The organism is Sulfuricella sp. T08 (assembly GCF_000971475.1).
Taxonomy (GTDB): Bacteria; Pseudomonadota; Gammaproteobacteria; order Burkholderiales; family Sulfuricellaceae; genus Sulfuricella.
In genome coordinates, this window is sequence record NZ_DF967525.1 from 1 (window position 1) to 57671 (window position 57671).

Consider the following 57671-nt stretch of genomic DNA (forward strand, 5'->3'; position numbering starts at 1 on the left):
AGAAATCCATCTGTAACTTGAGCCATACTGTGGCTTATCGGGTGGGTCAATTTTCAGTGCAAATCCCGGGTCAATATTCGGCGCAAATTAACACGGGGTCGACTTCACGCTGAGTCTTGCACCGCTCGGAGTTCCGGTGTGGCTCGAAAACCAGTTGATGTACAACCGCGAAAGCAATCCTACTGGATTCGGTCAGGAGTTCAAATGGCACGGCGGTTTCCATCAGCTCAACTGGCAGCCCTCGAAAGATTACATAACGTATGCCCGTTATGATTACATCAAGAGTGACGCTTTCGATGACACCTCGTCCACTGTAAATGGCCACACTGGCTTAACGAAGTCAGCACCGAGCGAACGGGACATCATCGTCGGTCTACAACACCTTGTGAACGCAAATACCAAGCTGGTCGCCGAGTATCGCCATCACGTCTTCGAGGACAAGGCCACGGCGACTTCGGCGCAACTCAAGGACGATGGGTTCACTTTACGTGCGATGTTTGGGTTCTGAGTCGAGCTCGACAAACATGTCACTAGCCGACGGTAGGGGTGGAAAGTCTCCCACCCCTACCGTCGGCGCATACGGGAGAATGAAATAATGCCAATAGATAAAATCCTGCTGTTTCTGCGTTTGACGATGCCCCCGATTCACCTCAAGGAGCCATGCAATCGCGGTCAATCAAGCACTGCCGCGAAATTCGCCGCATGGGGGTGCACGGCACTTTTCCTCGCGCCTGGCTCATGGGCGGCAGATGTAAATAAAGTGGTCGAGACCTGCGCAAGCTGCCACGGAAACAACGGCGTAAGCACCGAAGCGGATGTGCCGACTATCGCGGGTTATTCTGTCGAATACTTTTCTGGCGCAATGTTGGCGTACAAGAAGAAAGAAAGACCCTGCCCCGAGACGGAGATCCGAAGCGGGGAGAAAAAGGGAACAAAGAGCGACATGTGCCAAAACGTTAAGGATCTGAGTGACGCAGACATCGATCAGGTCGCAAAATTTTACGCCGGTAAGAAATTTGTTCGCTCCCCACAAAACTTTGATCCAGCCCTGGCAAAGAAGGGCAAGGAGATTCACGATGCCAACTGCGACAAATGCCATTTGGAGAACGGAAGCGTTGCCAGTGACGATGCCGGCATCCTGGCGGGCCAGCGGATGCAATACTTGAAAGCGCAGTTCGCGGATTTCAAGTCCGGTAAGCGTATGCCGCCGAAGAAAATGAAATTGAAGATAGACCAACTGGAGAAGGACGATATCGACGCATTGATCAATTTTTACGGCAGTATCAAATAGAAGCCGGAGATCTTACGGCTATGGGAATCTGAACCCACATGGGTCAGTAGTGGCAGTTGGGGTATGGCAGGCGCCGCCCATCGCGGGATGTTGGCGGGGCCGCCGCAAAATTAAATTCGGACCAACGTGCTTTGACGAAAGATGGAGAAAAAACCTATGAAACAAAAAACCACTGGATATTCATTATTGGCATGCGGTGCCCTATTCGGCATTTCTGTGGCAACTAGCGCAGCGGCGGCCGATGTGAGCAAGCTGACCGAGAGTTGCATCGGCTGCCACGGCAAGGGCGGAGCCAATACTGAGGTGGCCATTCCGAATATCGGTAGCTATTCCGCAGAATATATGACCGGTGCCATGAAGCTATACAAGACCAAGGAACGTCCTTGCCCGGAGGTCAAGATTCCTGGCGGCGCCAAGAAGGGTAGCAAATCCGATATGTGTCAGGCGATAAAAGATCTGAGCGACGCTGATATCAAGCAAATTGCCGACTCTTTTGCCGAGCAGAAATTTGTTCGAACTCCGCAGAAGTTTGATCCGGCATTGGCGAAGAAGGGTAAAGCGCTTCACGATAAGCTTTGTGAGAAATGTCATTCAGAAGGTGGCAGTGTGGCAAGTGACGATGCTGGTATCCTGGCGGGCCAGAAGATGGCTTATCTGGATGAACAGATCAAGTTCTTCACGGAAGGTAAGAGACCTATGGCCAAAAAGATGAAGCCGAAGCTGGAAGAACTGGACAAGGCCGGTATTGAAGCCGTTATTCATTATTACGGCAGCTTCAAGTAAAACGCCGGCACTCTGGTCGCGAGAGTTTCAAACCAGCAACGAGATAAATCAAAGGGAGTTAATGGTATGTCAGACCCGACTGAAACAAAGAAATCCAGTAGTCTCTGGCGTGCGTTACGCAGCTCGAGTGCCCGTTATTCTTTATTGACACTGCTGGGCGGGGGCTTCATCGCTGGCATTATCTTCTGGGGTGGCTTCAATACTGCCATGGAAGCGACCAATAAGATGGAGTTTTGTATTGGCTGCCATGAGATGAAGGATAACGTCTACCAGGAATACAAGAAAACCATTCATTACTCCAACCGCACCGGCGTGCGTGCCGTTTGTTCCGATTGCCACGTGCCTAAGGACTGGATACACAAGATGCAGCGCAAGATCCAGGCGATTGGAGAAGTGTGGGGAAAGCTGACGGGCACGATCGATACACGAGAAAAATTCCAGGCCAAGCGCATGGAGTTGGCGAAGCACGAATGGGCGCGCATGAAGGGCTCGGATTCACGCGAATGCCGCAACTGTCACAGCTTTGAGGGGATGAATCTGGAGATACAAGACAAGAGCGCAAAGAAAAAGCATGCGCAGGCCGCAATGCCCGGCTCCGGGAAGACTTGTATTGACTGCCACAAGGGAATTGCCCACGAGCTACCAGAGGGCGCATCTGAAAAAGACTAACCTGGAACCCTGTTTCAGGGTTCGCAAATGAGAAGAAAGCGGCCAGTACACGAGGAAAATTTTGGAGAGGATGTGTCTCGGCGACTATCTGACAAAGAGCGGACACTTGAGAAATTATAAAAATTTCTTTCCCCAGTAGGTCTTTGAGGGCGTCTGTGGACGCCCTCTGTTTTGCCGGATTTTAACTACGTATTTTTTTCTTTCTCGCCGCATGCTTATATTGGAGCCCCCATGATTTTATCCCGTACCAGCCAGTACGCTATCCGGGCCCTGATTTACTTTTCCTCCCTGCCATGTGGGGAGAGGATCACGAACAATAAGGTTGCTGAATATCTCGACGTCCCTGTAGCTTATCTTGCAAAAATTATGCAGAAACTCTGCAAAGGCAACCTGATTTATTCTCATCCCGGTCGCCATGGTGGGTTTTGTCTTCGCGAAGGCGGTGAAAAGACCAATCTAATACAGATCGTTAGCCTGATCGAAGGGGGCGGATTTGCCGATAAGTGGTTGTTGGATCTGGAAAACCGCAGTAATGAAATTACTTGCGTAGAGCATTCCATATGGAAACCGATCAGGGAGGATGTTTTCAGCCTGCTGAATGAACTGACCCTCGAACATCTGGCTCTGGCTGAGTAAAGCGGGAAACATCATTCTTCATCATCCAACTTACCTATAAAAAGTGATGGTCGGAGAAAACACTTTTGCTGCATGAAGGCTCAATGGCATGCGAACATTAATCCGGTCAGCGTGCATACCCCGGTTTACTCTACATCTTCGGTTCCGTTGCCTTGCTATAAACCGTACACTTCCCGCACCCCCGTGCCGGAAATCCGGTCATAGTAGCGTGCGCGGTAGAGCAGGCGCTTCTGGTCCGGAGTGTCATTGAAACCGGCGCGGTCGTGCAGCACATTGTTGCTGACCAGTCCCATTCCCGGCTCCAGGCGTCCACGGTAAATAAACGGCAGGTCGCTGGCGTGTAGTTTTTCCAGGAAGGCCACTGCCGCCAGGGTCAAATCGTCCTGCTTCCACACGATGCTGCGAGTGCGTGCGGTATAACGCATGTGCAGGTCGCCGCTTTCCGGATGGACAGAAAACACCGGGCCAACCGCATCCGGCCTGGCCACGCCATCCTCCTCGACCCGAGCCGGGATGGTCATGGCATCGGACTGCATCAGGGCACGGATAAAATCGGGGTTCTCGTCGCGCATCAGCAGGTAGGCGATCTCATGATCCAGCAAGGCATTTTCGCCGCCTTCCGCCGAACTCTGCACGCAATGCAGCTGCAGGCCCCAGATCTGGTGCTCCAGCGTATTGTAGTAGCCGTCGGTATGCCACTTGATCGGCTTATTGGAATAGGGAATGAAGCCATGGCGTGGCGAGTTCTCCACCACCTTGAGCGAAGTCAGGCCATCATCGTCGGCGAGCATGTTGCAATCCAGCCGCTCCAGTCCATACCGTTTGCCGAGCAGGCGCGGGATGTCCTTGTCCGGGTCGGTACCCGTCTTGCTGGCATAGACCGCCATATTGGTTTTCTGGCAGATCTGCAGAATCGCCTGATATTCAGACTGCGTCAGGCTGCGCGGGTCATTGATTTCAACCACGATCTGATCCAGGCGGGTTGGGTAGCCTTCCAGCTTGCGGTTGCGCCATGCCTGATAGGCGCTTTCGTTTTCAAGTAAAAATGGGCTTTGCATGATACCCCTCAAGTTGATGACGGTTCACCCTTAGGTGCAAGTTTGGCGTTCTGTTGATAGATCCGGAAAGCGTTCAGCAGATTAACCTCCAGCAATACCATGGAAGCGCCGAACAGCAACGCCGCCGGATAAATCAGCGGAGGCCAGAGCGCGGACAAAGCGAGCGCAGGCACAGCCGCGAAATGCAGCCACATCTGCCGGCGCATTCCCGGCTCCGGCATGATCAGTTTCATGTTCGGCACCCTCGCTACGCCCATCAGCAGGCTTTGCAGGTGAAACCAGATCAGAAACGGAACGATCTTGTAGAGCATGCCGTTCACCACCGACACTGCAAAACCGGCAATAAACAGGAACCCCAGCGCGATGTTATCGCCTTGCACTCGATCCAATACAGGAATGACCTGCCCGGCAACGCCCAATGCCAAAGCAAGCAGCAGACACACCATGCCGAAGCGCCAGAACAGCAGCGTCACATCAGACTGCTTGCGGCGTCGCCGCAACTGGAGGCGCAAAGTAACAATCGCAAACACTGTGAAAATGACTGCGGCGGCCAAACTCACTGCCAGAATCACCTGAACCTGTGCCCCCTCAGGCAACCAGTAAACAACCGACCACAGCAGCAAAAGCACGAATAGCGCCGTCGTCAGCCAACGCGTCAGCAACTTGGGGTAGGAAGGAGTAAGCTGGAACATCGGTACCACCTGGTAGGAAACGCCTGCCACCAGCAGGCCGACCCACCCCAACAGGCCCCAGGTCAAATGAAGATTGGTCAGTCGCACCCGTTCGATCAGCCACCAATCCCAGCCGTAATTACTGGCCAAAGTCAGGCCGAGGGCAACAGTGACCACCAGCGCGCTGACTGCATAGCGCATCCCAACCACAGTCGGATTGTCTGAAGACGCCCGCTTCAGGCTCAGGCCCACGGCGACGACAAACACCGTAAACCCGGTACCCAGCAGAAACATTGCGATGCGCATGGGCCAATGAGCACCGAGGAGAAAACCACCTGCCAGTAACACCACGCCTGGCAGCAGCAAAACATGGACGGCGCGCGCCACTCCCACCGGATGGGCAACCGGCGAACCCGCCACTACCGGCAGCATCTGCATCATGGCCCCGACCATCGCCATGCCGAGAAAACCAAGCGTCATCAAATGTGTCAACGCCAGCACCGACGGCTGCCAGCGGCTCTCCATCAGGGAAGGTCCGTACCACAGTGCGAGCAGGGCGGCCAACAGGCCGAACAGCGGCGCGCTCAGAAAAAAACGGAACGGCACCAGGATCGGCGGCGCCTGGCTGAAGGAAAGACCGGCTTCCAGTTTCATTCCTGCAGGCCATAGGGCGCAGCAGCCGCATCCCCCTTGCGCCAGATCAGAATCTCATGATGATCCTCAGATTTGGCTTCGGCCAGATGGTTAAACCCCCGTTTCGACAGCAGCGGGTACAGCAAACAGGGTTCGCGATGATGGATCATGCGCACACGTTCGCCCGGCTGCAGCGTCGCGACAGCATCCAGCACCTTTTCCAGCGGCTCGGGCGGCTCCAGCCCACGGACATCCAATACGCGCTCCTGACTCATCGCCGTTTCGCCCGCTATGCGCCCACAGCACGCATCTGCTGCAGCACTTCTTCCATTTCACCTGCCAGTGCCCGGTCGGCCATCAAATAGAGCATCTGCTCTTCCTTCATGTTGTGCTGCTGCATCATCACCAGCAGCGTCTCAGCCTGACCCAGGAATTCATCCCGGTCCTGTAGCTTCACCGCATCGGACATGGCATCGAATAATTCGCGCATCTGGACGTGCTCCATCCGCATCACCTGGGTCGGCCCCATGCTCATGCCAGTGCGCTCCTCGAAAGCGGGAAACAATACCTCTTCCTCCATCTTAAAATGATGGTGCATGGAATCGAGAAAGATCTGCAAATCGGCAGCAATCGTGCCCCAATCCTTCCCGGAAGCGGCTGCTTCCGCCTGCGAGAATAATTCGTCGCAGCGATGGTGATCGCTGGTCATATAACTACTGATAGAGCCCATGATAATCCTGTGTGACAAATCTAAATGCAAAAAAAATGGAAATTTATACCGGGCTGGATGCAGCCAATGATTCCATGTAAGATCCTGCCCGCAATTGAATACAAGATCACCTCTAGAATCAGGGTAAAAATTCGCGACAGAAGACACTCTCATTCTTGTTTAAGCGCTTCTCCGAATCCTTGACCTAAATCAAGGTTGCTTTCCCCCCTATCCACTAAATTGCAGTCTGCGCCGGAATGGATAGTAGAGCCATGTCCGTTCCAAGCGGGATAACAAAGCAAACCAGCCTATGTAAGGGAGGCCACGCAAAGAATATATGCGCGATTTAATGATTATAAGAAGTAAAAAGTAAGGTTTCTTTAGATTAACTTTAGGAGGTAAACATGAGCCAAGCATTTACCAAGTCAATGGCGCGAAACATTTTTTTCGGGGGATCAACATTTTTTTTCCTGCTCCTCGTCGCCCTGACTTTCGACACCATGCAGGTCCTGCCGAAGCGCGACCACCGGGAAAACATCACTCCCGCAGTGGAGCGCGGCAAGATGGTCTGGGAAAAGAACAACTGTATCGGTTGCCACACGCTGCTCGGTGAGGGTGCCTACTACGCGCCCGAGCTTGGCAATGTCTATGCACGGCGTGGCGGCGGCGATTTCATCAAGGCCTGGATCAAGAGCCGCCCTGCCGAAGGCACACCTGGCAACCGTCGCCAGATGCCGCAATTCAACCTGACCGATCAGGAACTGGATGACATGGTGGCATTTCTTAAGTGGACCGGCGAAATCAACACCGCCAAATGGCCGCCAAACATCGAAGGTTAATTTTGGCCACCCTGATTTCTTAAAGGCTTAGGAGGAAAACTTATGCAATATCAATCTCAGGCGGTAGCGAAGCCCTACTTCATCGCTGCCATTGGCCTATTCGTCGGACAGATCCTGTTCGGCCTGATCATGGGCCTGCAATACGTAATGGGAGACTTTCTGTTCCCGGCCATCCCCTTCAACGTTGCCCGCATGGTGCACACCAACTTGCTGATCGTGTGGCTGCTATTCGGCTTCATGGGTGCGGCCTACTACATCATCCCGGAAGAATCGGAACACGAGTTGTTCAGCCCCAAGCTGGCACTGCTCATGTTCTGGATTTTCCTGGTCGCCGGTGCGGCAACCATCGTCGGTTATCTGATGGTTCCATACGCCGCTCTGGCCAAGTACACCTTCAACGACCTGTGGCCGACGATGGGACGCGAGTTCCTGGAACAGCCACTACCCACTAAGTTGGGTATCGTGGTCGTGGCGCTGGCAATGCTCTTCAACATCACCATGACCGCGCTGAAAGGCCGCAAGACCTCGATCAGTATCGTTCTGCTGATGGGCTTGTGGGGCTTGGCGGTGTTCTTCCTGTTCTCCTTCTACAACCCCTCCAACCTGGTGCTGGACAAGTACTTCTGGTGGTGGACCGTGCATCTTTGGGTGGAAGGCGTATGGGAACTGATCCTCGGCGCGCTGCTGGCTTTCGTGCTGATCAAGGTAACGGGTGTCGACCGCGAAATCATCGAAAAGTGGCTGTACCTGATCATCGCCATGACCCTGATCACCGGCATCGTCGGCATGGGCCACCACTACTTCTGGATCGGCACGCCTGAGTACTGGCAGTGGTTTGGTTCGGTGTTCTCCGCGCTGGAGCCGATTCCTTTCTTCATGATGACCGTGTTCGCGTTCAACATGGTGAATCGTCGTCGTCGCGAGCATCCCAACAAGGCTGCCACGCTTTGGGCGCTGGGCACTGGCGTGATGTCGTTCCTCGGTGCTGGCGTGTGGGGCTTCCTGCACACCCTGGCTCCAGTGAACTTCTACACCCACGGCACCCAGATCACCGCTGCCCACGGCCACATGGCGTTCTACGGCGCGTATGTAATGGTGGTGCTGACCATCATCTCCTACGCCATGCCGATGATGCGTGGACGTGCGGCCAACAGCGAAAAGTCTCAGGTACTGGAAATGTGGTCGTTCTGGATGATGACCGTCTCCATCGTGTTCATCACCCTGTTCCTGACTGCTGCCGGCATCCTGCAAGTGTGGCTGCAGCGCGTATCTACTACACCGCTCGGCTTCATGGCGGCGCAGGACCAGATCACGCTGTTCTACTGGATGCGTGAGTTCACCGGTTTAATCTTCCTGACCGGCCTGGTTCTCTACATCATCAGTTTCTTCGTGGGTGGCGAAAGCAAGGAAGCCGCTTAAAGCCTGAAAGGGAGGGGTTCGCCCCTCCCTTTTTCAACTCCAAATACCAGACTATTTTAATGGGCTATTATCACGGGACGGCAAACGCTAGAATGTCGCGTTCTGCACCACACTGGTTAGTCCAATTCCGAATAAACAGGAAAACAAGGCGGCTAGGACAAGGCAACCCATACAGCACGTACTGTATGACGAGGAGCCCAGGATGAAGCCGGCACAGTGATCATTTTTATTCGGAATCGGAATTAAACATCAATGTCTACTCAAACCCTTACCCTGGATAGCCACAAGGCCGGCACTCCACCAGGCGATCTGGCAATCTGGTTTTTCATTTTTGCTGAACTGCTGGCATTCGGCATATTTTTTCTTTCTTACGCTTTTGCCCGCGCCCACAACGTCGAGTTATTCAACGAATCGCAACAACACCTCAATCGTGAATCCGGCGCCGTCAATACCGTGGTCCTGATCACCAGCAGCTATTTCGTGGTACGTGCCGTTGCCGCCATCCGCGAAGGGTTGTCGCGCCAGTGCGCCCACTGGCTGGCCGGCGCTATCGGCCTCGGCGGCGTGTTTCTGGTCATCAAGCTGTTTGAGTTTCACGCCAAATTTTCCGCCGGAATCTCGCTCAGCACCAATACCTTCTACATGTTCTATCTGTCGCTCACCATCTTCCACTTCATGCACGTTATCCTCGGCATGGTGATTCTGGCTGCGGTGATGCTCAAGGCACGGCGCGGCGGCTACAGCGCAGAGCACCACACCGGCGTCGAGACCGGTGCTTCCTACTGGCACATGGTAGACCTGCTGTGGATCATCCTGTTCCCCCTGGTTTACGTCATTCGTTAAGGCACTCATGAACAACATCGAAAACCAACGCAGCCAGTTCATCCGTCCCTGCACCCGCGTCTGGCTCGGGCTGCTGGCGCTGACCAGCGTCACCTACAGTATCGGCAGGATGGAACTGGGCGGCACGCAAATCGTGATGCTGGTGCTGATCATCACCTTCATCAAGGGCGAAATGGTCGCCGGCTTCTTCATGGGCCTGCGCAGAACCAGCCTGCTGTGGCGCGCCATCATGGCATCCTGGCTGCTGATAGTCGGCGGCGGCATCGCCATCGCCTACCTGACCGGACTCAAATAACTGCAACCAATACACCCACCTAATTGTCGAATTGAAAGTTCAGCCATGAGCAACGCGCCGTTCTACAAACCGCACAGCAACGAAATCGAATTATTCGAGCATGCTTACCGCAACCAGTTGCCACTGCTGATAAAGGGGCCGACCGGCTGCGGCAAAACCCGGTTTGTCGCACACATGGCAGCCAAACTCAACCGGCCGCTATACACCGTGGCCTGCCATGACGACCTGACTGCTGCCGACCTGGTCGGCCGCCATCTTATCGGCGATGGCCGCACTTACTGGAGCGACGGCCCGCTGTCACGCGCAGTACGCGAAGGCGGAATCTGTTACCTGGACGAGGTGGTAGAGGCGCGCAAGGACACGACCGTCGTCCTGCATCCCCTCTCCGACGACAGGCGCATTCTGCCGATCGAGCGCACTGGAGAAATTTTGCAGGCGCCGCCGGAGTTCATGCTGGTAGTGTCGTACAACCCCGGCTATCAGAACTTTTTGAAAGGAATGAAACCGAGCACGCGCCAGCGCTTCGTTTCCCTGCGCTTTGACTTTCCTGAGAGCGCACTGGAGCAGGAAATCCTGATCGGCGAAACCGGTGCCGACGCGATGCTGGCGAAGCGCCTGGTTAACCTGGCCAACGCCCTGCGCGCACTCAAGGAGCACGACCTGGAAGAGGCTGCCAGCACGCGCCTGCTGGTCTATGCCGCGACCCTGATCGGCAGCGGCTTCGATCCGGTGGACGCATGCCGTGCGGCGATGGTGGAAACCCTGACTGACGATGTAGAAACCGCCGACGCATTGATGGAGATCGTCCATGCCAGTTTCGGAAGATAGCGAACAGGAAATCCCCGGCCAGTCCCTGGCGGTCTGGGTGGAAACGCTATACCTCGCCAATCTGCTATTGGCACCAGGGCTGGCCTTTCTCATACTGCTTTGGCTGTATTTCAAGCGCAGCGCCAATATGCCGGCGCTCGCCCTCTGTCACCTGCGCCAGACAATTTCCACCAGCGTCTGGGCCGGCGTACTGCTGGTGATTGCCAACATCACCATCATCCTGCTCGGCGGCTATGCCGCACCGAAAACCTGGGTCATCGTGATTATCTATTTCACCACCTGCCACTCCACCCTGGTGCTGCTCGGCGTGCTCGGCCTGGCCAAGGCGATGGCGGGGCAGAAGTATGTCTATCCACTAGTCGGAAGACCCTGTGAGTAATACCCAACAAAAGCGACTCTGGTTCCAGGCCGGCTTCTTTATCCTGTTCTTGCTGGCACCGGTATTCGACCTGTTCCGCTTCGATCTCAACGTTAAGCACTTCTTCTTCCTCGGCATGAATTGGACACTGGGGCTGGATGACTTCCTCGCCCAGCGCATCGATGCAACTCAGGCCGCGATCAACCTCATCCTACGTGGCGGCCTGCCGATCCTAGGCGTGATCGGCACCGGCATCTGGATCTCGTGGAAATACGGTCGCCTCTACTGCGGCTGGCTGTGCCCGCATTTTTCGGTGGTGGAAACCATCAACGGCGTACTGCGCCGCGCCATCGGCAAGCAAAGCATCTGGGACAAGCACCCCCTGCCGGAACGCAATGCCGATGGCAGCATCACCAAGTCCAATCCGTTGTACTGGCTGGTGGCGGTGCCGCTAGCGCTAATCTTCGCCTTCGTTTGGGCGGTGGCGCTACTCACCTACCTGCTGCCGCCGGCCGAAATCTACGGCAACCTGTTGCACGGCGAACTGACCGGTAACCAGGCCCGTTTTATCGGCGTCGGCACTTTCCTGTTCTTCATCGAGTTCACGTTCGCGCGCCACCTGTTCTGCCGCTACGCCTGCGCCGTCGGCCTGTTCCAGTCGCTGGCCTGGATGGGCAACCGCAAGGCGATGGTGATCGGCTTCGACCGCAAGCGCGCCCTCGCCTGTGCCGACTGCAACGCCGCCTGCGACAACGTCTGCCCGATGCGCCTCAAACCGCGTTCGACCAAGCGCCACATGTTCACCTGTACCCAGTGCGGCCAATGCGCCAATGCCTGCTCCCAAGTCCAAGACGGAAAGCCCATGGGGACACTGCTGAAATGGGTGGATCAGGAATGCGCCCTCGACAAATCAACGCGCGATTTCGGCCATCACGACGAAATTCCTGAACATTGCTTTGAACAAAATAAATTACCCGAAGAGGCGCAGGGACACGGAAAACTGCACGATCAATTTCCTTCAAATCGCAGCTCTTCGATAGCCAGCTAGAACGGGATGCAAACAATCTTCATCATGATTCTCTCTGCGCCTCCGCGCCTCCGCGGTGAAAGTATTTAAATGGAAGAAACAGTAGGCGCACTCTGGCACAAGTTCATCACCGGCGCGGCAGAGAAGCGCTATCCGCAGGAAGCGGTGACGCTCGAAAGCATGAGCAAGACCGCCGGCATCTTCTTCCGAGCCCTCGGTGGCGACAGCGGTCTCGACGTCAGGGCGGCCAGCGCCACCGAACACGGGGCGCGCCGCAGCCTGCTGCAGCGCATCGCCGGCAGCGGCGAAAAAACCGCACTGACCTGGCTCGACGAAGACACCCTGCGCCTGCCAGCGATGCTCGACATCCTGCCGCAGCGCAGCCTCAACCGCGACCTCTACCTGTGGCTGATTGCCCTGGCGGCAGTGGGCGAGCCCGACCAGCGCTCCTGGATCATGCGCAGCCAGCAGGCCACCCTCACTGTATTCGAGCGCTTCCCCGGCCTGCGTTCGCGCTACCGGCGCCTGCTCGACGCCACGCTGGCACTACGCCCCGACCCGGCCAGGCTGCCGCCGGATGAAGCCGCCATGGAACTGGCCATCCGCACTGCACTGCAAAATCCCGGCAGCGTCGACAAGCTGCCGCGCGCCAACCGTCCGCCTCACCCGGTGCGCCTGTGGCTGCACCCCAACCCGCCGCGTTCGATGCCACAGCAGGCAGGCGACAAAGCCGCCCCCGGCGAACCGCAGCAGGAAGGCGACGGCAACAGCAAGAAAACCGACGACACCCAGCGCCGCCAGGCAGAACGGGTGGACATGCCGGACAACAAGAACCCCTTCATCCTGTTCTTCCGTGCCGAAAGTATTTTCAGCTGGGCCGAATACATCAAGGCCAACCGTCCGACCGAGGATAACAGCGACCCGGGCGCCGACCCGGCCATAGATGACCTCAACCACCTGAGCGTGGCACAGGACGGCAAAAGCGTCGCTTCGCGCCTGCGATTCGATCTCGACCTGCCTTCCGCTGCACAGGACGACATGCCGCTCGGGCAGGGCATCCTGCTACCGGAATGGCACTACAAGAAGCAGATCCTGCAGCCCGACCACTGCTGCCTGCAGCCGATGGTCGCGCGCGCAGCGCCTCCCTGTCCGCTGCCTCACCACCTCGCTGCCACTGCGCGCCGCATCCGTAGCCAGTTCGAGGCGCTTACACCGGCGCGGGTGTGGATCAGGGGCCAGTTCGACGGCACCGAGCCCGACCTGGACGCCTGCGTCCAGTTCACCGCCGACCGGCTCACCGGCCACGCCGCCGAGCGCGGCCTGTACCGCGCCCACCACTACCGCGACCGTGACCTCGCCTGTCTGATGCTGGCCGATCTGTCGCTCTCCACCGACGCATGGGTGAGCGACACCGCCCGCGTCATCGACGTCGTCCGCGACAGCCTGTACCTGTTCGCCGAGGCGCTCTCCGCCACCGGCGACCGCTTCAGCCTGTACGGCTTTTCCTCGCTCAAGCGCGACAACGTGCGCTTCCACGTCCTCAAGGAATTCGGCGAGAAATACAACGCCAGCATCCGCGGCCGCATCGCCGCCATCAAGCCCGGCTACTACACCCGCATGGGTGCCGCCATCCGCCACGCCAGCCAGCTTCTGACGAAACAGCAGGCGACGCAAAGAATTTTGTTCATCCTCACCGACGGCAAACCCAACGATCTCGACCAGTACGAAGGGCGCTACGGCATCGAAGACACCCGCGTCGCCCTGCTCGAAGCGCGCCAGATGGGGCTGCGTCCATTCTGCGTCACCATCGACGAAAAGGCCGGCAGCTACCTGCCGCACTTGTTCGGCATCGGCGGATATGTTGTAATCAGGAAACCATCGGAGCTGCCGAAACAGCTGCCGCTGCTGTATGCGCAGCTGACCCGCTAACCCACCGAACCTTCCATGCACCTGACCCGCTACACCGACTACTCCCTGCGCACACTGATCTATCTCGGCACGAGACCGGAAAAGCTCGCCACCATCAGCGAAATCGCCACCTATCACGACATCTCGCGCAACCACTTGATGAAGGTGGTGCACCAGCTCGGCGCAAACGGCTATATCGACACCCTGCGCGGCAAGGGCGGCGGCATCAAACTGGCGCGCCCGCCGGAGCAGATCGTGGTGGGCGACGTGGTGCGCAGCATGGAAGAGAACATGGACATCGTCGCCTGCTTCCAACCCGACTTCAGCGCCTGCGTCCTGGCTCCCGCCTGCCGCCTGAAAACCGCCATGGGCGAGGCCCTGCAAAGTTTTCTTGCAACGCTGGATCTGTACACTCTGGCCGATTTGCTCGGTGAGTAACAGAAAGACATGAAATAAAGATGAGCGAAGACCGGCTGATTGAAATCGAAATAAAGCTCTCCCACCAGGAAGTTACGGTCGAAGAGTTGAACCAGGTAGTCTGCCAGCAACAAAAAAAGATCGACCACCTGGAAGCCATTTGCGAAGCGCTGATCCGGCACGTCAAGGAATTATCGGACGGCGCAGCCGAACAGCGTACGACGAACGAAACCCCGCCCCATTACTAAACCGGTTGTCCATCCGGACGTAGCCGCCAATACTTGGGTGCATATTTGACGAACCAGGGCATGGGCAGAGGCAATCGTCTGCCCGGCAACCATCCTGCCGTGGGGTGGGATGCCCCGGATTCCATTTCATTTCATCCGGGCTACGCTTGCTGCACCTTCGATGAGTGAGGGCTGGAAAGGGTTAGATACTCGGGCTACGTCTTAGATACCCCAACCTACGCAGCTGAGTCACTTGCACTGCACTACTCGCGAAAGCAGATCACCATAGCCTTGTATAACTGAACCAAAGCACGCAATAACAATGGCTACTCGCGCGGCACTGTGTCCTTCCTGTGTTCGCCAAAAAGGCATGGAGTCTGCCTTAGGTGTTGTTAACACCTGCCAATATTCAAGTAGCACCCCTGAAACAGCCACAAGACTCCCTGACCGCTGAAACCACGACCAATCACGAAGTGCCCAGCTGAAGTACAAACTGACGCCAGCAATCAGTGCCGCGACCGTGAATGTGAGCGCATGGTTCATTGATGACCTTTCCGTCTACGTCTGAATTCACTAGCCTGCTCGGCTTTTCACGCAGGCCGGTAGGTAGAATGAATTGTTAGAGAATTAGTTGAGCGATTTGTCATGCTTGTGTTGTTTTTCGCCGCAGACGTAATCCCTAAAGAGCACAACATAGAGCTTTTCTGGCTGGTCACGGGCAAAAACAACCCCCTGTTTGTCTCGCATTTCCAAATATCCAACTTTGCAATTTAGGACTGCGGTAAAGCCAGTGTCATCGGCACCATTCGGGCCGCCTTTATAGAGGCGTACTGCGCGCAGATCACCATTTGAACGAACTGCTTTAGGGTTGTAGCAGAGTCGCTGCCGCGTATTGCTGTCTTCGGAGCATGAAAGTTGAACCGCTTGCGCCGGAAGCGATGCAACAAAAAACAGTAACGCAGCAAGTAGTCGGAGCATGTAAACCTCTAACGAATAGCGTTTATCCGCTGCCCCACCCGATTCTGCAAGAGCCCCACGACCTATTGGAGGCGGATAAACTTTGTTGGACTGAACTGCGGGAAAGGCGGAACTTATGGGGATTGTAAGGTTACGCGGGAGGAAGTCAACCGAATGTCATGAAGCAGAGAAATCAACCCGCCGCCACAGGGCTTCAACTCAGCTTATCCCGGCTGCCCATCCGACCTTGGCCGCCAATACTTGGGTGCATATTTGACGAACCAGGGCGTAAAACAAGCGAGCCAGACCGCAGCGGCACACAGGTAGAAATGACCTGCCGCCGCGCCAGCCAGCGGCAGGTCTCCGCCGATGCGAGCCAGTGCGGCGAGCTGGAATCCCCAGAACAGTGCCCAGGTAGGGCCATCTGCCTGAAGTTCCGCGCCGGAATGGCCGAGCGTGACGCGCGAGGCCATGCCCAGTACCATAGAACCGAACAGGCCGATGGTCAGGGCATGTAACGGCGCGAAGCCCAGAATGACGACACCGGCCAGCAGCGCAAGGCTCTGCACGGCATACAGCGCCAGCGCGATAGAGGTCCAGGCAAAAGCGATGTGCAATACTGCCAACAAACGCACTTCGAAGCTGCGGCGCAGCTGCCAGTGCCAGCTCAAATACAGTGTCTGCGCCAGCAAGGGCAGGTCGAACAGCCATAGCCAGGTGTTCCAGCCCAGAATTTCCAGCGTGCCGTGGCCATAAACACACACCAGCATCACACTGAGCGCGCCGGTGGGCCGGACGATTTTATAGTTGTCCAGCACCCGGCTGGAGAAGAACGGAATCATGCGGTGGCCGACGGTAAAGAAGATCGGCAGCAGCAAAAACCACACTCCGGCCTTGAGGGAAAACAGCGCGAACAGGGCGTTACCGGTCACCAACCAGAGCAGGTAGGCCAGAATGCCAAGCCAGCCCATGCCAAGGGCGACGCTGGTGATTCTGGGGTGCAGCTTGTCAGGATGACGCGCAGTGATCAGTACGTCGAGCAGCGCATAAAAAGCGATGCCCCAGCCGGCCAGCATCAGTACCAGCGCGACGATCAGCAGCCCTTTTCCGGCCAGCAGGCCGAGGTAAAACAGCAGCACGCCGCACGCCAGCAGCAGGAAAGCCGGCACATAGCGGCGCGGCGGCACCTTGGCGCCATTCATCCAGCTGGGATAGACAGTCATCAGGAAGCCGAAGATGAAAAATGGGAAGAAGCCGTAAATCATCAGGAAGCCGTGCGCCCAAGTGGCCGGAATCGCCCAGGTCGGTGCCAGCCAGGCGGAGGTATAGCGGCCGATCAACTCGGTCAGCCACCAGACGATAGCAGCCAGCCCCTGTACCGCACCAGCCAGAAACATCATGCGATGGGGCGCGGCGGAAAACGTGCGCCAGACGGAATTAACTTGCGACATATTCAGCCTTGATTCAACCGTAAAACGCTATTTTACTCTGGTTCCGCCCGGCTGACCGCGATTGACTCACCAAAAGTAAGCGCCTCCAGGCGACAATCTGCCATATCTATTGCAGAATAGCGTTGTATAACGATTTATCGATATTTTTTCTACCTCCAGACAACGAGTAGTCCCCGAAAACAGCATGAATCAAGACATACAGAAAATCGACCGATTTGAAGTGACCCGGATTCTGGGCAAGGGTGCGCAGAGTGTGGTTTATCTCGCTTACGATCCCAAGCTGCAACGCGAAGTGGCGATCAAAACCCTGCATTTCACGAAACAGAAGGACCAGCAGAACGAGATTCAGGCGCTGATCCAGGAATCGCGCACAGTCAGCAAGATGCGTCACCCCAACCTCGTACCTATTTTTGAGGCTGGGGAATACGAAGGCGATCCTTATCTGGTATTCGAGTATGTCGAGGGTCAGACCCTGGCCGATCTGCTGCGAGAAAAAGGGGCTCTGCCCACCAACGAGGCTATCGGCATTATCGGCCCGGTGCTCGACGCCGTCGCCCATGCTCACCAGAATGGCATCATCCACCGAGACCTGAAACCCTCCAACATTCTGATCAGCCCGGAAGGCATCCCGCGGGTGATGGATTTCGGCATCGCCGAACGCATCTCCGACAAACCGGGCGAGCACAACGATGTTCTGATAGGCACGCCAGCCTATATGGCGCCAGAATACATCGACGGCCGGACAGTCAGCGAAAAAAATGATATTTTCGCCGCCGGCCTGATCCTTTACGAAATGGTGGTTGGGCACAAGGCAGTACAGGGCAGCAACATTTACCAGGTCATGCACCGCATCGCTTCCGAACCGATCGAGCTCCCTCCGAGCAGCGAAATAGCCATCGATGAAAAGCTTGGCGACATCATCCTCAAGGCGCTGGCAAAAAAGCCTCTCGACCGCTATGCCAGCGCCGAGGAGATGGGGGAGGCGCTGCACGCGTTCATGCTGGCGGGTGAAGAAGCCTCTCCTCCCTCCACCGAATCGAAACAGAGCACGCTGGATTTCCTGCTGCGGCGGATGCGCCACAGAGGCGATTTCCCTGCCCTGTCGGAGTCGGTCAGTTCCATCAACCGTGTGGTTTCCTCCGACCGGGAGAGCATCAACAAGCTTTCCAACTCGATCCTGAAGGATTTCGCCCTCACCAATAAGATTCTGCGACTGGTCAACACTGCCTTCTATAGCACATACGGCGGCGGCACCATCAGCACCATTTCGCGCGCCGTGATCATTCTCGGCTTCGACGCGGTGCGCAACATCGCTGTCACCCTGATCCTGTTCGAACACATGCAGAACAAGGCTCATGCGACGCATCTGAAGGAAGAATTCATTCAGACCCTGTTCAGCGGGCTCATAGCCAAGGATATTGCCAAAGGCGCCTCCAAAGACATCAAGGATCCTGAAGAAGCTTTTATCTGCTCGATGTTCCATAACCTGGGGCGCCTCCTGGCCATGTTCTATTTCCAGGAAGAGGCCGAAAGCATAAACAGGGTCATGGCCCAGAAAGAATGCAACGAAGATATTGCTTCCGCCCAGGTGCTCGGCATTTCCTACCAGGACTTGGGCATCGGCATCGCCAGGACCTGGGGCTTCCCGGAACAGATCGTGCACAGCATGCGCAAGCTGCCGCCCGATTCCGTCCCCCGTCCCAAAACACCCATGGATAAGCTGCGCATCATCACCAGCTTCTCCAATGAACTGTGCGAAATCGTAGCCAATACTCCCAGCGAGGACCGGCTGAAGTCGATCAAAAAGCTCTCCGGGCGCTATGGCGACAGCATGCCGATCCAGGAAAAGCAGTTACAGCAGACCCTGGAGAAAGCCCTCGACGAAATCACCCAGTTCGCCGGCACGGTACGTCTGGGAATAAGGCAGAGCCAGATCGGCAAGCAAGTCGCCACCTGGACGGGACACACCCATCAAGGAGAGGTCATAAAGGAAGGAGCAGCAGAGCTCGCTGCTGACGGCACCAGTCTGACTGAGGCAGAATCGCAGATGCAGGACACGGTGGCGATCACCGCAACAGAGGGAGTCACACTGGCCCAGGCAAAGTTGCCGGAAGACATGGGAAACAAGCCGAATGCTGGCAATGCCCAGGCCATCCTCACCGCCGGCATCCAGGACATCAGCAATTCCCTGGTGGATGGCTGCTCCCTCAACGACCTCCTGCGCATGATCCTGGAAACCATGTACCGCAGCATGGGCTTTCAGCGCGTTCTACTATGCATCAAGGATGCCAAGCAGAACGCCATGGTCGGGCGCTTCGGCTTCGGCGAGGATATCAACCAGACCATCAAGACCTTCAAGTTCCCCCTCAGCTATACTCCGGATGTGTTCCACGCCGCCTTGTCGAAGGGCGTGGACATCCTGATTTCCGACATCAACGAACCGAAAATCAAGGATCGCATTCCGGACTGGTATCGCAAGACTATTACCGCCCAGACCTTCGTGCTGTTTCCGCTGAATATCAAAAATGTACCGGTAGCGTTGATATATGCGGACAAGGAGCCGGCAGGCGGCATCAACATGCCGGAAAACGAGCTGAGCCTGTTAAGGACACTGCGTAACCAGGCCTTGCTGGCAATCAAGCAGACGCTATAGCGGGACTACCCGGCATGCTACAAAACATCGGCAGATTCCAGGTCCTGCGCATTCTGGGCAGAGGAGCCCAGAGCGTGGTGTATCTGGCCCATGACCCGCAACTTCAGCGCGAGGTTGCAATCAAGACCATGCATTTCTCCCAGCAGGAGGATCGGGATCTCAAGATCGGGGCGCTGATCCAGGAATCGCGCACGGTCAGCCGGCTGCAGCACCCCAACATCGTGCCGATCTTCGAAGCCGGGGAGCACGACAGCAATCCCTACCTGGTGTTCGAATACGTCGAGGGCAAAACCCTGGCGGCGCTGTTGAAGGAAGATGGCGCCCTGCCGGTGCCGCGCGCTATCCAGATCATCCAGCAGGTACTCGACGCCATCGCTCACGCCCACCAGCACAAGATCATCCATCGCGACCTCAAACCCTCCAACATTCTGATGAACCCGGAAGGCATCCCGCGCGTGATGGATTTTGGCATCGCCACCAAGATCAGCGGCGCGGCCCACCAGGGCAACGAGCTGATGGGTACGCCCGCATACATGTCGCCGGAATACATCAACACCCGCGAGGTCAGCATCAAGGGTGACATCTTTGCCGCCGGCCTGATCCTCTACGAAATGGTCACCGGTAAGCGCGCGGTGCAGGGTAACGACATTTTCCAGATCCTCAACCAGATCGTGAATGGCCCGATTTTCAACCCCGCCGAAGCCAGCGAATTCATCGACGAGAAACTCGGCGACATCATCCTCAAGGCGCTGGCGCCGAACCCGCTCGACCGCTATGCCAGCGCGCAGGAAATGCGTGATGCGCTGCACACCTACATGGTGATGGATGCGGATGGCCTGCCCATACTCTCGGAACAATCGCGCAGAAGCACGGTGGATTTCCTGCTCCGGCGCATGCGCCATAAAAGCGATTTCCCCGCTCTCTCCGAGTCGGTCAGCATCATCAACAAAATCCTCGCATCAGGCGGACAGGACAGCTTCGAAAAACTGTCGCGTGCCATCCTCAAGGATGTCGCCCTCACCAACAAGATTCTCAAGCTGGTCAATTCCGCCTACTACGGCCAGCATGATAGCGGCAAGATCACCACCATCTCACGCGCGGTCGTCATCCTTGGCCTGGATGCGCTGCGCAACCTCTCTGTCACCCTGATGCTGTTCGATCACATGCAGAACAAGGCGCTCGTCACCCAACTCAAGGATGAATTCCTGCGCGCCCTGTTCAGCGCCATTCTGGCCAAGGGCATCGCTGCCAAGGTTGTTGCGCGGGGGGATGCCGAAGAAATCTTCATCTGCGCCATGTTCCACAATCTTGGACGGATGCTGTCACTGTTCTACTTTCCCGAAGAAACCAGGGAAATCGAAAAAACCATGGCGCAAAAGGAGTATAGCGAGGATGTCGCCTCCACCCAGGTGCTAGGCATTTCCTACCGGAACCTGGGCATGGAAATCGCGCGCATCTGGGGCTTTCCTGACCAGATTGTGGAAAGCATGCGCCAGCTGCCGTCAGGGAAAATCCGGAAAGACACCCCCTACGACATGCTGCACCTCATCGCAGCCCATGCCAACGAGCTGTGCGAAGCCATCGCCTACGCCTCGCGCGAAAATCGGACCAGCGCGATCCAGACTGTCGCGCGCCGCTTCGAAGATGCCGTGCGCCTGACCGAAAAACAGATGACCACTGCCTTGGAAAAAGCCGTGGAAGAAGCCATTCAATACGCCGGCACTATCCGCCTCAACCTGCAGCATAGTCAATTCGGAAAACACCTCATCGACTGGGCCGGCGGAGCGGAATACCGGGAAAGCGCCGCCGATGACGATGCCCCTACCGTTCACAACACCGCCTTTGCACCGGAAATACTCGCGGCGCGCGGCTCAATAGCCAACGCAACAGACGAGGATGAACGGCTCGACGGCCAGATCATTCTGGCCGAAGGGCTCCAGAACATCAGCCAGGCCCTGCTCGATGGCACACCCCTGAATACCCTTCTGCGTATGGCCCTGGAAACACTCCATCAGGGCATGGGATTTCAGCATATCCTGTTGTGCATCAAGGATCGTAAAACCGATTCCATGACCGGGCGCTTCGGGCTGGGCCAGGATATTGCGCAAATCACCCGCGATTTCAAGTTCTCTCTGCGCCCTTCGAATGACGTATTTCATGCTGTGCTGAGCAAGAACTCCGACATCCTGATCGCCGACATCAATTCGCCGAAGATCAGAGCAAGCATTCCGGACTGGTTTCGCAAGGCCGTTTCCGCCCAGACCTTCATCCTGCTTCCGCTTTCCCTCAACAACACACCGGTGGCACTGATTTACGCCGACAAGGAGCACGCCGGCGACATCGCCCTGACCCGGAAAGAACTCTGTCTGCTGCGCGCACTGCGCAACCAGGCCGCACTCGCCTTCAAGCAAATTGTTTAGGAGAACCACATCATGATGGAATACATTTTCTTCAACGCCGAATTGGCCGAGCGCTTCGCCGAATTCACCCGCCTGATCGGTGCCGGCTGCGAGGAACGCAACGACAACATGGGGCTGATAGTGGCCGTGCCGGAAGATCTCGACGAGGAACTCGACAACCGTCTGGACACCTATTACGCCCACCTGCTCGACGAGCAGGCCGAGATGGTAGAGGAAGCCGAGCCCGGCCTCAAGCACGTTACCACCATCAACATCACCCTCGCCGACGGCCAACCCTGCGCGATCCGCATCGAGCCGGCGATGATGAACCGCCTGATGAGCTGCCTCAGCATCGATGAAATTCACCAGTTCGCCACCACTATCGCCCACAGCGTGGAGAATCCGGACAACCGCCCACTGTGCCAGACCTGATTCATTTTTCTTGACCCGGCAGGGTTGATGCTTTCGGGCAGTCATGCTAGCCTAAACGGCCTTTATAGACCTTTAAATCCGAATAGATTTTAGCTAGCAGAAACCGACACCCGATGGTTCTTTCCGACCGTATACACACCTATGGGCAGCTCCTGCTGCGACGCCATGGCGAGCGCGTGCACAAGATCGCCCTCGACGCCGGCCTGACCTGCCCCAACCGCGATGGCAGCAAAGGGATCGGCGGTTGCACCTTCTGCAACAACGAGTCGTTCAGCCCCAATGGGCGCAAGCCGCCCACCCTGCAGGAGCAGCTGAGCTCGGGAAGAAACGCCATCACCCGTTGCACCCGCGCCAAAAAATTTATCGCCTACTTCCAGGCCTATACCAATACCTACGCCAAGATCGAGCAATTGCGCGAGATGTATGAGGAAGCCCTGGCCGAGCCTGACGTGATCGGGCTCTCCATCGGCACCCGCCCCGACTGCGTACCGCCGGAGGTGCTCGACCTGCTCGCCGGATACTGCGAGCGCGGCGTCGAAGTCGTACTTGAGCTCGGCCTGCAATCCGCCTTCGATGAAACCTTGAACAAGGTAAACCGCGGCCACGGCCTGGCCGAATACCTCACAACCACGACCGCGGCCCGCGAGCGAGGTATCCCGGTATGCGCCCACCTGATCGTCGGCCTGCCCGGCGAAACCGAGGAACACTACCACGCCAGCCTGGATACCGTAATTGAGCACGGCGTGGACGGGCTCAAGCTGCACCCACTGCATGTCGTCAAGCACACCGTGCTCGCCCAGGAATGGCGGCGCGGCGAATACCAGCCACTGAGCCAGGAAGACTACACCCGCATCGTCTCCGACCTGATCGAACGTACGCCGGAGGATATTGTCTTTCACCGCGTCACCGGCACCGCATCCAGGGATATCCTGCTTGCCCCCGACTGGTGTTCTAAGAAATGGGATGTACTCAACAAGATCGAGCAGGAACTGAGAAGGCGGGATACCCGCCAGGGACAGTTCGCTTGCCCCATAACCAAGGAAGAACTCAGACATGTCGCCTAAAGCATCTCTCGAACTGGTCTGCCCCGCAGGCAACCTGCCCGCCCTGAAGGTCGCTGTCGATAACGGCGCCGACTGCGTCTACATGGGCTTCAAGGACAACACCAACGCACGCGCCTTCGCCGGGCTGAACTTCGACCAGGCCAGCGCCCGCGAAGGCGTGCGCTACGCCCACGCCAGGGGCGCCAAGGTGCTGCTCGCGCTCAACACCTTCCCGCAGTCCGACACATGGGAGCGCTGGCAGGCGGCGGTGGATAATGCAGTGGAACTCGGCATCGACGCCGTCATTTTGGCCGACCCCGGCCTGATGCGCTACGCGGCGAAGAACTACCCGAACCTGCGCCTGCACCTGTCGGTGCAAGGCTCTGCGACAAATTATGAAGCGATCAACTTCTACCACGAACACTTCGGCATCCAGCGCGCGGTCATCCCACGCGTACTGTCGCTGGCCCAGGTCGAACAGGTGGTAAAAAACACCCCGGTGGAAATTGAGCTATTCGGCTTCGGCGGCCTGTGTGTCATGGTCGAAGGGCGCTGCGCCCTGTCTTCCTACGCCACCGGCGAATCGCCCAATACCTGCGGCGTCTGCTCGCCAGCCAAGGCGGTGCGCTGGGAACAAACACCCACAGGCCTGGAATCGCGCCTCAACGGCATCCTGCTCGACCGCTACGGCAAAGACGAAAATGCCGGCTACCCGACCCTGTGCAAGGGCCGCTTCGAGGTCAACAAAGAAACCTACTACGCCATCGAAGAGCCGACCAGCCTCAACACCCTGGAGATGCTGCCGGAAATGATCGCTATGGGCATCGCCGCAATCAAGATCGAAGGCCGCCAGCGTAGCCCCGCCTATGTCGAACAAGTCACCAAGGTCTGGCGCTCCGCCATCGACTCCGCCAAACGCGCGCCGCAAAGCTACGCTGTCAACCCAGCGTGGATGGCGCAACTGAATAAGGTCGCCGAAGGGCAGCAAAACACCTTGGGTGCGTATCACCGCCCGTGGAAGTGAAAAGTAATTTACCGCAAAGGTGCGCGAAGGAATTCAACTTCATAAAAGGTTTTCCCTTACGTTACCTTGCGTCCTTTGCGGTGAACATGGTTTTTAAAGAGATCTCGATATGAAACTAGCACTAGGCCCCATCCTCTACTACTGGGAACGTGAAACGACATTCAGTTTCTACGACGAAATCGCCGCCTCTCCGGTGGATATCGTCTACCTCGGCGAAACCGTCTGCTCGCGCCGCCACACCCTGCGCACCGAAGACTGGATTGAAGTCGCGGAAAAACTCACCGCCGCCGGCAAGGAAGTGGTCCTTTCCAGCCAGGCGCTGATCGAGTCGGAATCCGATTTGAAGACCCTGCGCCGCATCGCTGGCAACGGTAATTTTTCAGTGGAAGCCAACGACATGGGTGCAGTGCATCTACTCTCCGCCACCAAGCTTCCCTTTGTCGCCGGACCCCATATCAACACCTACAACCCACAGACGCTGGCCCTGCTGGCCGAACTCGGGGCGAATCGCTGGGTCATGCCGGTGGAAATGTCGCGCGACGCGCTAGTCCACATGCAGGCAGCGCGTCCCGTCGGCATGGAGACCGAGGTCTTCGCCTACGGCCGCCTGCCACTGGCATTCTCAGCGCGCTGCTTCACCGCCCGTCACCATAACCTGCCCAAGGACGACTGCCAGTTCCGCTGCATGGACTACGTCAACGGCCTCACCCTGAAAACCCGCGAAGGCCAGCCCTTCCTCGCCCTGAACGGCACCCAGACCCAGTCCGCCAGCGTCTACAACCTGATCGGCGAACTCGATGCGATGCGCGAAACCGGCGTCGACGTGGTGCGCATCAGCCCACAGGCGTTTTTCACCGCCAAAATCCTCAGACTGTTCCGCGAAGTCATGGACAACCGCCTTCCCGCCCAGACGGCCAACCAGCAGATGGCCAAGCTCATGCCCGACCAGGCCTGCGACGGCTACTGGCATGGCCGACCGGGTATCGAACAGAGCTATCTGCAAGCGGCCTCGGCTGAGGATGCGGCCTGATACATCGGCTGAACTGCCCCTGCCTCCCACGTCGTTACCTGAAAAACAGGGATTCCCCTATATTCGCCAAGGCTTGATTTGCCTTATCCTGCAATAGGTTTTAGGATTCATCAAGGTTGAGCCGCTACGGTGTCCCTGGAATCCACTGCACCTCGTCTTGTGCCACACTTTGCTGCATACATACATCGAGGTCAGGTCTGGCACGAGCTTGCCAGGCAGGTGTTGCACTGGGTGATTTAATCCGCGGTTAACTGGGCTAAAGCAATGCATATTACCTGGAATTATTCCCTGGTATTTTTATCCATCCTGGTGGCCATTATTGGGTCGTTCACCGCGCTTACCCATGCGCAACGCATGCGTGAGAGCAGTGGTCGTGCGGCAACACTCTGGATGGTCTCGGGTAGTATTACTTTGGGCCTGGCAGTCTGGTCCATGCACTTTATCGGCATGTTGGCGTTTCACCTGCCCATCCCCATTGCTTATGACCTTGCGCTGACCCTCCTTTCCGTCCTGCCTGTCATTCTCTCGACCCTGTTGGGCTTCAGTGTGCTGCGCGAAATCCGCATCAGCACCAGGCTCATATTAGTCAGCGGACTAGTGATGGGTGCGGGCATCAGCGCGATGCACTACACTGGCATGGCAGCACTCAAGATGTCGCCGGACATTAGTTACAACCCATTGTCTTTTGCCCTGTCCATTGTCATTTCAATCATCGCTTCATGGGGTGCATTACTGATGATGTATCAGGGGGAGCACATCAAGTTGCCCCCATTGCTGCGTTTTGTGTTGGGCGCAGTGATCATGGGTTTGGCGATTTCCGGAATGCACTACACCTCCCTGCTGGGAATAACCATTCAACCTGGCAGTATGTGCCTTGCCAGTGATTTGCGCATCGAGCCGAATATTCTTGCCATGCTGGTGTCGCTGACTTCGCTGTTCTGGTTTGGTGGCGGCATTCTCGCCACTTTGTTTGATCAGCGCATGGTGCGACAGAACTCGCTGGCCCTGGAACAGCTGCAAGCCGCACATGCAGCACTGGAGCAACGTGCACAGCAAATGGCTGCTGAAATGACGCGGGAACTGCGCGAAAATCAGCGCCTGCTCTACCTCATTCTGGATACGGTACCCCAGGCGATATTCTGGAAGGACAGCAACAGCGTGTACCTCGGCTGCAACCAGATTTTCGCCAGGGACGCGGGCTTGGCACATCCAAACGATATCATCGGCAAAACCGATTTTGATATGCCCTGGATGCAGGAAGAGTCCGTAGCCTATCGGGCCGACGACCACAAAGTGATGAGCAACAACGCTTCCAAAATTCACATCATCGAGCAGCAACACAACGCCGCCGGAGAGCATATCTGGCTGGACACCAGCAAAGTGCCGCTGGCTGATAACGAGATATTTGGTGTGTTGGGCATTTATGAAAACATCACGGAGCGCAAGCATCTCGAAGATGAGATGCGTATTGCCGCTATTACCTTTGAAACTCAGGAAGCCATCGCAATCACCGATTCTGACGCAAATATTATGCGCGTCAATCAGGCTTTTCAGGACATTACCGGCTACAGCGCAGAAGAGGTGATCGGGCAAAATCCGCGCATCCTGCAGTCAGGTCGGCACGATACGGCTTTCTACCAGGCCATGTGGTCAGCACTACTCGATACCGGAAAATGGTCAGGGGAAATCTGGGACAGGCGCAAGAATGGTCAGATCTATCCTAAATTCACGACCATTACGGCGGTTTTTGATGACCGCCAGCAGGTATCCCATTATGTGGCCGTGTTTACCGACATTAGTCTGCGCAAGCAGTCGGAACTGGAAATTCATCAGCTGGCTTTCTACGACCCTCTGACTCATCTACCGAATCGTCGCTTGTTAATGGATCGTTTGCAGCAGGCCATGGCGGTCAGCGCACGCAGCGGCCGGCATGGTGCATTACTGTTTCTGGATCTGGATCACTTCAAAATAATCAATGATACGCGGGGTCATGCCATGGGCGACCTGCTGTTGATCGAGGTGGCGCGCCGGTTGCAAACCTGTGTGCGCGAGGGTGACAGTGTGGCACGACTGGGTGGCGATGAATTTGTGGTGGTGCTCGAAGATCTGAGCAGCCGACTGGACGAGGCGGCCACACTAACCGAACTGGTCGCAGAAAAGATTCGCAACGAGCTAAGTCAGCCTTATGCGCTGAAAGATTACGAGTGCCACACCACACCAAGTATCGGTATCAGTCTGTTCCACGGCCATCTGGAGAGTGTGGAAGATTTGCTCAAGCATGCTGACGTTGCCATGTATCAGGCCAAGACGGCAGGGCGTAATGCCATCCGTTTTTTTGACCCGCAGATGCAAACGACATTGGATGCGCGTGCGGACATGGAAGCGGATTTGCGTCAGGCCCTCGAGAAGCAGCAATTTCGGCTGTACTATCAAATCCAGGTGGACAGCCTACACCGTCCGTTGGGCGCGGAAGTGCTGTTGCGTTGGGAACATCCTGCACGTGGTTTTGTTTTCCCTAATCAATTCATTCCGCTGGCCGAAGAAACCGGACTGATCGTACCGATAGGCTTGTGGGTGCTGGAAACTGCCTGCGCCCAGCTCAAAGCATGGCAGCATGGCGCGCTGACTCGCGACCTGACGCTGGCGGTAAACGTCAGTGCCCGGCAATTCCATCAGGCCGACTTCGTTGCCCAGGTGCAGCGCGTGCTGCTGAAAAGCGGTGCGCAACCTGCGCAGCTCAAGCTGGAACTGACCGAAAGCATCGTGCTGGAAAACATCGAAGACACCATCGGCAAGATGCATGAAATAAAAAAACTGGGCGTGAGTTTCTCGATGGATGACTTCGGCACAGGGTATTCCTCGCTGTCCCAGCTGAAATGCTTGCCGCTCGATCAAATCAAGATCGACCGATCTTTCGTGCGCGACATTGCCAATGACCCCAACGATGCAGCCATCGTGCACGCTACCATTGCAATGTCACAGGCTTTAGGGCTGAACGTCATTGCCGAAGGCGTGGAAACCCAGGCTCAGCGCGAATTCCTTGATAATCACGGCTGCCATGCCTTTCAGGGATATTTGTTCAGCAAGCCGGTACCGCTGGAGCAGTTTGAAACGTTGCTGAATTAAGGTGTAGTGGTACCATTTCAGACATTCTGAAATAAGCCGGAGCCAGCCCATGATCACCCCATCCCTGATCGCCAAGAACGATACCCAGGAACTGTTTCTGCTGTCTCAACTGGCCAACCGCCATGGCCTTATCGCTGGCGCTACCGGCACCGGCAAGACAGTTTCGCTACAGCTGATGGCGGAGAATTTCAGCCGCATCGGCGTGCCGGTGTTCATGGCCGACGTCAAGGGCGACCTTTCGGGCATCAGCCAGCCCGGCACGGAAAAACCCAAAATCGTCGAGCGCATCGCCAGACTGGGGCTCACCGACTTTGCCTTTGCCGGCTGCCCGGTCACTTTCTGGGATGTATTCGGCGAACAGGGCCATCCGGTACGCGCCACCATCTCCGAAATGGGGCCGCTGTTGCTGGCCCGCATGCTCAATCTCAATGACACGCAGGCAGGTGTTCTGACGCTGGTGTTCAAGATCGCCGACGACAACGGCCTGCTGCTGCTCGACCTCAAGGATCTGCAGGCAATGCTGCGGCATGTCGGCGATAATGCCAAAAATTTCACCACCGAGTACGGCAATATCTCTGCAGCCAGCATCGGCGCCATCCAGCGCGGCCTGATCACGCTGGAATCCGAAGGTGGCGAGCAGCTGTTCGGCGAGCCGGCGCTGAATATCGACGACCTGATGCAGTGCGATGCCCAAGGGCAGGGCATGATCAACATTCTCGCCGCCGACAAGCTGATGCAATCGCCCAAGCTCTACGCCACCTTCCTGCTGTGGATGCTGTCGGAGATGTTTGAAAAACTGCCGGAAGTGGGCGATGTAGACAAACCCAAACTGGTTTTTTTCTTTGATGAGGCCCATCTGCTCTTCAACGACGCCCCCCAGGCACTGCAGGACAAGATCGAGCAAGTGGTCCGGCTGATCCGCTCCAAAGGGGTGGGTGTTTACTTCGTCAGCCAGAACCCGCTCGACATCCCGGACAAGGTGCTGGGCCAGCTCGGCAACCGCATCCAGCACGCCCTGCGCGCCTTCACGCCGCGCGATCAGAAAGCGGTGCGCGCCGCGGCGGAAACCTTCCGCGCCAATCCCGGCCTGGATGTGGAAGCAGCCATCACCGAGCTTGCGGTGGGCGAAGCCCTGGTTTCCCTGCTCGACGAAAAGGGTCGCCCGCATCCGGTGGAACGCGCACTGATTGTCCCGCCGCGCAGCCAGCTTGGCCCTGTCACCCCCGAGCAACGCCAGGCCATCATCAAACAATCGGTGCTATACGGCCACTACGAAGCACAGGTGGACCGCGAATCCGCCTATGAAAAACTCAAGGGACGGGCGGCACAGAGCCCCGCTTCCGCCACGCCGGCCAGCGAGGCTGAAGGCGAAAAAACCGCAAGCGGCGGCTGGCTGGACAGCATCGGCGACATGCTGGGGGGTGGCAGCAGCCGCCAGGGCGTCGCTGAAGCCGCCATCAAAAGCGCTGCCCGCGCCATCGGCTCGCAACTCGGACGCCAAATCATCCGTGGCGTACTGGGATCGATCCTGGGTGGGAAACGTTAGTGGCCTGGTTTCAAGTGCAGCAAAAGATACTCCCGCTCTGTGCCTGCCGTAGTGCATGATGCGCATGTTTTCTCAGTGAGAAATTCACTACTGTCCGGTGATTTCCGGAGTAGCATAACTTAACTTACTCTGAACCCAGTGGCACTAAACTTAAGCCAAATGTAGGGTGGGTTAGCGTTTTTTGCGTAACCCACCAAGCGTTGCGTAGCAACACAACGCCTTTTTAAATGAGTGCCTGGCGGCACATCTGGTGGGTTACGGCACAAACTGCGTGCCTAACCCACCCTACATCGATTATGGAACCGCTTAAGTTAGTGCCATTGTACTCTGAACCGATTTATTCAAACTCCCCCAACGGCTGAAAACAAAATACGAACCGTCCGTCATCGAAATTCACCGCCAGTTCCGCGCCGTGATTGAGACCGTAATCCCAGAACCCCTTGACCGGGCAACCTTCATGACATTCGCTGACGCCGCGCGGCGATTCCAAATCGCGGTCGCGGTCATACCACGACAGCAGCATATTTTCGCCGGTCAGATTGTCGGCGATCACCGTGGCGAGTTTGATGGCGGAGTCGAAGTCGAGGGCGATTTCGGTGGAAGCGATGTGCAGTGTCTTCATGAGCGTTTCCGATAAAAAAGTTCTTGCCGGGGAATATACATCGCATCGATGAACGACCACAAATTCCCGCACCAACACAAACTCCAAACATCTGTCTGTGTCAGTCGATAAAGCCTCCCACCCTCTCCTGCTATACTCTGATTCATTGCATTGCCCTAAGTCTTCCATTTTGAACCAGCCATCCAGTACCATGGCTTACCACGACAGCGGTCTTAACAGCGCTGGCGGGAATGCCGGCTTCGACCAGGACTGGCTCGCCCTGCACGCACGGGGCGACCGACCTGATCTGCTGCGCTTTTACCGCAGCCTGCCGGCAGCGAGCATCGGCCGCCACCAGGCGCTGGAACGCGAAATCAGGCTGGACTACTGCCGTGATCGCGGCATCGAAATCGTGCGCCGCGCCAGCGGAGGCGGAGCGCTTTATCTCGATGAAAATCAGCTCGGCCTAAGTTTGATCATCCGCCGCCCGACGGAATGGGGATGCCTGCAGGACATTCTTTCTCGCTTCTGTACGGCGCTCGCCGATGGGCTTGCACACCTCGGCGTCCACGCTCTCTTCAAGGCGCCCAACGACCTGGAAATCGACGGCCGCAAGCTGGCTTCCGTTTTCATCGCCACGGCGGGAGATTCGCTGCTGCTGCAGGCGACCCTGCTGATAGACACCGACATCAAGAGCATGCTGGAAGCGCTGCGCGTGCCGACCGAGAAGTTGACCGTGACCGGGCTGGAAAGCGCGCGCCAGCGGCTGGTCACGCTGAAGGATCTGCTCGGCGAAGTGCCTGAGGATACGGTGCTGAAACAGGCGCTGCGGCGTGGGATCGAGGATGCGCTGGGGGTGGGGTTTGCGGATTCTGGCATGGAAGCTGTGGATTCCCGCATGCGCGGGAATGACGACACTCACCACGAAACTGAGTGGAACGTGGCGGACGACGGCGCTCTCGAAGCCCTGCACAAGACTGCCGGCGGGGTGCTGCGCGTACGGCTGTGGCCGGATGCCGGGCAGCAACACATCGAACGCATCCGCTTTGCCGGCGATGTACACTTGCACCCGGCCGATGCGCTGGAACGCCTGGAGTGCACGCTTGCCGACCTGCCGCTGGCGCAGGCGGAAGCGGCGGCCCGCGCTTTCTTTGTCGGGCTCCCCTGCGACCTGCTCGGCTTTGCGCCTGAGGACCTGTGCCGGGTGTTGCGGCTGGTGCTGGCCAAGTTCGACCAGCAGCGGGAGTTCGGCCTGAGCCCGGCCCAGGCCAATCGCCTGATGGTGCTGGGCAGCGAAACCACGCACGACACTCCGGCCATCCTCACGCAGGCTACCGTGATGCTGCTGCCCTACTGCGCCAAGCCGGCCTGGTGCAAATGGCGCCACCAGGACGACTGCGTCGAGTGCGGCAAGTGCGAGGTGGGCGACGCCTACCGCCTGGCGCGCGAGCGCAACATGCAGGTGACCACCATTACGAACTATGAACACCTCACCGCCACGCTTGGCCAGATGAAGAGCACTGGCGTGGCGGCCTATGTCGGCGCCTGCTGCAGCCAGTTTTTCATCAAGCGCCACCACGCTTTCCGCGCGGCGGGCATGGCGGCGGTGCTGATGGATATCAGCGGCGCCAACTGCTACGAGCTGAAGCAGGAAGAGTCAGCCTACGCCGGCCAGTTTCAGGCGGAGGCCAGTCTCGATGCCGACATGCTGGCGAAGGTGATGCAGCACGTGCCGGCCCAGCCCGACGAGCAGCCGCAGGGCATAATCCCATTGAACCCTTTGAACGAAAACAGAAAGCGCGCATGAAACGCATCGACCAGACCCTACTCGCCACCCTCTCCGCCCAGGCAGCCGCCTCGCCGCGCAAGCGGGCGCACCACAACCTGCACCCCCAGCTTGACGACAAGGTGCAACGCCTGTGCATCGCCATGGAACCCGGCACCTACGTCAGACCGCACCGCCACATGCAGCCGGAAACCTGGGAAATCCTGCTGATCTTGAGCGGTGCCGTGGCGCTGCTGATTTTCGACGATAGCGGAAAAGTGCTGAAACGGATCGAACTAGCGGCAGGAGGAGAAGTCACCGCAGTGGAAATCCCGGCCAACACCTGGCATGCGGTGGCATCCCTGAAAACCGGCACGGTGGTGTTCGAGGTCAAACACGGGCCTTATGCGACAATCACCGAGGCCAACTATGCCCCCTGGTCGCCTGCGGACGGCGTGCAGGCGGCATCTCTGGAGAGCTGGTATCACCGCGCCAAGGCAGGGGATACCGCGCCTAAATATTGAATCTGGAGACCGGGGCAGGCAGGGCATCCAAATCCATTCCGGGCTTCGCCCATGCGCAATCTCTAACAGTCATTAGCCAGACGCCCACATCCGGATATTTTTCATAATACTGAAATACTACCCTATCATAATGCCATGCGATTCACGGTGGTTTAATAGTTTGATTCTTCGCCATCCTCACATTGTTGCCAATTAGGAAATTAGGATTGGCAGGACTGGCAAGGCTAACGGACAGTGCATGCGTCAGCAAGGGCTACCGCTTCGAACCGCTTCGAACCTCTCCCAACCAGACCGCACACCCTATTTGAACTACCCTGAACCCCTCGTATCCGAACAGCGCAAGCCCGGCTCATGAATATCATCGGCACGTGCGCCGCTACTAACCATATAATCACGTAAGACATGGAAAACGAATGAAAAAGTCGTGGAAAGACAGCATTTACCTGCAACGGGAGGAGCTAGCGCGTCAGCTCCGCGAACCGCTGGCGACCCTCGCCGGAAAGTGCAACCCGGCATGGGGAGGCCGCGAGCGGCTGGACGCGATTCTCATGGAAGGGTTCGCCAGCATCCCCTATTGCACCTTCCTCTACTGCGTGGATACCAACGGCATCCAGATCAGCGACAACTTCGGCAAGGCAGGGATTTTACCGGAACACTTCGGCCGCGACCGCTCACAACGCCCCTACATGAAGGAAGTGATACCCTCCTGGGGATTCCTGCTCTCCGATGCCTACATCAGCCGGAGGAGCAAACGCCCGTCGCTCACCGCCTTGCAGCTCGTGCGCACAGACGCCGGCATATCGGGCTATCTCGGCGCCGACTTCGACCTGCGCGACCTGCCTGTGACATCCGCGCTCTACGATGAGCCCGGCTATTGGCAGCAAGTGAAGGGCGATCCGGCGATCCGCAGCACGGTCTTCCAGCAATGCCGCGTCGAGAGCCCGATGGACCGCAACATGGAAGGAGCGGCGTCCATCCTCGAAGAACTGCTGACCCACCGCGGCGTGTTCCAGTGCCAGATCCACTTTTCCAGCAGCCAGGCCACGATCTGGACCGTGGACGACCCGTTGCGCTACCGGATGCTGGATCAGGAAGCCCTGAACGACCCGGACATCTGTCTGGTGTTCCCGCCCCGTACTTACCCGATGGACGCAGCGATCCCCCAATCCGATATCAAACGGATTCTGCTCATCATGCAATCCCTGCGCCTGGCGGACTCGAACATCTACCTGCGCACGGCCACGATCAACATTTTCAACGGCATGGTTAGCGTGACCTTCTCCTGCGATGGGACGCACTACATGCACTACGTTGAATTTCTGATGAAGGATACGTCGTTCTGGTTTTGAACGAAGATCAAGTTAGTTGCGCTGCGCGCACAACGCTTGCTGCTAATCCTGTCAGGATTATTATATGGACACCATAAGATCGAACTCATTGAACATCAACCAATTGCGATAGCATTATGGGTGTCCGTACTATAATAAATACCCGGGTGCATGCGTCCGGCTAATCACTGTTATACGACAAGGATCCCGAGTGAGCAGACTTCAGAGTGTTGATGTCCTTCGAACGTTGGCGATTATTTCAGTCATCGCGATTCACACAAGGCCATTTGAAAGTCCATCCGCGCCCATCGGTGCCACCCTTGATGTGGCAACGTTTGTCAACCAAGTTGCACGGTTCGCCGTCCCCTTTTTCTTTGTCATATCCGGCTACTTTTGGGCGAGCAAATTCACTGATGAAAGGCAACTATTTGCCCCAACGGTGAAAAGGGTGAAACGCATTGCCTTCATCTTCTCCGCTTGGTCAGCAATTTATCTACTACCAATAGATATTATTGACGCTTTTGCTTATGGCCCCCTCGGGCCGCTTAAGACCATCTATTGGAATTTGGCCAACGCAGTGAATGAGCCACTAACCACAATTCTGGAAGGCACGAAAGTACATCTTTGGTTTTTGATGGGGCTAATGTGCAGCCTGATTATTAGCTCCGCGTTTCTCCGGTTCAATCTGAAGTGGTGCCTAATTGCGGTGGCGGCAACATTGTATTCAATTGGCCTTGCCGGCAAAGCCTATGCCGACACACCAATTGGATTTCATGTTGGCTTCAACTTCAGAGATGGCCCCTTCTTTTCACTCATTTTCTTTGTGACTGGGTACCTACTTCAACGAAGTGGCCCCAAGGAGAGTTGGCTTTTTAAAGGTATATTTCTGAGCGTATTGGGTGTTTTTATGCATTTCGCGGAGCTATTAGCAATCCAGCGATTCTGGGGCACAACTATGAACCAAGACTACGTTATCGGAACCTATTTTCTTGGTGTTGGTGTTGCGCTAATCGCTTTATCGAATACCAAGAAACTACACTTCCCAACCATCGCGTCTGTCGGACCCTTGGTGCTTGGCATCTACGCGTCTCACTTTGCATTTGTTGCAATACTAAAGCCGCTTGACCGGGAACTCTCAGGTAGCTCAATATGGGATGTGTCCTATGTTGTCGCGGTCTTCTTTCTCTCATACTTCATGACTTTCATACTCTCAAAATATCGCCTCACAAGAAGGCTTGTCGTATAGCCCTTCAATCCATCGGACCGCCTACGGCGGCGCTGATTTCGAACGTTAAACAATACCGCGGTCGATTTCCCCCTCGTATACTCCCACCCCAAAAATCCAAAAATTCAGTTATAATTCAACCCAACCGAGGAGCGCTGCAACAGATTCCGTCTGTCAGGCTCGGCTTTCAAACACTGCGCTCACCTGTATTTAACCCGTGCCGGACACGGGATGCCCAGGTGAGAAGCACCCGCATCCCCCCGGCCACATCAGGAGTTCGCTGTGGCTGATACCAAAAACTTTACCGACTGCAAAGTCGCCGATATGTCGCTGGCCGTATGGGGCCGCAAGGAAATTCTCATGGCCGAGGTTGAAATGCCCGGCCTGATGGCGATCCGCGCAGAAAACGCCCAGGCGCAGCCGCTGAAAGGTGCGCGCATCGCCGGCTCCCTGCACATGACCATCCAGACCGCCGTGCTGATCGAAACGCTGACCGCATTGGGCGCGGAAGTGCGCTGGGCTTCGTGCAACATCTACTCGACGCAGGACCAGGCCGCTGCCGCCATCGCCGCCGACGGCATCCCGGTGTTCGCCTACAAGGGCGAATCGCTGGAAGAATACTGGGATTACACCCACCGGATTTTCGAGTGGCCGGGCGAACCCGCCAACATGATTCTGGACGATGGCGGCGACGCCACCCTGCTGCTGCACCTGGGTACCCGCGCCGAAGCCGATCTTTCCGTGATCGCCAAGCCGACCTGCGAGGAAGAGCGCGTGCTGTTCGCCGCCATCAAGAACAAGCTGGCGACCTCGCCTGGCTGGTACTCCGCCCGCATCAAGCACATCAAGGGCGTGACCGAAGAAACCACCACCGGCGTGCACCGCTTGTACCAGATGGCCGAGGAAGGCCGCCTGAAGTTCCCGGCGATCAACGTCAACGACTCGGTCACCAAGTCCAAGTTCGACAACCTGTACGGCTGCCGTGAATCCCTGCTCGACGGCATCAAGCGCGCCACCGACGTGATGATCGCCGGCAAAATCTGCGTAGTGCTCGGCTACGGCGACGTGGGCAAGGGCTGCGCCCAGGCATTCCGCGGCATGGGCGCCACCGTGATGGTGACCGAGATCGACCCGATCTGCGCGCTGCAGGCGGCGATGGAAGGCTACCGCGTGGTAACGATGGACGACGTGGCCAGCCTCGGCGACATTTTCGTGACCTGCACCGGCAACCTCAGCGTGATCAATCACGACCACATGGCGAAGATGAAGAACGAAGCCATCGTCTGCAACATCGGCCACTTCGATTCCGAAATCGACATCGCCTCGCTGGAAAAATACCAGTGGGACGAGATCAAGCCCCAGGTCGATCATGTGATCTTCCCCGACGGCAAGAAAATCATCGTCCTGGCCAAGGGCCGCCTGGTGAACCTGGGCTGCGCCACCGGCCATCCTTCCTTCGTGATGTCGGCGTCGTTCAGCAACCAGACCATCGCCCAGATCGAGCTGTTCAATCACCCGGAGAACTACGAGAACAAAGTTTACGTTCTGCCCAAGCATCTGGATGAAAAAGTGGCACGTCTGCACCTGATGAAGATCGGCGTGAATCTGACCGAACTGAGCGATGTGCAAGCCGCTTATATCGGTGTACCGAAGAACGGTCCGTACAAAGCCAACCATTACAGATATTGATTTGTTGAACCGCGGAGGACGCGGAGGACGCGGAGTAATAAGTGGGTTTTTAGTTTCGACATAACCTGCAAAGCAGGTTAGTCTTCACTGAAACTCGCTTCGCTCGTTTTCTCTGCGTCCTCCGCGTCCTCTGAGGTGAACAACTATGTCGACAAATAAGCCCATACTCAGTTTCGAATTCTTCCCCCCCAAAACACAGGAGGGAATGGACAAGCTGCACGCGACGCGCAAGCAGCTCGGCCAACTCAACCCGGAGTTTTTTTCGGTCACATTCGGTGCCGGTGGCTCGACTCGCGACCGTACCCTGGAAACCGTGATCGAGATCCAGCGGGAAGGCCACGAGGCCGCGCCGCATCTGTCCTGCATCGGATCGACCAGGGAAAGCATCCGGGCAATCCTCAACGAATATAAAAGCCACGGCATCCGCCACATCGTCGCACTGCGCGGCGACATGCCTTCCGGCATGGCCAGTGCGGGAGAATTCCGCTACGCCAACGAGCTGGTGGAGTTTATCCGCACCGAGACCGGCGACTGGTTCCACATCGAAGTGGCCGCTTATCCGGAATTCCATCCGCAAGCCATCTCCGCCCAGGCCGACCTGGCCAACTTCAAGCGCAAGGTGGATGCCGGCGCCAATGCCGCCATCACCCAGTATTTCTACAACGCCGACGCCTACTTCAACTTCGTCGACGAGTGCCAGGCGATGGGCGTCACTATCCCTATCGTGCCCGGCATCATGCCGATTGGTAATTTTTCCCAGCTGGCACGCTTTTCCGATGCCTGCGGCGCAGAAATCCCGCGCTGGCTGCGCCTCAAGCTGCAGGGCTACGGCGACGACTCTGCCGCCATCCGCGCCTGCGGCCTGGACGTGGTCACCAGCCTGTGCGAACGCTTGCTCAAAGGCGGCGCGCCGGGGCTGCATTTCTACACGCTCAATCAGGCCGGCCTGATCTCGACCATCTGGCAGCGGCTGGGACTGTAAGCCGTGGTTCATGGCACCCTGAAACCAGGGTGCCATGCCAAATTGATCTAAATCAATACGACTACATTCTTTAAAAGTTATAGTGGGCGTTCTGTCCAACTCTTTAACCTTTAACAGATTCCCCTTGTTGCGGCTTCGCCGATGATCAAAAATGCCAGCCTGAAAGCTCACATCCTTCTGCCCCTCGCCTTGGTGCTGGCGATTCTGCTGGGTGCATTCCATTACAGCCTGTATCAGCACGCAAAAACCGATGCCGATCGTGACTTCGTACATCTGCTGCAAGCCGCCAAAAACTATTACGACCGCGCTCTAACAGGGCGCAGCGAAAAACTGGGAGGCACGCTGGAGGCGATTCTGCGCGATGAACCCTTGCAGGCAGCCTTGCGCGCCCACGACCGGAACGCCCTGCAAAAGCGCTCGACCCCTTTATTCAAGGCGCTGCATGACCAATACGGCATCACCCACTTCTATTTCGAGGATACAGCCCGGGTCAACCTGCTGCGCGTACACCAGCCGGAACGTTACGGTGACACCATCAACCGCTACACCACCCTGGCCGCGGAAAAAACCGGAAAAATAACTTCCGGGGTCGAACTCGGCCCGATCGGCACCTTCACCCTGCGAGTAGTGGCTCCGATGTACGACAGCCACGGCCTGATCGGTTATGTCGAACTGGGAGAGGAGATCGAAGGCGTTCTGCAAGGCGTCCATGACATTATCGGCACCGATCTGGCGCTATTCATCGACAAGCGGTTTCTGGTTCGCAAGGATTGGGAAAGTGGCATGCGCATGTTGAAGCGCAATGCCGACTGGGACCGTCTGCCGGATGCGGCGATCATCCATCAGACCTTGGATTTGCCGCGCGAAGCGCTACTCCGCCTGTTATCCGGAGGCGGGCAGCCTGATTCGATCACCAACCTGAACCTCGGCAACAAGCGCTACCATGTCGGCATGATCCCGGTCGAGGACGCGACCGGTCGCAAGGTGGGAAGCCTGCTCATGCTGCAGGACATGTCGCTGAAATTCCGCGAAATGGAAGTCACCCTCCGCAACCTCAGCCTGTTTTACCTGGCGCTGGGCGGCACCCTCTTTGCCTTGTTCGCCCTGATCATCCACCGGGTGGAACGACGCCTGGAGCACTCCCGCCAGCAAGTCATCACCCAGGGCGAGGAACGCGTAGCACTTCAGGCAAAGCACATCGCCGAATTGCAGGACGAACAAGACCGGCTCCAGCGCACTCAGGAAGAACTGCAACAAAGCCAGGGAAAGCTGCGCCTTTCCGCCCAGGTCTTCGAGAACAGCACGGAGGGTATTGTCATTACCGACACCCACGCCAACATCCTCCAGGTCAACCGGGCCTTTGCAGCCATTACCGGCTACAGCGAGGAAGAGGTAGCAGGAAAGAACATCAACATACTGCACTCTGGCCGGCATGGTCCCAATTTTTACCAGGCAATGTGGTCCTCGCTGGTCGAGTTTGGCTACTGGCAGGGCGAGATCTGGAACCGCCGCAAGAATGGGGAAATATACCCGGAATGGCTGACGCTCATTGCCACCCGCGACGAGCAAGGGGAAACCATTCACTACATCGGGGTATTCGCCGACCTGACCGAGAAAAAGCAGACCGAAGCGCGCGCCCACTACTTTGCCAATTACGATACCAATACCGACCTGCCCAACCGTCTCCTGCTGGGGAAACACCTGCAACAGGAACTGGAACGCGCAAAGGGAAATGGCTGGCAGGTTGCGCTACTGTATCTCGACCTGGATCGCTTCAAGACCATCAACGATACGCTGGGCCATCGCATCGGCGACAAATTACTGAAGGCCGTTGCCGAACGGATCGGGCACATGGTTCGCGACATCGACATCATCGGTCGCCTGAGCAGCGATGAATTTACCATCGTGCTGTCGGATGTCGGCAACCGGCAAAATGCTGAGCAGGTAGCAAAGAAAATTCTCGATGCCATGAACCAGCCTTTCGAGATGGAAGGTCAGGAGGTGTTTATCACCCCCAGCATCGGCATTGCCCTCTACCCTCAGGATGCCGTTAGCCAGGAAGATCTGATCCGGAATGCGGACGCCGCCATGGCCCATATCAAGGCCCAAGGCGGCAACGGCTTCCATTTCTACAGCAGCGACATGGCGGCCACCCCGCAGCGTCTCGCACTCGAAACCAGCCTGCGCCGGGCGCTTGAGCGCAATGAATTCGTGCTGCGATACCAGCCTCAGGTCAGCCTGCGTAGCGGTCGGATCATCGGCATGGAAGCCTTGCTGCGCTGGCAACACCCGGAACGGGGGCTGGTTTCACCAGGAGAATTCATCCCCCTGCTTGAGGAAACCGGCATGATCGTCGCCGTTGGCGACTGGGTGCTGCGCACCGCCTGCGCCCAGAATAGCGCCTGGATGGCAGCCGGACTGCCTCCCCTGCGCATGGCGGTCAACTTGTCCGCACGCCAGTTCCGCCAACGCGATCTGATCGAATCGGTCAATCAGGCACTGCAGAATACTGGGCTGGCTCCGGAGCATCTGGAACTGGAAATCACAGAGAGCATCATGATCCAGGATTTGCAGACTACGATAACCACCCTGAACCAGTTGCATGCGCTTGGCATCCAGATTTCAATCGACGATTTCGGTACCGGCTACTCCTCGCTGAGTTACCTGAAACGCCTGCCGATCAGCAAGATCAAAATCGACCAGTCCTTCATCCGCGACATCTGCACTGACCCGGACGACGAGGCGATCGCCAACGCCGTGATCAGCCTGGGGCACAACTTGAAGATGCAGGTCATCGCCGAGGGCGTGGAAACCCTGGAGCAGCTAGAGCAACTACGCGCACAAGGGTGCGACGAAATCCAGGGGTACTACTTCAGCCGGCCACTGCCCGCCGAGGCCTTTGCCCAACTGGTAAGAAAAAGCCTGATTACGGTGAAACCGGTCTGATCGGCGGCCCTGGTTTTCATCAAAGACAATGACTCTCGTGAACCTGTAAAGATTGCTGGTTCTAAATAAAAATCTACTTTGACAACCTATCCGCGCTATTCAAAGCAGCGTGGGCGCAGAGCGCCACTTAAGAAATGCAAGATACTGTCCAAACAAACGGAGCCGCCTCTCAACTGCCATTGCACTGTCGTGCCCTTCCCGCCTAACTGCCGAGACGCTCAGCGATCCACTCTGGATGGTTCTCTGCAACATGGAAAAGGGCGGCCACCACATGGCGATCATGCCGGGTCTGGGTCTCCGAGAGCATCTGATCCAACGCCGCGTTCACCGTCATGCCGGTACGGTAAGCTCTTGAATTCACCATTGCCACAAAAGCGTTGGCCACGGACAAAATTTTCGCCGTCAGCAGCATCTGATCACCATGCAGCCCCTTCGGGTATCCACTTCCATCAATGTACTCCTGCTTTTGCGCAATCGTTTCGAGTACCGGACCCGGGAAATCGAGGCCAGAGAGGATCGCGACTGAATGGTTCACATGCTCGTGCAAGATTTGCTGCTCCTTGTCGGTCAGCGGCTCTGGCTTGATAAGGATTTCTTTCGGCACGAACAGCTTGCCGACATTGGCAAGGTTTGCCGCCATTTCGAGCGTTTCCATGTCCTGTTTTCCGAGATCCATCTCCCGCCCGATGGCCAGCGCCACCTGAGTTGTCTTGCTGGAATGGTTCGCCGTGAAAGGGTCATGCAAATCCACCGCACGCATCAGCGTAGCCAGAAGACTTCGCATCAGTTGATCCCGCCGGGCCTGGCTCTCCTGTAGCACCGTAATATCGTGAGAAACGACAAGCACGCTCTTGTTGTGGTGAATGCCGGCAAGCAGTGGAATCGCCGCAGAATGATAGGTTCTGGTTACCTCTCTTTTCAGTTGCAGCGCATCGGTTGCGATCCTGGATTCATTCCCGGCCAACGCAGAGCTTGCCAACGCCCAGATCGTCTGCGCAACATTCGAGCCAAGCACGCTCGGCAACGTCTTTCCGACAAAATCCTGCGGAGTCAGTCCCCAGGCCTCGGCCAGAGGCTTGTTCACATACATGAAGTGCTGATCCTGATCCAGGATATAAATAAAATCCCGGATATTGTCCGTAATCGAGTTCAGGAGCTCGGCTTGCGATCTCAACTCATCTGACTTAATCCGCAGCTGTTCGGCTGCATGGTGCTCCCGCACACTGCTGCCGTGCCTCCACGCGGCCACCAGTGCAGCCGCAACGAATAAGGTCGCGAGCAGGAATGCCGTCATCACAAAGCGATGATGCGCATCCGACTCCTTTAACGCCTCTTTGGCATCAATTTTCTGCACCAGCACCCAGGGCGCCCGCATGAAAGCACGGCTGGTAACCAGCACTTCCGCTCCACGGTAGTCCCTCATTTGACCGAATGCACCAGGGTTCATCAGGGCAAATGCCGCCTCAAGCCGCGGGCTTTCCAGCGAAAGCCGCTTCTTCAGCAACGCACTTCCATCGGCGAGAGGCGACAAATAGACTGCCGAACCATCCTCGCGCCGCACCAGCAGTGTCTCGTCTGTTTGTGTCGTGCGAATTTGGTGGGTAAGCAGCGGATAGAGTTCGTCCCGCGCTCTCTTGATGCCCACCAGCACAGCAATCGGCGCAGCCTCTTTCTTCGAGACCTGCAATGGAAATATCGGCACCACAAACCCGAGCAAGGGCTGACCGGAATCCCCCAGGTAGATATCCTGAATGGCCGGCTCCCTGGATTTAAGAACCCTTGCAACCGTATTCTCCACCTCCCGGGCGAGCTTGATCCCAGGCGTCGAGAGGATCAATTTGCCGTCTTGATCAAGCAACATCAGACCCACATCGGCCTGCCCTGGCAAATTCGCCCCGACGGTTTCCGCTCTGGATTTTTCGATAAAGCCGCCACGATCGGCCGTGACCAGAACCAAATTACGGATATAGGATAGCTGGGCCGGCTCGATCGCGCCCGGGCTTGGCTGTTCACGAGATGCGAGTTGCATCAAATATAGTTGCATCGAGCCATTTACAGCTAGTCCATGCAAGTTGCCGAATTGCGCCTCCAACCACCTGTCCACAGCGTCATAGCGGCTATCTGCGACAAGCCCGAGATGCACCTGCCATTGTTGCAGGTCCCGTGCCCGTTCTTTGGCAGCATAGGCAAACACGAACCATATGCCGATAGCAATAAACAGGGCCAGCAGAGCACTGCCCAGATAGGCGGGATTCTTGAGTGATAATGTCTTCATGAGATTAAAGCCGTAGCGTTATTGTTAGTCATTAGTTTTCTTGAGCCTCCTGTAAAAACAGATCAGTTGTCCAGGCAATTATTCTCATCGTGGAACCCAGTCTCGGCGTCGAAGTAAAGCCAGAACTATCATAGAACCATGAATCATCCTTCGCAATACGAACCCGGGGTTCACCCTCAGGGTATATGCATCCACCAATGTTTCTCGTTGATTGAATATACTGGAACATAGTGGGTGATTTGCTTTTGCGAGACCACCTCCTGCGCCTGGTTATCGAGTATCAAGGCGTCGCCATTGAGGTACACAGCGAGAATGGCGTGCCCTATACCCAGGTTGTTATCCTGCAACACAACAATGCGCAAGGAGTCAGGGCTGAATCCGAGCTGCCTCAATGACCAATATTTGAAGATGGCGAAATCCTCGCAATCGCCATCGTTATACAGAAATTCCCTGGGAGTTGCCCAGTAGTCGTTCACGCCATAGTTGTCGGAATCCAGCACGTAGTTCTTTTGATTGCCATAATCATTCACCGCGACGATCTGCTCCATGAGCGGCTTCCCCCTGAGTCCCGACAGGAAACGCTGCCAATTGCGCAGGTGGCAGCTATTGAATGCAGGGCTCTCGCAGTCCTTATCCTTCAAGTCATCTTTGGCGTGGCGTTTGAGGACGCCGATCCATTGCGGAAACATTTTAAGATTAGCATGTTCGGATTCCTTGTAACCGAACAAGGGTAGATTGGGTTCAAGCGCCCGCCCTACACCTTGAGAGTAGGCAGCATCCAGACGCAACGCAAGCAGAATAGCCGAAAGCACAGTGATAGCTCTTTTGGCGGTTTTAACAAAGGCAGATCGCGTGAATACCCCTGGCATATCCTTCGATGCTATTGTTTTTACGGTATGAAAAAGTGACTGAAACGGCGAGAAAACATCTTTTAGCATGTTTCCGCAGCCACTATAAGGTATCGCTGAGGAACAGTAAAAGAGGTATTCAAGTCAATGAAACAGGTGAAGTCTTTACGACAACAATCCGTTTGACGTCATAACAGATCTAAATTGGGAAAATCCTGATGACTATTTAGGATCTGTTTCAGGGAATACAAACAGAATTTTGCTCGGTGCGTGTCAATCCACAGCGATTTTGTTGTATTTCTGCCACACTCAGGTTTCGGATTGCCATCCCCCAATCATGGCGCCAATAACGGGCGCTATACAACGAAAACCGGCAACACCAAGAAACGATTAACAAGCTCGACTCCGAAATTCACCCTGAATTCAAAGAAAAAAGTTGAATTAATGCAAACTTGCTAGATTAACAATCCGAATTAATATTATGATGTATATAATAAGTGATGGTCAGAAATAGGGGATTTCCTTATTTTCTGATTGTGACAGGTACGCTAACATCGCCATCAGGCTGATTCCAAAGCACCATCTTGGTAAAAAGAATTTCTGACGATGCAGCCCCAAGCTGCGCAACTACTAATACTAAACTAACGTCTCAAATGGAGGTACTACCTTGACTAATAAATCCAGCGCCCAGTGGCGCAAAATTTCCCTGACCAGATCCACACTCGCTATTTCGGTGGCTTTGGCAACCATGGGGGCATCCGCACTCTCCTACGCTGCGGATGCAGACCAGGACCAGGAAAAACTGTTCAAGGAAGGTCTGTTCCAGCGGGAACAGGGCAACCTTTTCACCTCCCTTGAAGCATTCCAGACCGTTCTCAGCAACCAGCCACAACTCAACCGCGTCCGCTTGGAATTGGCTGTCGCTTACTACCGCACCATGAATTTCGAAGAATCGAAACGGCAAGCCCAGCTCGTGCTGGACGACCCGAAGACACCGGAAAATGTCCGCCTCTCGGTGCTGACATTCCTCGCCCAGGTCAAAAAGGACGAGGAAGCCTTTACCGCCAAACGGCACGCGTGGGAACCTTCGGTCTCGATCGGACTCATGCATGACACCAACATCAACGTCGGACCATCGAGCGACGTCCTGCCCGGCGGCCTGATTCTTAGCACAGCATCCCGCCCACTAAAAGATGATGCGGTCGTCCTGTCTGCGGGCATCACCCACCGCTACCAGTCGCCAACCCCCGTCAAGATCGGCGAAAAGGCGGCCCGCTTCGTCTGGCAGAGCCAAGCCAACTATTACCGTAAAGGCTACCTCAGCAAGGACGAATTCAACCTTGATGTCGTGACACTCGCCACCGGCCCAGGCTGGTTCGTGCCGAATTACTGGCGCGCAGCAGTGACCGGGCAGGTGGATTACATCCGTTATGGCGACACGGAACTGGCGAATTTCTACTCATTGACTCCGAGCGTAACCTGGGAAATCCAGAACGGCGAAATCACCTGGGATGCGTTGTTCCAGAAACGCGACTTCAGCCGCACCGTGGATGCAGGCCGCGACAGCGACTACGCCGCAACCGGCGTGACTCTCGGCAAAGTCTTCATGGGCGGCAAGCTCGCGCTGCAAGGCGGCGTGCACGTATTCCAGGAAGATGCGAACTTATCCCGCTTCAGCAACGATGGCACCGAAATCTTCCTCGGCGCCAACATGCTCGCATGGGCCAACGGCAGCGTATATGGCCGCGCCAGCCAGAGAGACGTCAAATATGATGGCATAGACTCCGCCATTTTCCCCCTCAAGCGCGACGAAACCGAAAATCGCTATGAGATCGGCTTTAACCATGACATCAAGACAGGTCCTTTGGAGCGCTGGAAGCTCGGTGGCAGCTTTACCCACACCGAAAACAGTTCCAATATCAGTATCTACGACTACAAGCGGGATGTCACCGCCCTCAACCTGAGCCGCACCTTCTAAATCCCGTCTATCTCGCATCACCCCAGAAAAGGCACTTTAGGGTGCCTTTTCCTTTTTGGCTCCAACCTGGCGTCGCCCCTTCCCTTCATACCCTGAAATTGCAATAGAAATGGCTTATGCCCATATTAATATTTACCTTGCAAGCTGTAACTTATTTGCTAAGCTTAAATCAGGAAGTGTATTGCTTTTATTGCAGCATTAATGTAAGTGGAAGGAGACGATCATGAAAACCTACTACAAAACTACGATCGCTTTAGGTGTTGCGTTAGCATTTTCTGCTAGCAATGCTGCATTAGCGATGGAAAAAGACTGGAAATTCCACGAGGATAAATGGCAGGAAGTAATCTCTTATGGCTCAGTGCCTATTGCCAATGAGTCATCCGGCGAGTGGGGGCCATGGAGTGAATTCATCCAGCCGGCGGCAGGCCCTGCAGTGCCTTTCCTGGGTCAAGCGGAAGGCGACTTGTATCGGCCGATTCCTCCACTACCCACCCCACCGGTTATTGACACCTGCCCCGCGGGAGCAATGTGTGGTTATGCTATATACAAAGTCAAAGGTGACAAAGTCGAATATCGCAGTTATAGCGAATATGGCCAATATAATGGCTACTATCCTGCGACCTTCATTGCGTATCCTACATTCGGCGAACCTGAAGGATGGTTAGTGAAAGAGAAGGTGTGGGTTAAAGACAAGCATGGGGGGCACTACGAATATGTATGGGTTGAGAAAGGTACGACGGGCACGCTAGATGTGAACTTTAGTCTGGCACACCTGAATGGCAGCAATCCCGCAGATCCGCTTCCAGTTCCAAACGAGTCAGGCAATCTAAGCGGGCATTATTATTTGCCTAATTCTGGTGCCGGGTATGGTAACGCCAGTCTCGACGTACCCTATAGCTACCATGACACGGAGATCGATGGCACACTCACCAAGAAAGCGGGCTACCAGACCGCCAATGGCGAATTTGCGATTTACGCCTATATGAATGGGGGCAGTTCGGTTAAATGCTGGAGCGAATGCGGGTCCCTGACTAGCGTCGAGGGCTACTACATTGCTGGCTACCCAACCGCACTTGCTTATATGGATGCCTCACGCGTGGGCAATGTGACTGCTCGATATGAAGGTAACGAGATACTGAGTGGCGCGAGGGTGGGAATTAATGTCCAATTCGGCCCCGGCACTTGGGACGGCGCTTGGTCCTCATCAGGGCACTACTCGACGTACGTACCGGCATTTGGGGCCAACGGCACGATAACGGGGGCCAACATCCAGTCCACCGCGGTGAATACTGCAGCTAATGGATACCAGGTTCAAGGACAGGTTCAAGGCACGTTCTACGGAGCCGCGGCCCAAGCGCTTGCCGGTGTCGTGGATGTAACCTTTTCTCAAAAAATCGTGCCTGACACACGGCTCATGGTTCAGCCTGACATACGGCATGTGGATCTCTTCGCAACCCAGGTTGTTGTTCCTAAACCACCTAAACCAGAATAAGCCCAGATTCCTGGGTGGCCTAGAGGAACCGCCCAGAACGGGCCAACTGCAAAACGCCGTGACTTGTTAGTCACGGCGTTTTTCGTTTTCATAGACCCGCCGGGTTTTTCTTCAATATTCCCTGACCGAGCTCACCCGCAAAAAACATTCACCGTCTGCACCACGGCAGAGCTCAGGCCCTCCCTGAATGCCGGATGCTCCTTCAGCCAATCCACCACGCCGGAGGTCAGGTCGCCCACATTTTTGGAGTTAAGGCATTTCACCACGGCATCATGGTTGGAGAAGCCATGGCCATAGGTCACAAAGGTAAAGCCATCCACCACCCCGGACACATAAAGCTTCTGAGCATCCTGATTCATCCGCAGAAAAACTTCGGCATCAACGCTGGACAATGGGCGGAGTTGCGGCGTGTAGGCTTGCGCACTCGAGAATGCGAGGAACAAAGCAGCGGCTGCCAGAATTTTCTTAACCATCGTTGGGCCCTCATTAAACCAGATAATAACCTTATCGGCACAGATTCTACCTTCTTGAATAATCACTGCAAGCGTTAAGTGAAGTACCACGCTAGCATTTTAGAGTCGATCACAGCGCAAATGAATTCGCTGGCGGAGTTCCACCTCAAGGAAACCGAATTCCGCTTCAGCCATCGTCATGATAACCTTCAGCTTGCAACACTCAAATTATTATGATTAAACCCACTTTAACTTCCTAAGACCCATTCTTTAATGCGCTTTTGTTCCACCTTACTGCCTGGATCATCTTTTGCCACCATGTTAGCCTGGGCAACAAACCTCTTTCTCTGCGTATTCTGCCTGTTAGCCAGCACCGGCGGTACCGCCGGTGCTGCCAGTGCGCAGCCGGCCAGCCTGTTCGGCTTTCACGAACTGCAGCGCGAAAGCCTGGATATCTTCCCGCAATGGACCAGCGTGCTGAAACGGCACGCCAAGGACAACCTGAGCGATGGCGACTGCAGCAAGTCCAGCTTGCGCTGCCACATGGCCGAATGGCAGCAATTCCTCGGCAGCATCAAGGGGCAGCCGGCGAGGCAACAATTGACCGCGGTGAATGCCTTTGCCAATGAAAAAAAATACGTTCTGGACATCGACAATTATGGCGTGCCGGACTACTGGGCGATTCCCCGCGAATTTTTATACAATGATGGTGATTGCGAAGATTTCGCCATTCTTAAATACATGTCATTGCGACAACTGGGCTTCAGTGTCGACATGATGCGGGTGGTGGTACTGCAGGACACCAATCTTCGCACCGCGCATGCGGTGTTGGCCCTCTACACCGACAATGACATTCTCATTCTTGACAACCAGGCGCAGCAGATTGTCTCGCACCGGAATATCGTTCATTATGTGCCTATCTATTCGGTCAACGAGAAGCACTGGTGGATGCATACCCCTTAGCGATCTGCCCGAATACTAGATAACCACACTCAGACAACATGAAAAAACTATTTAAAAACAATCCGGCGATTCCCGGATTCATCCTTTTGATCGCGTTGGTCGTGGTGGGCGTCATGCTGGTTTTCGCCTACGCCAAAAAGGAGCGGGAACGCGACCTGCAAGCTTGGCAGATTCGCCTGGGCGTCATCGCTGACAGCCGCGTTCAGGCAGTAGATAGCTGGCTTGAGGCGCAACACGCCAGCCTGCGTGAACTGGCAGACAATGGCACGGTACCGCTCTATCTGATGCAACTCGGTGCGCTGGGCACGAGCGCTGCAGCGGATGTCGAACCGGCTCAGCTTTCCTACCTGCGCAACCTGATCCTCGCCACAGCCGAGCGGGGTGGGTTCATCGACAAGAGCAGAAGCGAGCCGCTCCCGGCTGGCGTGGCAATCGCTGCCAACACGGGCCTTGCGCTCCTCGACCAGAATGCCGCGCCTATCGTTTCGACACGGGGGCTGAGGCCGGACCCTGAAATCCGGCGTGCCGCCGCCGAGGTGGTGAAAACAGGCAAGCGCGCCACGGCCGGCATTTATCTCAATGCAGCCAACAAGCCCGTGGTGGCTTTTCTGACCCCGGTGTTTGCGCTGCAGGATATGCGCAAGCGCGGAACCCCCATAGGCGTGATCGTAGGCGTCAAGAATGCGGAGGACGAGTTGTTCCCCCTGCTGACGCGCCAGGTGCGCCTCAGCGAAACGGAAGAAACCCTGCTGCTGCGCAGTGAAGGCGGATCGGTGGTCTATCTCTCACCCCTGGCCGATGGCAGTCCGCCTCTCAAGAAGCGCCTTAACCTCTCCACGGCACAACTGGCAGGGGCATTCGCCATTCAATCACCGGGCACCTTCGCCAAGCGTATTGATTACCGCGGGATATCCGTGCTGATGACAAGCCGGACGTTGACGCAGGTACCCTGGGTGCTTGTCCACAAAATCAGTGCGGCTGAAGCGCTCAAGGAATCGGACACGCACCAGCGTTTTCTGCTGACGGTTTTCCTGCTGGCCATCGCCCTGGTTGCCGTGGCCCTGGTCGCCGCATGGCGTCATGGCAGCAGCCTGCGCGAAAAGCAGGCCGCGCTGGCAGCAAGAGAAAGTGCGCGCCAGCTGCGCGGCCAGACCGCGCTTCTGCATTCCATTACCGACAGCCTTACCGATTTCATCTACATCGTGGACCAGAATCAACACTTCAGTTTTGCCAACCGCGCCTTGGCCAAGGCAGCCAGCCTGGATGTAGCAGACTTTCCCGGCAAGACGCTGTCCAGCGTGCTGGGGCCGGAAACCAGCCGCCCGATCAGCGAGCTGCTGGCCAAAACCACGGATAGTCATCAGCCACAAACCGACACGATGGCACTGGCTTTCGGTGGCGCTGCAAGAACCTATCACACAACCTGTGTCCCACTGGCGCAGGATGAACACCGGCAGCGGCTACTGGTGATCTCGCATGACATCACCGAACTGCAGACAGCACAGGCCAAGCGCGATCACTTAATGCGCCAGGTGCTCAAAACCTTGATGGGCGCGGTGGACCTGTACGACCACTACTCCATCGATCATTCCAGCAAAACCATCCAGGTGGCGCTCGCCATTGGCGAAGAGATGCAACTCGGCAAGGGGGATCTGGAAGTGCTCGAGATGGCAGCCAATCTGGCAAATATCGGCAAGCTGGCGGTGCCCAGAGAGATCTTGACCAAGACCGAGCCGCTCAATGCCGAAGAGCAGGAAATCCTGCGCAAGCATGTCATGTACGCGGTAGAGTTGCTTAGCGGCCTCGAATTTGATGGCCCGGTGCTGGAAACGATAGGCCAGCGCTACGAGCATATCGACGGCAGCGGATATCCGGCCGGACTGAGCGCGGACCAAATCCTGCTGACTGCTAAAATCCTCGCCGTGGCCAATGCCTTTGTGGCCATGGTCAGCCCGCGCGCATATCGCAACGACATGGGGGCAGAGAAGGCGCTGGACCAGCTTCTTGCGGAAAGCAAATCGAAGTACGATCGACATGTTGTTGCCGCCCTGTTCCATGTCGCTGAGAATCGGCCGGAATCAATCACGCTGCTCTGAGCGTGGCCGGTCTTACACGAGATCCGCGTCAACTGCATCTGCCCCGACCCAATCGAAAAGGGAGGCAAGAGGATTTAACGATGGCGGCAAGCTCCGGCTAAGCCACCCCCTCAATCCCTCTTTGACAAAGGAGGAGGCCTGTCTGTGTTGCATCCATGCGATTCAACTTGACTGACTACTAGCCCGGAACGCCGGCGCGCAGCAGCGGCTTCAACGCCGTGAGGATGCTGGAAAACACCTTGGAATTATCCTTCTCCAGCTCGGCCAGCAGGGTTTTCATGTGCATGCGCTCGGTGGGCATGCCGAAACAGGCCGGGCAGTTCTCCGGGATCACCGGCAATTCCGAGTTTTTCGCGAAAGCTGCAGTCTGGCGCTCACGCGCGTAGGTGAAGGGGCGGATCACCCGGATATCGCCCTTGTCGTTGAGGTAATGCGCCTGCATGGTGCGCAGCTTGCCGCCGAAAAAGGTCGACATCAGGAAGGTCTCGGCGGCATCGTCCAGGTGCTGCGCCAGCGCCAGCACGTTGTAGCCATTCTCCCTCGCTGTGCGGTAGAGAATGCCACGCCGCATGCGCGAGCAAAAGGCGCAAAAGGAATCGCCCTCCTGCAAGGTTTTTTTCGCCTGTTCTACGATAGCCTGGCTTTCGTAGAAATAAGGCACACCCAGTTCCGCCATGTAAGCCTTCAGCGGCGAGGGATCGAAATCGGGTGCTTGCGGATCCACCGTCGCCGCGGCCAGCTCGAATCTAATCGGCGCCTTCTTCTGCAATGCAATCAGCACGTGCAGCAGGGAAAGGCTGTCCTTGCCGCCGGACAACCCGAGCAGCACCCGGTCGCCCTCACGGATCATGGAGAAATCGCCGATCGCACGGCCGGCGGCACTCATCAGGGATTTTGGCGGCTTGACTGGTTCGATCACAATGAAGCGCTCCGCCCGCCATCCACCGGCAGTATCGTGCCCGTCATGTAAGGCGCGTCCTTGACCAGAAATAGCACCGCGCGCGCGATGTCGTCGGGCGAGCCCTCGCGCTTCAGCAGAGTATGGGCGACGATGCGACGACGTTCCTGATCGTCGAAGGTGGGGTCCTCCTCCGGCCACATGATCGGACCCGGCGCCACCGCATTGACACGCACTTCCGGGCCAAGCTCATGGGCGAGCGACTTGGTCAGCGCCACCAGGCCGGCTTTGGCGATGCTGTAAACGACGTAACTTTTCATCGGCCGCTCGGCATGGATGTCAGTGATATTGACGATGCAGCCATGGCTATGGCGCAGCTGCTCGGCCGCAGCCTGTGACAGGAACAGCGGTGCCTTGAGGTTGGTGCCGAGCAGGTCGTGCCAGTCATTTTCGCCGATCTCGCCCACTGCGGTCGGATAAAAGCTAGAGGCGTTGTTGATCAGCACATCGAGTCGGCCGTAGTGTTTCATGGTTGCCGCGACCATGTCCGGCAACAGCTCCACGTCATGCAGATCAGCCTGCACCAGTGCTGCGGAATCCGGCCGGCTGATGTTAAACTCATCGCGCAGCGCCTCCGCTTCTGCCGCCGAAGAACGGTAGTGGATCATCAGATTTGCACCGGCTCCGTGCAGCCGTCGGCAGATCGCCGCGCCGACCCGCTTCGCCCCACCGGTAATCAATACGACTTTGCCTTGCATGTTTTCTCCATTACACTGGACTTGCTCCGAATTTATCACACTTGTCATGTCCCCACTACCCGCACCCGACCCTGCCGCGCTGGAATACAGCGCAAAGACTGCTGCCCTGATCAGGCATGAAATTGACGCCGCCGGCGGCTGGATCCCCTTCAGCCGCTTCATGGAGCTGGCCCTGTATGCACCCGGACTCGGTTACTACAGCGCCGGCATGCACAAATTTGGCGCGGCAGGCGATTTTGTCACCGCCCCGGAAATCTCCGCCCTGTTTGGCCAGACCCTGGCGCAGCAAGCCGCTCAGGTGCTCGAACTCACTGCTGGAAACATTCTGGAAATTGGCCCCGGCTCCGGCCGCCTGGCTTTCGACCTGCTCTCGGAGTTGGAGCGACTGGGACAGTTGCCAGAGCGCCATTTCCTTCTTGAAGTGAGTGCTGATCTGCGCCAGCGCCAGCAACATCTCCTGGCGCGATTCGCGCCAAGAGTCGATTGGCTGGATGCTCTGCCCGCTTCCTTCTCAGGACTGATCATCGGCAACGAGGTGCTCGATGCGATGCCGGTACACCTCGTCGCCTGGGGTGAAGGCAGCATCCTTGAACGCGGCGTGAGCATGGAGAATGGCCGGTTCTGCTGGAGCGAGCGCACACTGACCTCGGGAGAGCTATTCGACATCGCCACCAGCCTTGCCCCCACCCTGACCCTCCCCCGCAACGCGGGAGAGGGGAAAAATTATGTCAGCGAAATCGGCCTGGCCGCACGCGGCTTCGTCTCCACTCTCGCCGGGTTGCTGGAGAAGGGCGCGATCCTGATGCTGGATTACGGTTTCGGACAGAACGAGTACTACCACCCACAGCGCAGTTCGGGCACCCTGATGTGCCACTATCGCCATCACGCCCACGACGACCCGTTTTATCTGCCGGGCCTGCAGGACATCACCTCGCATGTGGATTTCAGCGCCATCGCCGAGGCCGGCGTCAATCACGGCCTGAAGCTTCTGGGCTATACCAGCCAGGCCCATTTCCTGATCAACTCCGGCATCACCGACTTGCTGGCACGGGCCTCGCCCGAGCAAGCAAGTGCTTACCTGCCGCTCGCCTCACAGGCGCAGAAGCTGCTCAACCCGGCGGAAATGGGCGAACTGTTCAAGACAATTGCCTTGGGCAAAGGCATGGATATCCCTCTGCTTGGCTTTGCACGCGGTGACAAAAGCTGCATGCTTTAACCCAGGATTGTCAGGCGCGCTTCCGTACCACCGCCTTCGCGAGCCAGTAATTCTATTTTCCAGCCATTGGCGTCCGCCAGCTGGCGTGCAATAGCAAGACCCAGCCCGCTGCCTCCGGTTGCGCTGCTGCGCGATGACTCCAAACGATAAAATGGCCGGAACACTTTTTCTGCCTGATCGGGTGAAATCCCTGGCCCGCGGTCGAATACGCCGATTCTGGCCGATCCTTCAGCACAATCGCAGGCAATGCTGACCGGTTTGTCGCCGCCGTAGCGCAACGCATTTTCGATCAGATTGGAGAGAATACGGCGTAATGCTACCGGCGCCACCTCCCTGATGCAGGGTAGATGCGCCCGCCATTCAAGCGCCATGTCTTGCGCCAGATCGCCGAGCAGCGCTGCCAGATCCACCTGCCGCTTTTCCTCTTGCCCCAAACCCTGGGCAAGCTCAAGAAACCCCCCGATCAGCCGGTTCATTTCTTCCATGTCGCGTTCCATGCGAGCGATCAGCGCCGGTTTGGCATTTTCCGGCATCATCTCAAGACCAAGGCGGAGGCGCGCCAGGGGGGTGCGCAAATCGTGGGAAATTCCCGCCAGCAGGGTGGTACGGTTGTCCATCAGCTCCTTAACCTGTCGGGCCATGCGGTTGAAAGTCGCAGCCAGGACAGCCAGCTCGGTCGGTCCGGACTCCGGCAGCAGCTCCGGGGTTACTCCCTCCCCAACTCTTGCCGCTGCATCTGCAAGCCGCGCCAACGGGCGCGCGATGCGCCGCGCCAGCACCAGAGCGGTCAACGGGACGAGAATCACCCCCGCCACGATCACCAGCACCAGCGCCAGCATGGGATGAACGTCGAGCCGATCGAGAGTGAAGCCGATCCGGATCATCTGTCCGCCAATCGGAATTTCCGCCCACATCCACTGGTTTTCCCAATGGGTGACCTTCACGTGAATCGGCATCCCGACACGCTCAGTCAACGCATTCTCCAGCAAATGCAGGTAGGGCAGAAATCGCCCCTCATCCGGTAGCGGCGTATCTACCTTGAATAACCACAGGTCGTGGCTCTTGGCCAGTTCGTCCTCGAAGTCCTTGCGCGTCTCGGGGGGGAGTTCGACCCAGGTCTGGGCGGACAGTACCATCAGCGCCGCCAGATCGTCGGCGGAACGCCTTGCCATCGGCAGGAATACGGTCGCCACCGCCACCACCAGCACGACCAGCTGGAACACCAGCAGGACTGCGGTCAGGGTAGCCGCGGTTCGGCCAAACAGGGTCGCCGGGCGACCCGGCCAGAGTTTCATGCAGCACCCTCATCCGGTGAAAACAGATAGCCCTGGCCCCACACGGTGCGGATATAGCGCGGCTCTGCCGGGTCGAACTCGATCTTGCGGCGCAACCGCGTCACCCGCACGTCGATGCTGCGGTCAAATGGGTCACGCTCAAAGCCCTTGAGCAGGTCCATCAGATAGTCACGCGACAGCACCCGGTTGGCATGTTCAACGAAGATATGCAACAGCGCGAATTCGCCACTGGTCAAAGCGACCTCCTCACCGTCCCTGACCAGTCGACGATGTACAGGGTCAAACTGGAAAGGCCCGAATCGGTAATTCGCCGGCGGCACCGGTTCCTTAGCCTCCCCGCGCCGGCGCAGCACTGCCCGGATGCGAGCCAGCAATTCGCGGGGATTGAACGGCTTGGCCAGGTAATCGTCGGCGCCTACCTCCAGCCCAACGATCCGGTCGATCTCCTCGCCACGAGCCGACAACATGATAATCGGCAAACTGCCGCGCGCCCGCAGCCGGCGCGCCAGACTCAAGCCGTCCTCGCCGGGCAGCATCAGATCGAGAATCACCAGATCGACAGGCCGCTCTGCCAGGTAAGCGTCCATCTCCGCCCCGTCCGCCACCGCGCCGACCGCGTAGCCCTGCCCCGTCAGGTAGTCGGCAAGCAGCTCCCGCAACCCTGCATCGTCGTCCACCACCAGAATGTGCACTTTACGTTCGTCCATGGCACCAATATACAAAACAACCTGACCTGCCGCCATGCTTCTGCTCAATTCGTAACACATTGTTACATTTTCCCGGTGTTCGGAAATGCTTCTGAAACGTCTTAGGGGGATGATGCCTCCATGGATACAACAAACAACACAAACCAGTCACCACAGGAGAGCGCCATGAGCAACCAAGGTTTCATCGCCGCACCCCTGCTCGTTCTGGCACTACTGGCAAGCGCTGGCGCAGAGGCGAACGAAAATCCGCCCCATGATCTTACTCAGCAACTAGCTCAAAACATGAGTGCTGAAGATCGTGCCGCCCTGCGCGAACGCCTGGGCAACCGGATGCGTGAAATCAGCTCGGCGGAGCAGTCGTTGATGCGCGACTCCGCCTATGACGGCAGGAAACGCACTGAAAATAGCGAAGAGGCCAGGCCGGATCAGCGCAGCGGCAGAAACGAAGGAGGCGGCTACGGCCGAGGCCTCGAATCTCGCCAGGGCGGTGGCGGTGGCAATGGCGGCATGGGTGGTGGCATGGGCGGCAGTGGCGGTGGCAGGCGGGGTCGTTAGCCAATAAATCATCCAGCGTAATGACTTGAACCAAGAGAATGGCAACATCCAACAAGGAGTATCAAAAATGCGCACAATATTCACTTTTGCCATCGCGGCAACAACCGGACTGACCGGCCTTGCCACGGCGGCGGACTTCACTGACACCGCACCGGTTATCTCCAGCACCCCGATTTACCGCCAAATCTCCGAACCTCGCCAGGAGTGCTGGACGGAAACGGTGGGCTCCGGCCAGGTGCGCCAGGAAAAATCCTATGGCGGCGCCGTCATCGGCGGCTTGGCGGGCGCGCTGCTGGGCAGCCAGGTCGGACAGGGAAACGGACGTACCGCCGCCGCCGCAGTAGGCGCCGCCACCGGCGCGCTAGTCGGTGACCGAATGGACAACTCGGCGCAGGAGTATGCACCAAGACAAGTTCAGCGCTGCCACCAGGTTGAGACCTCGCGCCAGGAGCTCTCGGGCTACAACGTAGTGTACCGCTTCCATGGCAGAGACATCACCACCACCCTGCCCTACAACCCCGGAAGTTATGTCCGGCTCGGCATCAACGTACTCGGCGCCGGCAGTTAAGGTTTTTTGTCGATCCACTGTAAGGAGAAAGAAATGCGTAAATCCACATTAATCGTTGCACTCGCCGCCCTGACCCTGGGTGTTTCCACCGTTACGTTCGCCCGAGGAGGTGGCGGTGGTGGGGGTGGAATGGGTGGCGGTTCCGGCCAGATGGGTGGAGGCGGAGGGATGAGCGGGGGCCAAATGAGCGGTTCGGGCATGTCCAACCAGAACGCCCAGACACAACCCGACGCCACGC

General features: G+C 56.9%; 52 protein-coding genes, 1 pseudogene and 1 riboswitch (1 of these 54 running past the window's edge). Of the genes and pseudogenes, 39 read left to right on the forward strand and 14 right to left on the reverse strand.

The features are described from left to right. The first annotated feature begins 136 nt into the window (after nucleotides 1-136). The 5 genes from SCT_RS03000 to SCT_RS03020 all read left to right on the forward strand — a co-directional run bounded on the left by SCT_RS03000 (nucleotide 137) and on the right by SCT_RS03020 (nucleotide 3379). Nucleotides 137-508 carry a hypothetical protein gene (locus SCT_RS03000; RefSeq protein ID WP_059418870.1) on the forward strand — a complete coding sequence of 124 codons (372 nt, stop codon included), beginning with the start codon at nucleotides 137-139 and terminating at the stop codon, nucleotides 506-508. Nucleotides 509-595: 87 nt separating this feature from the next. After that, nucleotides 596-1291, forward strand: coding sequence for a c-type cytochrome (locus SCT_RS03005; RefSeq protein ID WP_059418873.1), 696 nt, complete (start codon nucleotides 596-598; stop codon nucleotides 1289-1291). Between the two features lie 156 nt (nucleotides 1292-1447). After that, on the forward strand, nucleotides 1448-2074 hold the full coding sequence (locus SCT_RS03010; protein ID WP_059418877.1) for a c-type cytochrome: 627 nt from the start codon (nucleotides 1448-1450) through the stop codon (nucleotides 2072-2074). Between the two features lie 66 nt (nucleotides 2075-2140). Then, nucleotides 2141-2743, forward strand: a complete 603-nt coding sequence (locus tag SCT_RS03015; protein ID WP_059418878.1) for a NapC/NirT family cytochrome c — start codon at nucleotides 2141-2143, stop codon at nucleotides 2741-2743. Nucleotides 2744-2974: 231 nt separating this feature from the next. Further along, a complete protein-coding gene (locus SCT_RS03020) occupies nucleotides 2975-3379 on the forward strand; it encodes an Rrf2 family transcriptional regulator (protein ID WP_059418880.1) in 405 nt (134 codons plus the stop codon). A 155-nt stretch (nucleotides 3380-3534) separates the two neighbouring features. Here the strand turns inward: SCT_RS03020 and SCT_RS03025 are convergent, their stop codons facing one another. Genes SCT_RS03025 through SCT_RS03040 form a run of 4 tightly spaced genes read right to left on the reverse strand, consistent with a single transcriptional unit; the run spans nucleotide 3535 to nucleotide 6471 of the window. Beyond that, entirely contained in the window at nucleotides 3535-4437 is a 903-nt protein-coding gene (locus SCT_RS03025; RefSeq protein WP_059418882.1) for a TauD/TfdA family dioxygenase, read from the reverse strand. An 8-nt stretch (nucleotides 4438-4445) separates the two neighbouring features. Beyond that, complete coding sequence (locus SCT_RS03030; protein WP_059418884.1) at nucleotides 4446-5762, reverse strand: hypothetical protein; 1317 nt, start codon at nucleotides 5760-5762, stop codon at nucleotides 4446-4448. Further along, nucleotides 5759-6016: a DUF2249 domain-containing protein gene (locus SCT_RS03035; RefSeq protein ID WP_059418887.1), complete on the reverse strand. Its 258-nt coding sequence runs from the start codon at nucleotides 6014-6016 to the stop codon at nucleotides 5759-5761. Before SCT_RS03035 ends, SCT_RS03030 begins: the two co-directional genes overlap by 4 nt. A 14-nt stretch (nucleotides 6017-6030) precedes the next feature. Next, on the reverse strand, nucleotides 6031-6471 hold the full coding sequence (locus tag SCT_RS03040) for a hemerythrin domain-containing protein (protein ID WP_059418889.1): 441 nt from the start codon (nucleotides 6469-6471) through the stop codon (nucleotides 6031-6033). Nucleotides 6472-6854: 383 nt separating this feature from the next. Here SCT_RS03040 and SCT_RS03045 point away from each other — a divergent pair, with 383 nt between their 5' ends. The 10 genes from SCT_RS03045 to SCT_RS03090 all read left to right on the forward strand — a co-directional run bounded on the left by SCT_RS03045 (nucleotide 6855) and on the right by SCT_RS03090 (nucleotide 14632). Continuing rightward, nucleotides 6855-7289, forward strand: coding sequence for a cytochrome c (locus SCT_RS03045; protein ID WP_059418891.1), 435 nt, complete (start codon nucleotides 6855-6857; stop codon nucleotides 7287-7289). 42 nt (nucleotides 7290-7331) lie between these two features. Further along, nucleotides 7332-8708, forward strand: a complete 1377-nt coding sequence (locus SCT_RS03050; RefSeq protein ID WP_059418894.1) for a cbb3-type cytochrome c oxidase subunit I — start codon at nucleotides 7332-7334, stop codon at nucleotides 8706-8708. A 252-nt stretch (nucleotides 8709-8960) separates the two neighbouring features. Beyond that, on the forward strand, nucleotides 8961-9551 hold the full coding sequence (locus tag SCT_RS03055; RefSeq protein WP_059418897.1) for a cytochrome c oxidase subunit 3 family protein: 591 nt from the start codon (nucleotides 8961-8963) through the stop codon (nucleotides 9549-9551). A 7-nt stretch (nucleotides 9552-9558) separates the two neighbouring features. Continuing rightward, nucleotides 9559-9846, forward strand: a complete 288-nt coding sequence (locus SCT_RS03060) for a cytochrome C oxidase subunit IV family protein (protein WP_059418899.1) — start codon at nucleotides 9559-9561, stop codon at nucleotides 9844-9846. 45 nt (nucleotides 9847-9891) lie between these two features. Continuing rightward, a complete protein-coding gene (locus tag SCT_RS03065) occupies nucleotides 9892-10674 on the forward strand; it encodes a CbbQ/NirQ/NorQ/GpvN family protein (protein WP_059418901.1) in 783 nt (260 codons plus the stop codon). After that, nucleotides 10655-11053: a hypothetical protein gene (locus SCT_RS03070; RefSeq protein WP_059418903.1), complete on the forward strand. Its 399-nt coding sequence runs from the start codon at nucleotides 10655-10657 to the stop codon at nucleotides 11051-11053. The genes SCT_RS03065 and SCT_RS03070 overlap by 20 nt, the downstream gene beginning before the upstream one ends. Beyond that, entirely contained in the window at nucleotides 11046-12080 is a 1035-nt protein-coding gene (locus SCT_RS03075; RefSeq protein ID WP_059418905.1) for a 4Fe-4S binding protein, read from the forward strand. Before SCT_RS03070 ends, SCT_RS03075 begins: the two co-directional genes overlap by 8 nt. Before the next feature lie 69 nt (nucleotides 12081-12149). Next, nucleotides 12150-13988: a nitric oxide reductase activation protein NorD gene (locus SCT_RS03080; RefSeq protein WP_059418908.1), complete on the forward strand. Its 1839-nt coding sequence runs from the start codon at nucleotides 12150-12152 to the stop codon at nucleotides 13986-13988. A 15-nt stretch (nucleotides 13989-14003) separates the two neighbouring features. Next, entirely contained in the window at nucleotides 14004-14405 is a 402-nt protein-coding gene (locus SCT_RS03085; protein WP_059418910.1) for an Rrf2 family transcriptional regulator, read from the forward strand. 20 nt (nucleotides 14406-14425) lie between these two features. Beyond that, nucleotides 14426-14632: a SlyX family protein gene (locus SCT_RS03090; protein WP_059418912.1), complete on the forward strand. Its 207-nt coding sequence runs from the start codon at nucleotides 14426-14428 to the stop codon at nucleotides 14630-14632. Nucleotides 14633-15238: 606 nt separating this feature from the next. Here SCT_RS03090 and SCT_RS16995 read toward each other — a convergent pair. Together SCT_RS16995 and SCT_RS03095 are read right to left on the reverse strand one after the other, a co-directional pair. After that, nucleotides 15239-15589: a hypothetical protein gene (locus SCT_RS16995; protein ID WP_144408207.1), complete on the reverse strand. Its 351-nt coding sequence runs from the start codon at nucleotides 15587-15589 to the stop codon at nucleotides 15239-15241. A gap of 203 nt (nucleotides 15590-15792) precedes the next feature. Further along, complete coding sequence (locus SCT_RS03095) at nucleotides 15793-17019, reverse strand: NnrS family protein (RefSeq protein WP_059418913.1); 1227 nt, start codon at nucleotides 17017-17019, stop codon at nucleotides 15793-15795. 184 nt (nucleotides 17020-17203) lie between these two features. On the opposite strand from SCT_RS03095, the gene SCT_RS03100 reads away from it, so the two are divergent. The 8 genes from SCT_RS03100 (at nucleotide 17204) to SCT_RS03135 (ending at nucleotide 30272) form a co-directional block, all read left to right on the forward strand. Then, on the forward strand, nucleotides 17204-19672 hold the full coding sequence (locus tag SCT_RS03100; protein ID WP_059418916.1) for a serine/threonine protein kinase: 2469 nt from the start codon (nucleotides 17204-17206) through the stop codon (nucleotides 19670-19672). Nucleotides 19673-19686: 14 nt separating this feature from the next. Then, nucleotides 19687-22092 (forward strand): serine/threonine protein kinase, encoded by a 2406-nt coding sequence (locus tag SCT_RS03105; RefSeq protein WP_059418919.1) that lies wholly within the window; start codon nucleotides 19687-19689, stop codon nucleotides 22090-22092. A 12-nt stretch (nucleotides 22093-22104) separates the two neighbouring features. Then, nucleotides 22105-22503: a hypothetical protein gene (locus SCT_RS03110; RefSeq protein WP_059418921.1), complete on the forward strand. Its 399-nt coding sequence runs from the start codon at nucleotides 22105-22107 to the stop codon at nucleotides 22501-22503. Between the two features lie 113 nt (nucleotides 22504-22616). Next, complete coding sequence (locus SCT_RS03115; RefSeq protein ID WP_059418923.1) at nucleotides 22617-23567, forward strand: TIGR01212 family radical SAM protein; 951 nt, start codon at nucleotides 22617-22619, stop codon at nucleotides 23565-23567. After that, nucleotides 23557-24570: a peptidase U32 family protein gene (locus SCT_RS03120; RefSeq protein WP_059418925.1), complete on the forward strand. Its 1014-nt coding sequence runs from the start codon at nucleotides 23557-23559 to the stop codon at nucleotides 24568-24570. Before SCT_RS03115 ends, SCT_RS03120 begins: the two co-directional genes overlap by 11 nt. A 109-nt stretch (nucleotides 24571-24679) precedes the next feature. Then, nucleotides 24680-25600: a U32 family peptidase gene (locus SCT_RS03125; protein ID WP_059418926.1), complete on the forward strand. Its 921-nt coding sequence runs from the start codon at nucleotides 24680-24682 to the stop codon at nucleotides 25598-25600. A 264-nt stretch (nucleotides 25601-25864) separates the two neighbouring features. After that, a complete protein-coding gene (locus SCT_RS03130; protein ID WP_059418928.1) occupies nucleotides 25865-28726 on the forward strand; it encodes an EAL domain-containing protein in 2862 nt (953 codons plus the stop codon). 49 nt (nucleotides 28727-28775) lie between these two features. Next, nucleotides 28776-30272, forward strand: coding sequence for a helicase HerA-like C-terminal domain-containing protein (locus SCT_RS03135; RefSeq protein ID WP_059418930.1), 1497 nt, complete (start codon nucleotides 28776-28778; stop codon nucleotides 30270-30272). A 337-nt stretch (nucleotides 30273-30609) separates the two neighbouring features. On the opposite strand, the gene SCT_RS03140 is transcribed toward SCT_RS03135, so the two are convergent. Then, nucleotides 30610-30894, reverse strand: coding sequence for an AF1514 family protein (locus SCT_RS03140; protein ID WP_059418932.1), 285 nt, complete (start codon nucleotides 30892-30894; stop codon nucleotides 30610-30612). Nucleotides 30895-31084: 190 nt separating this feature from the next. On the opposite strand from SCT_RS03140, the gene SCT_RS03145 reads away from it, so the two are divergent. The 7 genes from SCT_RS03145 (at nucleotide 31085) to SCT_RS03175 (ending at nucleotide 41332) form a co-directional block, all read left to right on the forward strand. Beyond that, a complete protein-coding gene (locus SCT_RS03145) occupies nucleotides 31085-32680 on the forward strand; it encodes a DUF116 domain-containing protein (protein WP_059418934.1) in 1596 nt (531 codons plus the stop codon). Then, entirely contained in the window at nucleotides 32677-33162 is a 486-nt protein-coding gene (locus tag SCT_RS03150) for a WbuC family cupin fold metalloprotein (RefSeq protein ID WP_059418938.1), read from the forward strand. Before SCT_RS03145 ends, SCT_RS03150 begins: the two co-directional genes overlap by 4 nt. 413 nt (nucleotides 33163-33575) lie before the next feature. Further along, entirely contained in the window at nucleotides 33576-34511 is a 936-nt protein-coding gene (locus SCT_RS03155; protein WP_059418940.1) for a hypothetical protein, read from the forward strand. A gap of 190 nt (nucleotides 34512-34701) precedes the next feature. After that, nucleotides 34702-35736 (forward strand): acyltransferase, encoded by a 1035-nt coding sequence (locus tag SCT_RS03160; protein ID WP_059418942.1) that lies wholly within the window; start codon nucleotides 34702-34704, stop codon nucleotides 35734-35736. Nucleotides 35737-35856: 120 nt separating this feature from the next. Next, a riboswitch (S-adenosyl-L-homocysteine riboswitch) is annotated at nucleotides 35857-35924 on the forward strand. 73 nt (nucleotides 35925-35997) lie between these two features. Then, nucleotides 35998-37404: an adenosylhomocysteinase gene (gene ahcY / locus SCT_RS03165; protein ID WP_202812108.1), complete on the forward strand. Its 1407-nt coding sequence runs from the start codon at nucleotides 35998-36000 to the stop codon at nucleotides 37402-37404. Between the two features lie 145 nt (nucleotides 37405-37549). Further along, nucleotides 37550-38386 (forward strand): methylenetetrahydrofolate reductase [NAD(P)H], encoded by an 837-nt coding sequence (metF, locus tag SCT_RS03170; RefSeq protein ID WP_059418944.1) that lies wholly within the window; start codon nucleotides 37550-37552, stop codon nucleotides 38384-38386. Nucleotides 38387-38527: 141 nt separating this feature from the next. Beyond that, nucleotides 38528-41332: an EAL domain-containing protein gene (locus tag SCT_RS03175; protein WP_059418945.1), complete on the forward strand. Its 2805-nt coding sequence runs from the start codon at nucleotides 38528-38530 to the stop codon at nucleotides 41330-41332. Between the two features lie 202 nt (nucleotides 41333-41534). Here the strand turns inward: SCT_RS03175 and SCT_RS03180 are convergent, their stop codons facing one another. Both SCT_RS03180 and SCT_RS03185 read right to left on the reverse strand, forming a co-directional pair. Continuing rightward, nucleotides 41535-43607 carry an HD domain-containing phosphohydrolase gene (locus tag SCT_RS03180; RefSeq protein ID WP_059418947.1) on the reverse strand — a complete coding sequence of 691 codons (2073 nt, stop codon included), beginning with the start codon at nucleotides 43605-43607 and terminating at the stop codon, nucleotides 41535-41537. Between the two features lie 176 nt (nucleotides 43608-43783). Beyond that, nucleotides 43784-44545, reverse strand: a complete 762-nt coding sequence (locus SCT_RS03185) for a transglutaminase-like cysteine peptidase (RefSeq protein WP_059418948.1) — start codon at nucleotides 44543-44545, stop codon at nucleotides 43784-43786. A 577-nt stretch (nucleotides 44546-45122) separates the two neighbouring features. Here SCT_RS03185 and SCT_RS03190 point away from each other — a divergent pair. Together SCT_RS03190 and SCT_RS03195 are read left to right on the forward strand one after the other, a co-directional pair. Beyond that, the gene (locus tag SCT_RS03190) at nucleotides 45123-46433 is read left to right on the forward strand and encodes a hypothetical protein (RefSeq protein ID WP_059418950.1); all 1311 of its coding nucleotides are present in this window, start codon (nucleotides 45123-45125) and stop codon (nucleotides 46431-46433) included. 223 nt (nucleotides 46434-46656) lie between these two features. Continuing rightward, nucleotides 46657-47925 (forward strand): transferrin-binding protein-like solute binding protein, encoded by a 1269-nt coding sequence (locus SCT_RS03195; protein ID WP_059418952.1) that lies wholly within the window; start codon nucleotides 46657-46659, stop codon nucleotides 47923-47925. Between the two features lie 131 nt (nucleotides 47926-48056). On the opposite strand, the gene SCT_RS03200 is transcribed toward SCT_RS03195, so the two are convergent. After that, the gene (locus tag SCT_RS03200; protein WP_059418954.1) at nucleotides 48057-48398 is read right to left on the reverse strand and encodes a hypothetical protein; all 342 of its coding nucleotides are present in this window, start codon (nucleotides 48396-48398) and stop codon (nucleotides 48057-48059) included. Nucleotides 48399-48512: 114 nt separating this feature from the next. Between SCT_RS03200 and SCT_RS17000 the strand changes: the two are divergent. The 3 genes and pseudogenes from SCT_RS17000 to SCT_RS03210 all read left to right on the forward strand — a co-directional run. Continuing rightward, a pseudogene (locus SCT_RS17000) lies at nucleotides 48513-48614 on the forward strand (IS1595 family transposase); the annotation flags it as partial. Between the two features lie 81 nt (nucleotides 48615-48695). Next, complete coding sequence (locus SCT_RS03205; protein WP_237759586.1) at nucleotides 48696-49340, forward strand: transglutaminase-like cysteine peptidase; 645 nt, start codon at nucleotides 48696-48698, stop codon at nucleotides 49338-49340. 38 nt (nucleotides 49341-49378) lie between these two features. After that, nucleotides 49379-51436 carry an HD domain-containing phosphohydrolase gene (locus SCT_RS03210; RefSeq protein WP_059418958.1) on the forward strand — a complete coding sequence of 686 codons (2058 nt, stop codon included), beginning with the start codon at nucleotides 49379-49381 and terminating at the stop codon, nucleotides 51434-51436. A gap of 178 nt (nucleotides 51437-51614) precedes the next feature. Here the strand turns inward: SCT_RS03210 and SCT_RS03215 are convergent, their stop codons facing one another. Both SCT_RS03215 and SCT_RS03220 read right to left on the reverse strand, forming a co-directional pair. Continuing rightward, a complete protein-coding gene (locus SCT_RS03215; RefSeq protein WP_237759588.1) occupies nucleotides 51615-52355 on the reverse strand; it encodes an ATP-binding protein in 741 nt (246 codons plus the stop codon). Next, nucleotides 52352-53092 (reverse strand): pteridine reductase, encoded by a 741-nt coding sequence (locus SCT_RS03220; protein ID WP_059418963.1) that lies wholly within the window; start codon nucleotides 53090-53092, stop codon nucleotides 52352-52354. Before SCT_RS03220 ends, SCT_RS03215 begins: the two co-directional genes overlap by 4 nt. Before the next feature lie 46 nt (nucleotides 53093-53138). Here SCT_RS03220 and SCT_RS03225 point away from each other — a divergent pair, with 46 nt between their 5' ends. Further along, nucleotides 53139-54308: a class I SAM-dependent methyltransferase gene (locus tag SCT_RS03225; protein WP_059418966.1), complete on the forward strand. Its 1170-nt coding sequence runs from the start codon at nucleotides 53139-53141 to the stop codon at nucleotides 54306-54308. Here SCT_RS03225 and SCT_RS03230 read toward each other — a convergent pair. Beyond that, entirely contained in the window at nucleotides 54305-55603 is a 1299-nt protein-coding gene (locus SCT_RS03230) for an ATP-binding protein (RefSeq protein ID WP_059418968.1), read from the reverse strand. The two genes, SCT_RS03225 and SCT_RS03230, sit on opposite strands and share 4 nt — an antisense overlap. Further along, nucleotides 55600-56310, reverse strand: coding sequence for a response regulator (locus SCT_RS03235; protein WP_059419051.1), 711 nt, complete (start codon nucleotides 56308-56310; stop codon nucleotides 55600-55602). Before SCT_RS03235 ends, SCT_RS03230 begins: the two co-directional genes overlap by 4 nt. Nucleotides 56311-56475: 165 nt before the next feature. Between SCT_RS03235 and SCT_RS17390 the strand changes: the two genes are divergently transcribed. From SCT_RS17390 to SCT_RS17280, 3 genes are all read left to right on the forward strand, one after another. After that, the gene (locus tag SCT_RS17390; protein WP_059418971.1) at nucleotides 56476-56865 is read left to right on the forward strand and encodes a hypothetical protein; all 390 of its coding nucleotides are present in this window, start codon (nucleotides 56476-56478) and stop codon (nucleotides 56863-56865) included. 67 nt (nucleotides 56866-56932) lie between these two features. Continuing rightward, on the forward strand, nucleotides 56933-57433 hold the full coding sequence (locus SCT_RS03245; protein WP_059418976.1) for a glycine zipper 2TM domain-containing protein: 501 nt from the start codon (nucleotides 56933-56935) through the stop codon (nucleotides 57431-57433). Between the two features lie 33 nt (nucleotides 57434-57466). After that, on the forward strand, nucleotides 57467-57671 hold the 5' portion of the coding sequence (locus SCT_RS17280; RefSeq protein WP_059418982.1) for a hypothetical protein. The gene runs 155 nt beyond the window's last position; only the first 205 of its 360 coding nucleotides appear in the window; its start codon is at nucleotides 57467-57469; its stop codon lies off the right edge, out of view.

Coding starts and splice junctions, on each gene's coding strand:
- SCT_RS03005 (WP_059418873.1), top strand. CDS start 596: ATGCCAATAGATAAAATCCTGCTGTTTCTGCGTTTGACGATGCCCCCG.
- SCT_RS03010 (WP_059418877.1), top strand. CDS start 1,448: ATGAAACAAAAAACCACTGGATATTCATTATTGGCATGCGGTGCCCTA.
- SCT_RS03015 (WP_059418878.1), top strand. CDS start 2,141: ATGTCAGACCCGACTGAAACAAAGAAATCCAGTAGTCTCTGGCGTGCG.
- SCT_RS03020 (WP_059418880.1), top strand. CDS start 2,975: ATGATTTTATCCCGTACCAGCCAGTACGCTATCCGGGCCCTGATTTAC.
- SCT_RS03025 (WP_059418882.1), bottom strand. CDS start 4,437: ATGCAAAGCCCATTTTTACTTGAAAACGAAAGCGCCTATCAGGCATGG.
- SCT_RS03030 (WP_059418884.1), bottom strand. CDS start 5,762: ATGAAACTGGAAGCCGGTCTTTCCTTCAGCCAGGCGCCGCCGATCCTG.
- SCT_RS03035 (WP_059418887.1), bottom strand. CDS start 6,016: ATGAGTCAGGAGCGCGTATTGGATGTCCGTGGGCTGGAGCCGCCCGAG.
- SCT_RS03040 (WP_059418889.1), bottom strand. CDS start 6,471: ATGGGCTCTATCAGTAGTTATATGACCAGCGATCACCATCGCTGCGAC.
- SCT_RS03045 (WP_059418891.1), top strand. CDS start 6,855: ATGAGCCAAGCATTTACCAAGTCAATGGCGCGAAACATTTTTTTCGGG.
- SCT_RS03050 (WP_059418894.1), top strand. CDS start 7,332: ATGCAATATCAATCTCAGGCGGTAGCGAAGCCCTACTTCATCGCTGCC.
- SCT_RS03055 (WP_059418897.1), top strand. CDS start 8,961: ATGTCTACTCAAACCCTTACCCTGGATAGCCACAAGGCCGGCACTCCA.
- SCT_RS03060 (WP_059418899.1), top strand. CDS start 9,559: ATGAACAACATCGAAAACCAACGCAGCCAGTTCATCCGTCCCTGCACC.
- SCT_RS03065 (WP_059418901.1), top strand. CDS start 9,892: ATGAGCAACGCGCCGTTCTACAAACCGCACAGCAACGAAATCGAATTA.
- SCT_RS03070 (WP_059418903.1), top strand. CDS start 10,655: ATGCCAGTTTCGGAAGATAGCGAACAGGAAATCCCCGGCCAGTCCCTG.
- SCT_RS03080 (WP_059418908.1), top strand. CDS start 12,150: ATGGAAGAAACAGTAGGCGCACTCTGGCACAAGTTCATCACCGGCGCG.
- SCT_RS03085 (WP_059418910.1), top strand. CDS start 14,004: ATGCACCTGACCCGCTACACCGACTACTCCCTGCGCACACTGATCTAT.
- SCT_RS03090 (WP_059418912.1), top strand. CDS start 14,426: ATGAGCGAAGACCGGCTGATTGAAATCGAAATAAAGCTCTCCCACCAG.
- SCT_RS16995 (WP_144408207.1), bottom strand. CDS start 15,589: ATGCTCCGACTACTTGCTGCGTTACTGTTTTTTGTTGCATCGCTTCCG.
- SCT_RS03095 (WP_059418913.1), bottom strand. CDS start 17,019: ATGTCGCAAGTTAATTCCGTCTGGCGCACGTTTTCCGCCGCGCCCCAT.
- SCT_RS03100 (WP_059418916.1), top strand. CDS start 17,204: ATGAATCAAGACATACAGAAAATCGACCGATTTGAAGTGACCCGGATT.
- SCT_RS03105 (WP_059418919.1), top strand. CDS start 19,687: ATGCTACAAAACATCGGCAGATTCCAGGTCCTGCGCATTCTGGGCAGA.
- SCT_RS03110 (WP_059418921.1), top strand. CDS start 22,105: ATGATGGAATACATTTTCTTCAACGCCGAATTGGCCGAGCGCTTCGCC.
- SCT_RS03115 (WP_059418923.1), top strand. CDS start 22,617: ATGGTTCTTTCCGACCGTATACACACCTATGGGCAGCTCCTGCTGCGA.
- SCT_RS03120 (WP_059418925.1), top strand. CDS start 23,557: ATGTCGCCTAAAGCATCTCTCGAACTGGTCTGCCCCGCAGGCAACCTG.
- SCT_RS03125 (WP_059418926.1), top strand. CDS start 24,680: ATGAAACTAGCACTAGGCCCCATCCTCTACTACTGGGAACGTGAAACG.
- SCT_RS03130 (WP_059418928.1), top strand. CDS start 25,865: ATGCATATTACCTGGAATTATTCCCTGGTATTTTTATCCATCCTGGTG.
- SCT_RS03135 (WP_059418930.1), top strand. CDS start 28,776: ATGATCACCCCATCCCTGATCGCCAAGAACGATACCCAGGAACTGTTT.
- SCT_RS03140 (WP_059418932.1), bottom strand. CDS start 30,894: ATGAAGACACTGCACATCGCTTCCACCGAAATCGCCCTCGACTTCGAC.
- SCT_RS03145 (WP_059418934.1), top strand. CDS start 31,085: ATGGCTTACCACGACAGCGGTCTTAACAGCGCTGGCGGGAATGCCGGC.
- SCT_RS03150 (WP_059418938.1), top strand. CDS start 32,677: ATGAAACGCATCGACCAGACCCTACTCGCCACCCTCTCCGCCCAGGCA.
- SCT_RS03155 (WP_059418940.1), top strand. CDS start 33,576: ATGAAAAAGTCGTGGAAAGACAGCATTTACCTGCAACGGGAGGAGCTA.
- metF (WP_059418944.1), top strand. CDS start 37,550: ATGTCGACAAATAAGCCCATACTCAGTTTCGAATTCTTCCCCCCCAAA.
- SCT_RS03175 (WP_059418945.1), top strand. CDS start 38,528: ATGATCAAAAATGCCAGCCTGAAAGCTCACATCCTTCTGCCCCTCGCC.
- SCT_RS03180 (WP_059418947.1), bottom strand. CDS start 43,607: ATGAAGACATTATCACTCAAGAATCCCGCCTATCTGGGCAGTGCTCTG.
- SCT_RS03185 (WP_059418948.1), bottom strand. CDS start 44,545: ATGCTAAAAGATGTTTTCTCGCCGTTTCAGTCACTTTTTCATACCGTA.
- SCT_RS03195 (WP_059418952.1), top strand. CDS start 46,657: ATGAAAACCTACTACAAAACTACGATCGCTTTAGGTGTTGCGTTAGCA.
- SCT_RS03200 (WP_059418954.1), bottom strand. CDS start 48,398: ATGGTTAAGAAAATTCTGGCAGCCGCTGCTTTGTTCCTCGCATTCTCG.
- SCT_RS03205 (WP_237759586.1), top strand. CDS start 48,696: ATGTTAGCCTGGGCAACAAACCTCTTTCTCTGCGTATTCTGCCTGTTA.
- SCT_RS03210 (WP_059418958.1), top strand. CDS start 49,379: ATGAAAAAACTATTTAAAAACAATCCGGCGATTCCCGGATTCATCCTT.
- SCT_RS03220 (WP_059418963.1), bottom strand. CDS start 53,092: ATGCAAGGCAAAGTCGTATTGATTACCGGTGGGGCGAAGCGGGTCGGC.
- SCT_RS03225 (WP_059418966.1), top strand. CDS start 53,139: ATGTCCCCACTACCCGCACCCGACCCTGCCGCGCTGGAATACAGCGCA.
- SCT_RS03230 (WP_059418968.1), bottom strand. CDS start 55,603: ATGAAACTCTGGCCGGGTCGCCCGGCGACCCTGTTTGGCCGAACCGCG.
- SCT_RS03235 (WP_059419051.1), bottom strand. CDS start 56,310: ATGGACGAACGTAAAGTGCACATTCTGGTGGTGGACGACGATGCAGGG.
- SCT_RS17390 (WP_059418971.1), top strand. CDS start 56,476: ATGAGCAACCAAGGTTTCATCGCCGCACCCCTGCTCGTTCTGGCACTA.
- SCT_RS03245 (WP_059418976.1), top strand. CDS start 56,933: ATGCGCACAATATTCACTTTTGCCATCGCGGCAACAACCGGACTGACC.